This is a genomic window from Haloarchaeobius lipolyticus (assembly GCF_051208015.1).
Classification (GTDB): Archaea; Halobacteriota; Halobacteria; order Halobacteriales; family Natrialbaceae; genus Haloarchaeobius.
On sequence record NZ_JBPKGF010000002.1, the window covers coordinates 331,413 to 386,495 of the forward strand.

Annotated in this window: 52 protein-coding genes and 2 tRNA genes; 26 read left to right on the plus strand and 28 right to left on the minus strand. The window is 65.3% G+C overall.

The features are described from left to right. Positions 1 to 53 precede the first annotated feature (53 nt). The 5 genes from ACSC1Y_RS04755 to ACSC1Y_RS04775 all read left to right on the plus strand — a co-directional run bounded on the left by ACSC1Y_RS04755 (position 54) and on the right by ACSC1Y_RS04775 (position 4,826). Positions 54 to 494 carry a COX15/CtaA family protein gene (locus ACSC1Y_RS04755; protein WP_435333541.1) on the plus strand — a complete coding sequence of 147 codons (441 nt, stop codon included), beginning with the start codon at positions 54 to 56 and terminating at the stop codon, positions 492 to 494. A gap of 120 nt (positions 495 to 614) precedes the next feature. Next, positions 615 to 2,288 (plus strand): Na+/H+ antiporter NhaC family protein, encoded by a 1,674-nt coding sequence (locus tag ACSC1Y_RS04760; RefSeq protein WP_435333542.1) that lies wholly within the window; start codon positions 615 to 617, stop codon positions 2,286 to 2,288. Between the two features lie 88 nt (positions 2,289 to 2,376). Then, on the plus strand, positions 2,377 to 3,195 hold the full coding sequence (locus ACSC1Y_RS04765; RefSeq protein WP_435333543.1) for a basic amino acid ABC transporter substrate-binding protein: 819 nt from the start codon (positions 2,377 to 2,379) through the stop codon (positions 3,193 to 3,195). Between the two features lie 63 nt (positions 3,196 to 3,258). Further along, a complete protein-coding gene (locus ACSC1Y_RS04770) occupies positions 3,259 to 4,086 on the plus strand; it encodes an amino acid ABC transporter permease (RefSeq protein WP_435334642.1) in 828 nt (275 codons plus the stop codon). Then, entirely contained in the window at positions 4,086 to 4,826 is a 741-nt protein-coding gene (locus ACSC1Y_RS04775) for an amino acid ABC transporter ATP-binding protein (protein WP_435333544.1), read from the plus strand. Before ACSC1Y_RS04770 ends, ACSC1Y_RS04775 begins: the two co-directional genes overlap by 1 nt. A 147-nt stretch (positions 4,827 to 4,973) precedes the next feature. Here the strand turns inward: ACSC1Y_RS04775 and ACSC1Y_RS04780 are convergent, their stop codons facing one another. Further along, positions 4,974 to 6,236 (minus strand): S8 family serine peptidase, encoded by a 1,263-nt coding sequence (locus ACSC1Y_RS04780; protein ID WP_435333545.1) that lies wholly within the window; start codon positions 6,234 to 6,236, stop codon positions 4,974 to 4,976. A gap of 558 nt (positions 6,237 to 6,794) precedes the next feature. On the opposite strand from ACSC1Y_RS04780, the gene ACSC1Y_RS04785 reads away from it, so the two are divergent. Continuing rightward, positions 6,795 to 8,000: an aminotransferase class I/II-fold pyridoxal phosphate-dependent enzyme gene (locus ACSC1Y_RS04785; protein ID WP_435333546.1), complete on the plus strand. Its 1,206-nt coding sequence runs from the start codon at positions 6,795 to 6,797 to the stop codon at positions 7,998 to 8,000. A 166-nt stretch (positions 8,001 to 8,166) separates the two neighbouring features. Here the strand turns inward: ACSC1Y_RS04785 and ACSC1Y_RS04790 are convergent, their stop codons facing one another. Both ACSC1Y_RS04790 and ACSC1Y_RS04795 read right to left on the minus strand, forming a co-directional pair. Beyond that, positions 8,167 to 9,636: a hypothetical protein gene (locus tag ACSC1Y_RS04790; protein ID WP_435333547.1), complete on the minus strand. Its 1,470-nt coding sequence runs from the start codon at positions 9,634 to 9,636 to the stop codon at positions 8,167 to 8,169. 94 nt (positions 9,637 to 9,730) lie between these two features. Next, positions 9,731 to 11,224: a replication factor C large subunit gene (locus ACSC1Y_RS04795; protein WP_435333548.1), complete on the minus strand. Its 1,494-nt coding sequence runs from the start codon at positions 11,222 to 11,224 to the stop codon at positions 9,731 to 9,733. A gap of 114 nt (positions 11,225 to 11,338) precedes the next feature. On the opposite strand from ACSC1Y_RS04795, the gene ACSC1Y_RS04800 reads away from it, so the two are divergent. From ACSC1Y_RS04800 to ACSC1Y_RS04825, 6 genes are all read left to right on the plus strand, one after another. Next, positions 11,339 to 12,178, plus strand: a complete 840-nt coding sequence (locus tag ACSC1Y_RS04800; RefSeq protein ID WP_435333549.1) for an SDR family NAD(P)-dependent oxidoreductase — start codon at positions 11,339 to 11,341, stop codon at positions 12,176 to 12,178. Positions 12,179 to 12,336: 158 nt separating this feature from the next. Next, a complete protein-coding gene (locus ACSC1Y_RS04805; protein WP_435333550.1) occupies positions 12,337 to 13,101 on the plus strand; it encodes a hypothetical protein in 765 nt (254 codons plus the stop codon). A gap of 140 nt (positions 13,102 to 13,241) precedes the next feature. Continuing rightward, positions 13,242 to 13,697, plus strand: a complete 456-nt coding sequence (locus ACSC1Y_RS04810; RefSeq protein WP_435333551.1) for a pyridoxamine 5'-phosphate oxidase family protein — start codon at positions 13,242 to 13,244, stop codon at positions 13,695 to 13,697. A 63-nt stretch (positions 13,698 to 13,760) separates the two neighbouring features. After that, entirely contained in the window at positions 13,761 to 15,161 is a 1,401-nt protein-coding gene (locus ACSC1Y_RS04815; RefSeq protein ID WP_435333552.1) for a hypothetical protein, read from the plus strand. A 91-nt stretch (positions 15,162 to 15,252) separates the two neighbouring features. Further along, positions 15,253 to 15,942, plus strand: a complete 690-nt coding sequence (locus tag ACSC1Y_RS04820; protein ID WP_435333553.1) for a GNAT family N-acetyltransferase — start codon at positions 15,253 to 15,255, stop codon at positions 15,940 to 15,942. Continuing rightward, the gene (locus tag ACSC1Y_RS04825; RefSeq protein ID WP_435333554.1) at positions 15,939 to 16,568 is read left to right on the plus strand and encodes a GNAT family N-acetyltransferase; all 630 of its coding nucleotides are present in this window, start codon (positions 15,939 to 15,941) and stop codon (positions 16,566 to 16,568) included. The genes ACSC1Y_RS04820 and ACSC1Y_RS04825 overlap by 4 nt, the downstream gene beginning before the upstream one ends. A 69-nt stretch (positions 16,569 to 16,637) precedes the next feature. Here ACSC1Y_RS04825 and sod read toward each other — a convergent pair whose 3' ends face one another. Beyond that, complete coding sequence (gene sod / locus ACSC1Y_RS04830; protein WP_435333555.1) at positions 16,638 to 17,240, minus strand: superoxide dismutase [Mn]; 603 nt, start codon at positions 17,238 to 17,240, stop codon at positions 16,638 to 16,640. A gap of 134 nt (positions 17,241 to 17,374) precedes the next feature. On the opposite strand from sod, the gene ACSC1Y_RS04835 reads away from it, so the two are divergent. Beyond that, positions 17,375 to 17,989, plus strand: coding sequence for a DUF7978 family protein (locus tag ACSC1Y_RS04835; RefSeq protein WP_435333556.1), 615 nt, complete (start codon positions 17,375 to 17,377; stop codon positions 17,987 to 17,989). A gap of 13 nt (positions 17,990 to 18,002) precedes the next feature. Here the strand turns inward: ACSC1Y_RS04835 and ACSC1Y_RS04840 are convergent, their stop codons facing one another. Together ACSC1Y_RS04840 and ACSC1Y_RS04845 are read right to left on the minus strand one after the other, a co-directional pair. After that, positions 18,003 to 18,500, minus strand: coding sequence for a GNAT family N-acetyltransferase (locus ACSC1Y_RS04840; RefSeq protein ID WP_435333557.1), 498 nt, complete (start codon positions 18,498 to 18,500; stop codon positions 18,003 to 18,005). A 9-nt stretch (positions 18,501 to 18,509) separates the two neighbouring features. Beyond that, positions 18,510 to 19,238 carry a metal-dependent hydrolase gene (locus ACSC1Y_RS04845; protein ID WP_435333558.1) on the minus strand — a complete coding sequence of 243 codons (729 nt, stop codon included), beginning with the start codon at positions 19,236 to 19,238 and terminating at the stop codon, positions 18,510 to 18,512. Between the two features lie 100 nt (positions 19,239 to 19,338). Between ACSC1Y_RS04845 and ACSC1Y_RS04850 the strand changes: the two genes are divergently transcribed. Then, the gene (locus ACSC1Y_RS04850) at positions 19,339 to 20,046 is read left to right on the plus strand and encodes a helix-turn-helix domain-containing protein (RefSeq protein WP_435333559.1); all 708 of its coding nucleotides are present in this window, start codon (positions 19,339 to 19,341) and stop codon (positions 20,044 to 20,046) included. Between the two features lie 77 nt (positions 20,047 to 20,123). On the opposite strand, the gene ACSC1Y_RS04855 is transcribed toward ACSC1Y_RS04850, so the two are convergent. The 6 genes from ACSC1Y_RS04855 to ACSC1Y_RS04880 all read right to left on the minus strand — a co-directional run bounded on the left by ACSC1Y_RS04855 (position 20,124) and on the right by ACSC1Y_RS04880 (position 27,250). Then, complete coding sequence (locus ACSC1Y_RS04855; protein ID WP_435333560.1) at positions 20,124 to 20,645, minus strand: DoxX family protein; 522 nt, start codon at positions 20,643 to 20,645, stop codon at positions 20,124 to 20,126. Between the two features lie 81 nt (positions 20,646 to 20,726). Beyond that, positions 20,727 to 21,560: a hypothetical protein gene (locus ACSC1Y_RS04860; protein WP_435333561.1), complete on the minus strand. Its 834-nt coding sequence runs from the start codon at positions 21,558 to 21,560 to the stop codon at positions 20,727 to 20,729. 111 nt (positions 21,561 to 21,671) lie between these two features. Then, complete coding sequence (gene hmgB, locus ACSC1Y_RS04865; RefSeq protein ID WP_435333562.1) at positions 21,672 to 23,009, minus strand: hydroxymethylglutaryl-CoA synthase; 1,338 nt, start codon at positions 23,007 to 23,009, stop codon at positions 21,672 to 21,674. 67 nt (positions 23,010 to 23,076) lie between these two features. Beyond that, positions 23,077 to 25,695, minus strand: coding sequence for a PKD domain-containing protein (locus tag ACSC1Y_RS04870; RefSeq protein ID WP_435333563.1), 2,619 nt, complete (start codon positions 25,693 to 25,695; stop codon positions 23,077 to 23,079). A 41-nt stretch (positions 25,696 to 25,736) separates the two neighbouring features. Further along, entirely contained in the window at positions 25,737 to 26,318 is a 582-nt protein-coding gene (locus ACSC1Y_RS04875) for a DUF2150 family protein (RefSeq protein ID WP_435333564.1), read from the minus strand. 92 nt (positions 26,319 to 26,410) lie between these two features. Further along, positions 26,411 to 27,250: a TatD family hydrolase gene (locus tag ACSC1Y_RS04880; RefSeq protein WP_435333565.1), complete on the minus strand. Its 840-nt coding sequence runs from the start codon at positions 27,248 to 27,250 to the stop codon at positions 26,411 to 26,413. A gap of 342 nt (positions 27,251 to 27,592) precedes the next feature. Between ACSC1Y_RS04880 and ACSC1Y_RS04885 the strand changes: the two genes are divergently transcribed. Beyond that, positions 27,593 to 29,461 (plus strand): S8 family serine peptidase, encoded by a 1,869-nt coding sequence (locus ACSC1Y_RS04885; protein WP_435333566.1) that lies wholly within the window; start codon positions 27,593 to 27,595, stop codon positions 29,459 to 29,461. A 110-nt stretch (positions 29,462 to 29,571) separates the two neighbouring features. On the opposite strand, the gene ACSC1Y_RS04890 is transcribed toward ACSC1Y_RS04885, so the two are convergent. Then, positions 29,572 to 30,033 carry an NYN domain-containing protein gene (locus tag ACSC1Y_RS04890; RefSeq protein WP_435333567.1) on the minus strand — a complete coding sequence of 154 codons (462 nt, stop codon included), beginning with the start codon at positions 30,031 to 30,033 and terminating at the stop codon, positions 29,572 to 29,574. A gap of 327 nt (positions 30,034 to 30,360) precedes the next feature. Between ACSC1Y_RS04890 and ACSC1Y_RS04895 the strand changes: the two genes are divergently transcribed. After that, the gene (locus ACSC1Y_RS04895) at positions 30,361 to 31,941 is read left to right on the plus strand and encodes a S8 family serine peptidase (RefSeq protein WP_435333568.1); all 1,581 of its coding nucleotides are present in this window, start codon (positions 30,361 to 30,363) and stop codon (positions 31,939 to 31,941) included. Between the two features lie 180 nt (positions 31,942 to 32,121). Next, on the plus strand, positions 32,122 to 32,769 hold the full coding sequence (locus tag ACSC1Y_RS04900; RefSeq protein ID WP_435333569.1) for an adenylate kinase: 648 nt from the start codon (positions 32,122 to 32,124) through the stop codon (positions 32,767 to 32,769). 33 nt (positions 32,770 to 32,802) lie between these two features. Here the strand turns inward: ACSC1Y_RS04900 and ACSC1Y_RS04905 are convergent, their stop codons facing one another. Continuing rightward, on the minus strand, positions 32,803 to 34,548 hold the full coding sequence (locus tag ACSC1Y_RS04905; protein WP_435333570.1) for a polymer-forming cytoskeletal protein: 1,746 nt from the start codon (positions 34,546 to 34,548) through the stop codon (positions 32,803 to 32,805). A gap of 168 nt (positions 34,549 to 34,716) precedes the next feature. Between ACSC1Y_RS04905 and ACSC1Y_RS04910 the strand changes: the two genes are divergently transcribed. The 4 genes from ACSC1Y_RS04910 to ACSC1Y_RS04925 all read left to right on the plus strand — a co-directional run bounded on the left by ACSC1Y_RS04910 (position 34,717) and on the right by ACSC1Y_RS04925 (position 37,319). Next, positions 34,717 to 35,628, plus strand: coding sequence for a DUF106 domain-containing protein (locus tag ACSC1Y_RS04910; protein WP_435333571.1), 912 nt, complete (start codon positions 34,717 to 34,719; stop codon positions 35,626 to 35,628). An 82-nt stretch (positions 35,629 to 35,710) separates the two neighbouring features. Then, positions 35,711 to 36,286 carry a (d)CMP kinase gene (gene cmk / locus ACSC1Y_RS04915; protein ID WP_435333572.1) on the plus strand — a complete coding sequence of 192 codons (576 nt, stop codon included), beginning with the start codon at positions 35,711 to 35,713 and terminating at the stop codon, positions 36,284 to 36,286. A 1-nt stretch (position 36,287) separates the two neighbouring features. Continuing rightward, the gene (locus ACSC1Y_RS04920; protein WP_435333573.1) at positions 36,288 to 37,163 is read left to right on the plus strand and encodes an RNA-guided pseudouridylation complex pseudouridine synthase subunit Cbf5; all 876 of its coding nucleotides are present in this window, start codon (positions 36,288 to 36,290) and stop codon (positions 37,161 to 37,163) included. An 85-nt stretch (positions 37,164 to 37,248) separates the two neighbouring features. Continuing rightward, positions 37,249 to 37,319: transfer RNA gene (locus ACSC1Y_RS04925), tRNA-Pro, on the plus strand. 355 nt (positions 37,320 to 37,674) lie between these two features. On the opposite strand, the gene ACSC1Y_RS04930 is transcribed toward ACSC1Y_RS04925, so the two are convergent. After that, positions 37,675 to 37,944, minus strand: coding sequence for a hypothetical protein (locus tag ACSC1Y_RS04930; protein WP_435333574.1), 270 nt, complete (start codon positions 37,942 to 37,944; stop codon positions 37,675 to 37,677). A gap of 401 nt (positions 37,945 to 38,345) precedes the next feature. On the opposite strand from ACSC1Y_RS04930, the gene ACSC1Y_RS04935 reads away from it, so the two are divergent. Next, positions 38,346 to 38,768, plus strand: coding sequence for a type IV pilin domain-containing protein (locus ACSC1Y_RS04935; protein WP_435333575.1), 423 nt, complete (start codon positions 38,346 to 38,348; stop codon positions 38,766 to 38,768). Between the two features lie 2 nt (positions 38,769 to 38,770). After that, positions 38,771 to 39,238: a type IV pilin domain-containing protein gene (locus tag ACSC1Y_RS04940; RefSeq protein ID WP_435333576.1), complete on the plus strand. Its 468-nt coding sequence runs from the start codon at positions 38,771 to 38,773 to the stop codon at positions 39,236 to 39,238. An 88-nt stretch (positions 39,239 to 39,326) separates the two neighbouring features. Here the strand turns inward: ACSC1Y_RS04940 and ACSC1Y_RS04945 are convergent, their stop codons facing one another. From ACSC1Y_RS04945 to ACSC1Y_RS04960, 4 genes are all read right to left on the minus strand, one after another. Beyond that, positions 39,327 to 39,932 carry a site-specific integrase gene (locus ACSC1Y_RS04945; RefSeq protein WP_435333577.1) on the minus strand — a complete coding sequence of 202 codons (606 nt, stop codon included), beginning with the start codon at positions 39,930 to 39,932 and terminating at the stop codon, positions 39,327 to 39,329. A gap of 1,121 nt (positions 39,933 to 41,053) precedes the next feature. Next, on the minus strand, positions 41,054 to 41,362 hold the full coding sequence (locus ACSC1Y_RS04950; RefSeq protein WP_435333578.1) for a DUF5658 family protein: 309 nt from the start codon (positions 41,360 to 41,362) through the stop codon (positions 41,054 to 41,056). A 139-nt stretch (positions 41,363 to 41,501) separates the two neighbouring features. Continuing rightward, on the minus strand, positions 41,502 to 43,277 hold the full coding sequence (locus tag ACSC1Y_RS04955) for a PAS domain S-box protein (RefSeq protein ID WP_435333579.1): 1,776 nt from the start codon (positions 43,275 to 43,277) through the stop codon (positions 41,502 to 41,504). A 122-nt stretch (positions 43,278 to 43,399) separates the two neighbouring features. Then, the gene (locus ACSC1Y_RS04960) at positions 43,400 to 43,807 is read right to left on the minus strand and encodes a hypothetical protein (protein WP_435333580.1); all 408 of its coding nucleotides are present in this window, start codon (positions 43,805 to 43,807) and stop codon (positions 43,400 to 43,402) included. Between the two features lie 550 nt (positions 43,808 to 44,357). On the opposite strand from ACSC1Y_RS04960, the gene ACSC1Y_RS04965 reads away from it, so the two are divergent. Together ACSC1Y_RS04965 and ACSC1Y_RS04970 are read left to right on the plus strand one after the other, a co-directional pair. After that, on the plus strand, positions 44,358 to 44,705 hold the full coding sequence (locus ACSC1Y_RS04965) for a response regulator (protein WP_435333581.1): 348 nt from the start codon (positions 44,358 to 44,360) through the stop codon (positions 44,703 to 44,705). A 77-nt stretch (positions 44,706 to 44,782) separates the two neighbouring features. Next, on the plus strand, positions 44,783 to 45,610 hold the full coding sequence (locus ACSC1Y_RS04970) for a hypothetical protein (protein ID WP_435333582.1): 828 nt from the start codon (positions 44,783 to 44,785) through the stop codon (positions 45,608 to 45,610). 9 nt (positions 45,611 to 45,619) lie between these two features. Here the strand turns inward: ACSC1Y_RS04970 and ACSC1Y_RS04975 are convergent, their stop codons facing one another. The 4 genes from ACSC1Y_RS04975 to ACSC1Y_RS04990 form a co-directional block, all read right to left on the minus strand. After that, on the minus strand, positions 45,620 to 46,810 hold the full coding sequence (locus ACSC1Y_RS04975) for a PQQ-binding-like beta-propeller repeat protein (RefSeq protein ID WP_435333583.1): 1,191 nt from the start codon (positions 46,808 to 46,810) through the stop codon (positions 45,620 to 45,622). Positions 46,811 to 47,100: 290 nt separating this feature from the next. Next, a tRNA-Gly gene (locus ACSC1Y_RS04980) sits at positions 47,101 to 47,171 on the minus strand. A gap of 72 nt (positions 47,172 to 47,243) precedes the next feature. Beyond that, entirely contained in the window at positions 47,244 to 47,678 is a 435-nt protein-coding gene (locus ACSC1Y_RS04985) for an NUDIX hydrolase (RefSeq protein ID WP_435333584.1), read from the minus strand. Between the two features lie 47 nt (positions 47,679 to 47,725). Then, a complete protein-coding gene (locus ACSC1Y_RS04990) occupies positions 47,726 to 48,025 on the minus strand; it encodes a hypothetical protein (RefSeq protein WP_435333585.1) in 300 nt (99 codons plus the stop codon). A gap of 107 nt (positions 48,026 to 48,132) precedes the next feature. On the opposite strand from ACSC1Y_RS04990, the gene ACSC1Y_RS04995 reads away from it, so the two are divergent. Further along, entirely contained in the window at positions 48,133 to 48,333 is a 201-nt protein-coding gene (locus ACSC1Y_RS04995) for a DUF8144 family membrane protein (RefSeq protein WP_435333586.1), read from the plus strand. Positions 48,334 to 48,378: 45 nt separating this feature from the next. Here ACSC1Y_RS04995 and ACSC1Y_RS05000 read toward each other — a convergent pair whose 3' ends face one another. From ACSC1Y_RS05000 to ACSC1Y_RS05020, 5 genes are all read right to left on the minus strand, one after another. After that, on the minus strand, positions 48,379 to 50,493 hold the full coding sequence (locus ACSC1Y_RS05000; RefSeq protein ID WP_435333587.1) for a type B DNA-directed DNA polymerase: 2,115 nt from the start codon (positions 50,491 to 50,493) through the stop codon (positions 48,379 to 48,381). After that, positions 50,493 to 50,864 (minus strand): DUF8156 family protein, encoded by a 372-nt coding sequence (locus ACSC1Y_RS05005; protein ID WP_435333588.1) that lies wholly within the window; start codon positions 50,862 to 50,864, stop codon positions 50,493 to 50,495. The genes ACSC1Y_RS05000 and ACSC1Y_RS05005 overlap by 1 nt, the downstream gene beginning before the upstream one ends. Before the next feature lies 1 nt (position 50,865). Beyond that, on the minus strand, positions 50,866 to 51,546 hold the full coding sequence (locus ACSC1Y_RS05010) for a P-loop NTPase family protein (protein WP_435333589.1): 681 nt from the start codon (positions 51,544 to 51,546) through the stop codon (positions 50,866 to 50,868). Positions 51,547 to 53,064: 1,518 nt separating this feature from the next. Beyond that, positions 53,065 to 53,925, minus strand: coding sequence for a hypothetical protein (locus ACSC1Y_RS05015; protein WP_435333590.1), 861 nt, complete (start codon positions 53,923 to 53,925; stop codon positions 53,065 to 53,067). A gap of 75 nt (positions 53,926 to 54,000) precedes the next feature. After that, positions 54,001 to 55,017: a Cdc6/Cdc18 family protein gene (locus ACSC1Y_RS05020; RefSeq protein WP_435333591.1), complete on the minus strand. Its 1,017-nt coding sequence runs from the start codon at positions 55,015 to 55,017 to the stop codon at positions 54,001 to 54,003. Positions 55,018 to 55,083 lie beyond the last annotated feature (66 nt).

The following is a 55,083-nucleotide window of genomic DNA, read 5'->3' on the forward strand; positions in this document are numbered from 1 at the left end:
GAACCGCGACCGCTTCCGGACAGTTGATATGGGGCGATTCCCGAGAGACGGGTATGCAAGCGCTCAGCAGGCGCGGGGCCCGTCGCCTCGCCGCCGTCACGACAGGCCTGACGGCCGCACTCATCCTGCTCGGGGTGTACACCGCCGCCACCGGGACCGGACTCACCTGCCAGGGGCAGTGGCCCCTGTGTGGCGGCCCCCTGTTCGGCCTCCTCCCGCCGAACTACGCCTCGATTCCGGAGTGGACCCATCGGTTCGTCGCCTCGATAACCGGCTTCTTCATCCTCGGAACGGCATACGGCGCCTGGACCGCGTTCGACCAGCGTCGAATCCACGCCGCGATCGCAATCGCCATCGCGACGCTCCCGGTCCAGATACTGCTGGGGCGCGAGACGGTCGTCACCTACACCGCGCTCGTCCAGACCATCCACCACGCCGCGGCACTCGTCATCTTCGGCGGCCTGCTCGCCGCGACGGCGTGGATGTACGACTGAGACGAGCCGGCCGTCTCTCCCGACGAGCGGCCGCATCCATCTTCACGAAATCGCAACACTCAGGCGAGCCAACCATGATTTGCCCGGTCTTTCATGTGCGGTGCGCTCGCACACGGCGGCATGGCACTCGAACAGATAGACGCCGGCGTCTGGTCGGTCGTCCCCGCCCTCGTCGCCATCAGTGTCGCCTGGTACACGCGAGAGGCGCTCATCGGCCTGTTCCTCGGCGTCTTCGTCACCGGTTCCATCTACGGCGCGCTGTCGCCCGGCGCCGTCGGCGTCCCGTCGAACCTCACGGGCGGCGCCGCGGGTCACCTCCTCGGCGCCGTATTCGGCCTGAAGACCATCCCGACCCTCATCGCCACCGCACCGCTGTTCGGCGGTGAGTGGTACATCAAGAACGTCCTGCTCGCGCTGTTCGCCATCGGCGGCACCATCGGGCTGATGATACGGGCCGGAGCTATCCAGGGCGTCCTCGAGGCGCTCGCCGCCCGGGCCGAAAACGCCGCTGACGCGGAGAAGGCCGCCTTCCTCGCCGGTATCGCCGTCCACATCGACGACTACTTCAACTGTCTCGTGGTCGGCTCGATGATGCGCCCGCTGACCGACCGGTACGACGTCTCGCGGGCGAAGCTCGCGTACTACGTCGACAGCGCCGGTTCACCCGCGGCAAGACTCGCGTTCTACTCGACGTGGGGCGTCGCACTCATCGGCTTCATCGGTGCGGGACTCACCGCGGCGAGCAAGCAGGGGAGCCTCCCGCAGGGGATGTCGAACATGGTCGCCGGCTCGGGAGACAGCCTGCACGCCGTCACGAGCCAGGTCTGGCCGCTCTTCCTCAACACCATCTTCTTCGGCTTCTACTCGTGGATCGCCCTCGCCATCGCGGCCGGCGTCGCCTGGCAAGTCGTCCCGAACTTCGGGCCGATGAAGCGCGAGGAGAAACGCGCTCGTCAGGAAGGTGAGGTCCTCGGCGAGGACCACGACCCGATGATCTCCGAGGAGATGGACGAGTACCAGATGGCCGAGACCGCCACGCCCCGCTGGCAGAACTTCGCTATCCCCATCGGCGCGATGGTCGCCGTCGCGCTCGGCTCGATGTTCTGGACCTCGTCGCCGTTCGTCACGGCGAGCGAGTACACGAACTACCTGACGGTCGGCGGCTTCAGTCTCCTGGTCCCCAGTGCCGGAACGTGGGGCTTCGCCCCCGGGTCGTTCCAGCTCGGCCTCGCCGCGGTGACCGCCCTCGTCGTCGCCTTCGCCCTCTACCGCTGGCGCGGTGACATCCCCTCGAACAACGATGCGACCGACGCGATGGTCCGCGGATTCAAGGGCATCTTCCTCGCCGCGGCCATCCTTCTGATGGCCTCCAGCATCCAGAACTCGGTGTCGACGCTCGGTATCTCCACGTTCGTCACGCAGTGGTTCCAGGGCGTCCCCGGCTGGGTCATCCCGCTCATGGTCTTCCTCGTCACCGCCTTCGTCAGCTTCTCCGACGGCTCCTCCTGGTCGACCTACGGAATCATGTTCCCCATCGCCATCCCCGTCGCGTTCACGACCGGTGCGAACCTGCCGCTGGTTATCGGCGCCGTCTTCTCCGGCGGCATCTTCGGCGACCACACCTCTCCCATCTCGGACACCACGGTGCTGGCGTCGTCGACCAGTGGCTCGGACCACATGGTCCACGTGAAGACGCAGATACCCTACGCACTGGTGACCGCGAGCATCACGATGGTGCTGTTGCTGGCTGCAGGACTGCTGCTGCCGCAGGGCTTCGAGATCATCCCGTACTAATCAAATCTTACACTTCTCAGCACTGTCGCCCAGGAAATCACCGAAAATCATCGAACCGTTTAATACTGTAGGGAAAAGCCCCCATGGCATGGATAGACGTGGATACCTGAAGGGTACTGGCGCTGCAATCGGAAGCATGGGGCTCGCGGGCTGTATCAGCTCGTTCACCGGCGGCAGTGGTGGCGGCGAAACCGTCCTCATCGGCTCCGACATCCCGTACAAGCCGTTCGAGTACGAGAAGGCCGACGGCACGCTGACCGGCTTCGACGTCGATATCGCAGAGGCCGTCTTCAAGGGCGAGATGGGCATGGAGTACGAGTTCAAGAAGACCGCGTGGGACGGTATCATCCCCTCGCTCAACAACGGCAACTTCCGCGTCATCATGAGCGCGATGACGATCAACGACGAACGCGCCAAGAAGGTCGACTTCTCCGACCCGTACTTCACGGCGTACCAGACCGTGCTCGTCCTCAAGGGTGGAGACATCTCCGCGAAGGAGGACCTGAAGGGCAAGAACGTCGGTGTTCAGCGGAACACGACGGGTGCCGGCGCTGCAGAGGAACTCAAGGAGGAGTTCGGCGGTGACCTCACGATCAAGAGCTTCGACCAGATCACGGGCGCGTTCGACGCACTCGTCAACAACCAGGTCTCGGCCGTCATCAACGACAACACTGTCAACGCCGAGTTCGCCAACAAGAACGACAAGGTCGTCTTCCTCGAGGGTGACGGGGCCGCGAAGGAGGCCGGGCAGGAAGCGCCGCCGTACCTCACCCTCACCGTCGAGAACTACGGCATCGCGTTCCGGCAGGATGACGACGACTTCCGGAAGCAGGTCAACGACGCGATTGCCGCCATCAAGGAGAGCGGCAAGTACGACGACATCTACAGCAACTACTTCCAGGGCTGAGCGCTTCCCATGTCAAACGCTTCTGTCGACACCGAATCGAGTCAGGGGAGCGAGTCGCTACTGATGCGTGACGCACTCGTCCGTCGAGTCGGCGAGATGCTCTCGCTCGCGTTCGTCGTCGTCGTCGCAGCGCTGGTGGGATGGATCGTCTCACAGCAGGTCGATATGTCTCTCCTGCAGACCATCTTCCCACGCTTCGTGACGGCATTCATCACGGTTATACAGATAGTCGTCGTCGCGAGCCTGCTGTCGGTGACTCTCGGCATAATCGTCGGACTTGCGCGCATCTCGAGTTCGCCGATCACCTCGCGCATCGCGAAGGGTTACATCGAGTTCTTCCGCGGGACGCCGCTGCTGTTCCAGCTGTTCGTCATCTATTACGGCATCCCGAAGCTGTGGGGCGTCGGCGAGTTCCCCATCGTGAACTGGAGCATCCCGGCCGCAGTCATCGGTCTCACCCTCAACCACGGTGCGTACGTCGGTGAAGCCATCCGCGGCGGCATCAACGCCGTTCCGGACGGCCAGATGGAGGCCGCCCGCTCGCTCGGTATGTCGCGCGTCATGGCGATGCGAGAGGTCGTCCTCCCGCAGGCGTGGCGCAACGCGCTCGCCGCCATCGGGAACGACCAGATCATCCTCGTGAAGGACACGTCGCTGTTGACGCTCATCGCGGTGCCGGAGATCATGGACGTGTTCCGGAACGTCAACTCGAACAGTCTGGACGCGTGGACCCCGCTCGTCTGGGTCTGCCTGTTCTACCTGGCTATCACCATGTCGATGAGTTACCTCGTCAGTCTGCTCGAGAAGCGTGCCGACTGGGGTGCCGAAGCCGAGGAGTCGAAGGCGACCCAGCTCAAACGGATGTTCATGGGCAACAGAGGTGGGATGTGATGAGCCACCAGCACTCCCTCGTCGAGTTCGACGACGTGAACAAGTACTTCGGCGAAAATCACGTCCTCAAGGACGTCTCGCTGAACGTCGAAGAGCAGGAAGTCGTCGTCGTCATCGGGCCCTCCGGGTCCGGGAAGTCGACGCTGCTGCGCTGTACGAACCGACTGGAGGAGATACAGTCCGGCGAGATACGGCTCGACGGCGAACCCATCTCCGACCCCGAGGCGGACATCAACCGCCTCCGCCAGCGTATCGGGATGGTGTTCCAGAGCTTCAACCTCTTCCCGCACAAGACCGCCATCGAGAACGTCGCCCTCGCCCCCATCGAGGTGAAAGGACAGGACGAGGGGAAGGTGATGGCGAACGCCGAGGAACTCCTCTCGGAGGTCGGCCTCTCCGGCAAGGAGGAGTCGTACCCGAACGAGCTCTCGGGCGGCCAGCAACAGCGCGTCGCCATCGCCCGGGCGCTCGCGATGGACCCCCAGGTGATGCTGTTCGACGAGGTCACGAGCGCACTCGACCCCGAGCTGGTCGGGGAGGTACTCGAGGTCATGCGCAACCTCGCAGAGGAGGGCATGACGATGCTCGTGGTGACCCACGAGATGGACTTCGCGAAAGAGGTCGGCGACCGCATCGTCCTCATGGCCGAGGGCGAGGTCGTCGAGGTGACCGACGCCGAGGAGTTCTTCGAGCGGCCGACGACCCAGCGCGGTCAGAAGTTCCTCAGCCGGCTGCTGTAGGCCGACCGTCGTTCTTCGGTGGTCGGGTTCCGCCCTATCGCGGACGGTCTCCGTTCTTCGATACCCACTCCATCCCTCACCGACGAGCCGCCGGCTCGCCGACATGAGCTGTGAAAGAAGGGCACGTGGTAGGGTGGTAGGTCCGCCTCAGTTCTTGACCGCGGCCTCGGCGTCGAGGAAGCCTGCGCCGTGGTACTCCTTGTTACCGACGTCGCGGGCGGAGTTGCAGAGGGTCTTCTTGACCTTGTTCGCGTTCTTCTTCTCCATCTGGCTCGCCACGAGTGCGGCGGCGCCGGCGACGTTCGGGGCGGCCATTGAGGTTCCAGCCTTCCAGCCGTAGCCGCCGTTCGGGAGCGTACTGAAGACGAGGTCCAGGTACCAGGCGACGCCCGTTCCGATGGCGTCGAGGTCCGCGTCGCCGCCGGGGGCGCTGAGCGAGATGGCGTTGGTACCGTAGTTCGTGTAGAACGCGTGACTCCACGGTTCCTCGCGGAGGCCCTCTTCGCCCCACATGTACCCGATGGGGCCGGTCGCGGCGATGGACATGACGTTGGACGCCTCGTTGGGGAGCGAGATGAGGCTGCCGTCGTGTTGCAGGTCGGCCCCGTCGTTGCCGGCCGATGCGACGACGAGCGAGCCCTGCCGTCGGACGTACGCCATCGTGTAGTTGAGCACCTTCCCGTAGAACTCACCGAGGCCCTGCCGCGGAACGGGGTACGCACCCAGACTCATGTTGATGACGTCACAGCCGATGTTCGCGGCGTAGACGTTCGCCGCGAGGATGTCGGCGAACGACGCGCCGGGTTCGGACGAGAAGACGCGACAGTCGACGATCTCGGCGTCGGGTGCCGTCCCACCGATCCCCACGTCGTTCCGGTCCGATGCGGCCGCGATACCGGCCACGTGCGTCCCGTGGTCCCCACCGTACGGGCCGGGCCCCATCCCGTCGTCGGTGAAGTTCCGCGAGAGTTCGTTGTTCATGTTCGGTGCGAGGTCGGGGTGGTTCGCATCGACGCCGCTGTCGACGATGGCGATGCGGGCACCGTCGCCGCGCGAGTAGTGGTGTGCGCCGGGGGCGTTGATCGCCGGCTTGTCCCACTGGTAGCCGTACATCGGCTCGTCTTCCAGTTCGGTCACGTGCGACTGGATGGGCTCGCTGAGCTGGAGCTCGATGTCCGGTGCGTAGTCCGCGCCGAGGGCGGAGACCGCGGACTCGTCGCCTTCGACCGCGACGAACTTGACGCCGGGCATCTCGTGGACGAGACTCAGGTCGTCGCCGAGGTCTGCCGGCTCTGCCTGCACCACGAACCGCTCCGTCGATGTCGCAGCGGTGACCGTCGAACCGACCGCGATGCCACCGAGTAGTCCCCCACTGAGTTTAAGAACGTCACGTCTGGTGTGTCGTACCATGACGGGAAACCCGTCCGGAACTGTCTTAATCTTTTCCCATTGATGTGCTAAATTACTAAGTAAAGTTGGAAATATGACCGTTTTCACCAACATATAGAAACCGGTCTCGAATCGGTAAGCGCCCGGCTAGCGGGTTACAAGGAGGCCTGATTACCACTCCTCGGAATCGGAAACCCCGACCTCCCGTGAGTCAGTCAACCACCTAACGGAACAACGTTTACGACCGGGGGTACCAGACGGTCGACGACGTCGTCGGGGGCGTGCCAACGGGAGAGACGCTCGTCGAGATTGTCCGCGACGCGAGCGAGGAGAACGCATCCCCCGTCGAGAATACCGAGGGAATCCTGGAACTCCGCGAGCGTGTTCCGCCCTCCGGAGCTGCTGCTCGGGACCTCGACCGCACACCGAGGTCCCAGTCCCTGCCGACCAGCCCCGAACCGACGATGGAGAAGAATCACAGCTGCAAGATACGTTTCACGCGATCAGACAGTCCGCGGGTGGTGAGAGCGTCTACGAAATCCGAACGTTTCAATACGCGATGCGAGACAGGGGTAGTCGATGAACGAGCGAGGGTTCGACCTCTCGGCGCGGCTCACGACACGTCGAGACACAGACCTCTACCGCGACCTCACGCCGGTCGACAGGGTGGCCGAGCGAAGTTACTTCGCCCCCGACCCGGGCGCCGGGCTTCCGGTCCTCGACGGCGAGGAACGACTCGTGTTCGCGTCGAACAACTACCTCGGTCTGTCCCGGGACGAACGGGTGGTTGCGGCCGCCAGACAGGCCGCCGAGGTGGTCGGAACAGGCGCCGGCGCGAGCCGGCTCGCGACTGGCGACACCCTCGTTCACCGAGACCTCGAACTCCTGCTGGCCGAGGTCGAACGAACCGAGCGTGCCCTCGCGTTCTCCTCCGGATATGCCGCCAACGTCGGCACCATCTCTGCACTCTCCCCCGACGTCGTCTTCTCCGACGAGCTGAACCACGCGAGCATCGTCGACGGCTGCCGTCTCTCGGGTGCGGACGTCGAGGTGTACGACCACTGCGACGCGGAGGACCTCCAGGCACGGCTGTCGGCACGCGCCGCCGACGCGAATCCCGACGAATCGTGGCTCGTCGCCACGGATACGATTTTCAGTGTGGACGGCACCGTCGCCCCGCTGTCCGCCATCTGTGACGCTGCAGAGGCGTTCGGTGCGTGGGTATTGGCCGACGAAGCGCACGCGACGGGGCTGTTCGACGGCGGCGGCGGCATCGTCCAACGAGAGGGGCTGACGGACCGGGTCGACATCCGGATTGGCACGCTCTCGAAGGCGCTCGCGAGCCAGGGCGGCTACGTCGCCGGTAGCGAGGAGCTCGTCGAGTACCTCGTCAACGCCGCTCGGTCGTTCGTCTTCTCGACCGGGCTCGCCCCGCCGGCAGCGGCCGCGGCGAGCGAGGCCCTCCACATCGCCGGTCACGGCTCCCGGCGCGACCGCCTCTGGACGAACGTCCGCCACCTCCGTCGCGGACTGGAGGACCTCGGCTACGAGGTCCTCGGCGAGTCGCACATCCTTCCGGTGCTCGTCGGTGACCCGACCGACGCCCTCGCACTCGGTGAAGCGCTTCGCACCCGAGGCATCGTCGCACCCGCGATACGACCACCGGCGGTCCCCGAGGAGGCGAGCCGGATACGCGTCTCCCCCATGGCGACGCACTCACGATGCGACATCGAGGACTGCATCGAAGCCTTCCGGAGTGCGGGCGAGGAGGTCGGGTTGCTGTAAGCCGACGTCGGACTGCAGTGAGTGAACGTCGGACTACGTGAGTGAACGTCAGATTGCAGCGACGGAAAGCGCTCGTCCGTGAGGTTCGCAGTCGTCCGTGCGGGCAGTGCTCGACGGGTGAAACAGGTTGTGACAGAATCGCGAGAAACCTCAGAGGGAACGGTGACTACAGCGCCGCCGCAACCGATTCGGGAACGGTTCGACGAACGGTCTGGGTCCCCTCGTCGACCGCCACGTTCGACACCTGGTCGGAGTCGGTCATCGTTATCGTGACCTCGCTCGTGGTTCCGCTGGCGGTCGCCTGCCGGACGAACGTCTCGTGACCGGCGAGGACGACGACGGTCTCGTCGCTTATCTCGACGAGTCGGTAGGTGTGGTCCTCGTCCATCACGTAGACGCCGTTCTCCTCTTCACCGCGGGACTCGAGCCACTGCTGGTAGATATCCTGGAACTCCGCCTTCTCGCTGGCGTCGTCGAATCGGATGGTCCAGCCGAAGCCCTTCTTGTAGTTTCCGTCGGCGTCGTAGCTGGTGTTCTGGAAGACCATCACGCGGTCTGCACCCCAGCCCTCGGCGCCCTTCGCGGCGAGTTCGCCGGAGACGCCTGCACGGAGCGACGACCGGAGGAACAGCTCGCCCTTCGTCGACTTCGAGTACTGGTTCCAGACGGAGTCGCTGCCCTGCCGGACGGTCAGCTCCTTCGGGAGGTCCTCGTCGGGCATCTTGTTGTGCATGATCTGCTCCATCGAGACGGCCGGATCGTCGTACAGCTTCTCGAACTCGGCCGGTGAGTCGACGCGGAATCGGGTGTACCGCTCGCCCACCACGTACGGGCCGAGCGTGTACATCGAGAACGCCGACGCGTTGGCCCACTGCTCGACCGACCGGGAAGCTGCCTCGCGGTTCATGTACGTGCGCTGGTACTCGCTCTCGAAGTAGACCGCACTGCCCTCGATGAGCGAAGTCTCGACGTCGTTCACGTTGACGCCCTCCGTCCTGAGGTTCCCGCCGAGCCGTTCCTGGCTTCCCTGGTAGAACTGCACCGCGTGGAGGAACTCGTGTGCGGCGGTCACCTCGGCCTCGGTCGCGTTCTGGGTCGGGCCGGGCGCGGGCGCGCCGTCCTGCTTGCCGATGTAGCGCATGACGACGTTGACCTCGACGCCGCCATCGGGGTCGTTCTGTGGCTGGGCGTAGCCTGCGACGTAGACGTCGGGCGTCCCCTCGGGTGCGATTCCCATGACGGCCTGGAACGAGGAGTCGCTGAAGCCGAACTGTTCGAACGTGTAGGGGTTCGTCTGCTCCGGCGTCTTCGACTGGATGGAGGGGCCCTGCGAGATGTCCTCGCCGGTCAGTTCCAGGATGTTCCGGTAGACCTGGTCGGCGTCGAAGCCGAGACAGGCCCCAGACTCCTGGACGATGTCGTCGTCGCCGGGGCCGGAGTACTCGCATTCCGTCGACTGCGGGCCGTCCGTCGTCTTACCGGCACCTCCGTCCGTGGTCGTCTGCGTTTCATCGGTTGCGTGCGATGTCGGTGCTTCCGACTCTATCGGCGTGGAGTCGGTGTCCTGTGCGCCGGTATTGCACCCGGCCACGAGGAGCATAAGGGCCACCGTCAGCGCGAGAAGTGGACGTTTCATCCGAAACTACGTCGAAGAACGGGAGTTGAGACGTTTGAGTCTTACGATATTATTTCATCAGCATAATTGTTCGAACTTTTATCTTGTGGCCGGGTCACATCCAGTCGCTGAGCCCGGACTGGCCGTCGTCGGTCTCGGCTTCGTCGGCGGCGTCGCTCGCATCGGCGGTCGCCGCGTCGTCGGATCGTTCCGCCGAGTCGTCCGACAGCGTCGCCTGGCCGACCTCGGCGTCGGCCGTGGCCGCGCCCCCTTCGGCGGCGTCCTCCTCTCCCGAGGCGAAGCCCTCGAACGCGCCGCCCGAGTGTTCGACCGCCAGCTCCGCTCGCATCGCCTCGGCGTCTTCGACGATGGACTGGACCTTGTTCGTGTCCGCCCCGCTCCCGGTGACGAACGAGACTTCGTTCGCGTCGAGTTCGTAGACGGCCGCCATCTGGACGGTCACGTCGCGAGGCTTGCAGTGGTGGGTCATCGCCGAGAGGAACGGAAGCACGTCTCGTCGAGCCGTCGCCATGCTGAAACCGCCCTTCTCCGCTATCTTCCTGGCGATGGCATCGCGCTTCTTCCGCGTCGCCTTCGACCGACCGAGCTTCGACCAGTAGCTCGGCGGGCCGTACCGCGTCCAGCCGCCGTGGTCGTACCGCCGGGCCGCGGCGACGCCCGCCGCGACGTTGTCGGTCGCGTACTTCCAGAACGAGTAGTCCTGCGTCGCCCGGACCCGCCCGAGCCAGGTGTCGGCCCGCGCGAGGTAGTCGTAGGCGTCGGCCAGTTCGTCGCCGCGGTAGTCCTTCGGGACGTTGTCCTCGACCCAGTTGAGCAGGTCGTCCGGCGTCTCGTCCACGTCGTAGGCCGCGTAGAGCGACTCCTGTGCGCCCTTGTTCTTGATGACGTCGTCGAGGAAGTCGAAGATGCCTTCGGTCCGGTCGCGGTCGCCGGTCATCACGTCGTCCTCGGTCAATCGCTGGGTCTTTTCGGCGACGGCCTGCAGGTCGTTGACGGCCGAGCGGAGGTCACCGCTGGTCGACTCGGCTATCTTCCGGAGCGCGGCGTCCTCGAACTCGATACCCTCCTGCCGGCAGATGTCGCGCAGGACGGGGACGATGGAGCGCGCGGAGACGTCGCGGAACTGGACGTCCTCGCAGGCGTTCCGGAGCCCGTTGCTCATGTCGTAGAACTCGTTCGCGATGAGGACGACCGGCTGGTTCGCCGACTTGACGACCTTGGTCACCTCCCGCGAGCCGCCGTAGTCAGCGTTCCCGTGGAAGTTGTCGGCTTCGTCCAGGATGAGGAGCCGACGCCCGCTCGTCCCGCCGGTCAGCGTCCCCGATTTCGCCGCTTCACCCGCGATGCGTTCGACCACGTCTGCGGTCCGCGAGTCGCTGGCGTTGAGCTCCATCACCGGCCAGCCCATGTCGCTGGCCAGCGCGTGCGCCGCCGACGTCTTCCCCACCCCGGGAGAGCCGTGCAGGATGACCGCCTTCCGGTGGTCGTCCCACGAGTCGGCCCACTTCTTCAGCTTCCCGCGGGCCTTGTCGTTCCCCCGGACCTCCGAAAGCGTCGACGGACGGTACTTCTCGGTCCAGTCGGTCATTGACGGAGGTTGGTGAGATGTGCGTTTAGTGGTTGCGGAGCGGTCGGGACGGCCGCCACCGTCACGCCACGGCCGATGCTATACGGTTTTGATTCCGAGCGACGTAGCGCAGCCATGACCGACCTCACACCCACCGTCGCGCTCGTCACGGGCGCGAGTCGCGGCGTCGGCCGCGGCATCGCCAGTGAATTAGGCGGGGCAGGGGCGACCGTCTACGTCACCGGCAGAAGCGTCGCCGAGGACAGGACGGACGACCTCCCGGGAACCGTCACCGAGACCGCCCAGCTCGTCACCGACCGCGGCGGTGAGGGCATCGCCGTCCGGTGCGACCACACCGACGACGGCGACGTCGAGGAGCTGTTCGAGCGAATCGAGGCCGACCACGGCCGGCTCGATCTGCTCGTGAACAACATCTGGGGCGGCTACGAGGGCCACGACGAGACCTTCGACGACCCGTTCTGGGAGCAGTCGCTCGACCGCTGGGACGCGATGTTCGACGCGGGCGTCAGGGCACACTTCGCGACCAGCCGACTGGCCGCGCCACTGATGCGCGAGCGGGGAGGTGGACTCGTCGTCGGTATCTCTGCCGGAGACGGCGAGAAGTTCCGGGGGAACGTCCCCTACGACGTAGCGAAGACCGCCGTCGAACGGCTCCACAGGGGGATGGCCCACGAGTTACGTGACGACGGCGTCGCCTCGCTCGTCGTGCAGCCCGGGTTCACCCGGACCGAGCGCGTTCTCGAGGCGTTCGAGGATGCTGGCGAGCCGGTACCGGACGAGACGCACTCGCCGGAGTTCGTCGGCCGGGCGGTAGTCGCCCTCGCCGGCGACGAGGAGGTCATGGCCCGTTCTGGCGGTGTCTTCCGGGCAGGAGAACTGGGACACGAGTACGGGTTCACCGACACCGACTGGAGCCAGCCGGCACCGTTCGACCTCGACACGGAACCCATCTGAGAGGTGTAGCGGACGGTCCCCGTTCCCTCGAAGCGGCGTGCATCCGTCGACGTCGGGTCTGCCGTCGCCCGACCGCTCCGACGCTGTTCCACCGAGCGCCGGGACGCCTTCTGGTGAAGGCCCCAGGCCTTCGGGGGAGCCGGTCGTAGGATGACTCGATGTCCCCATCGCTCCTCCTCGCCGTGCTCCTCGCCGGCGGTCTGGCCGGAGTCCACCTCTTCGCGGGCCGAATACTGACCGCGACGAGTATCTCACGTCACCACGTGCACTCGCTCGCGGGCGGTATCTCGGTCGCGTACGTGTTCGTCCACATTCTCCCGGAACTGACGGAGCCAGGGGCGAGCGAACACGGGGGTGGTGAAACCGCCAGCCTTCTGCACGCAGTCGGCGGTGAGCACGCCATCTTCCTCGTGACGCTCGCCGGCTTCGCGAGTTTCTACGGGCTCGAACAGCTGGCGCGCCACTCGCGTCGGACGTCACCACGAGAACCGGCCCGTGGGAAAGAACCGTCGGGAACGTCGACCGGCGTCTTCTGGCTTCACGTCGGCTCGTTCGCGGTGTACAACGCCATCATCGGCTACCTCTTGCTCCACCGGGAGGAAGGAGGGGTGTCGAGCCTCGTCCTCTACGCCACGGCGATGGCGGTCCATCTGGTCGTGACCGATTACGGATTGCGAGAGCACCACCGGTCTGCCTACGTCCACGTCGGCCGTTGGCTGCTCGCCGCGTCGATACTCGTCGGCGTCGCCATCGGCCTTCTCGTCGGAGTCCCGTCGTGGTTGCTCGACGTGACGTTCGCCTTCGTGGCCGGCGGCGTGATACTCAACGTCGTGAAAGAGGAGGTTCCAGAGGGCTCCGAGAGCCGATTCTGGACCTTCGGTATCGGTGTCGCGCTCTACACGACCGTGTTACTCTCCGTGTAGGTCGCTCGTCGGCTTCGGACGAGATGGGGGTGCCTCGAGGCCCATCCCCTGGGGAAGCCAGACTTCGTGGAGGCCGGAACCTGTCTCGGAACCGTACTTTCTCACACGGAGCTTTTCACCTTCGGGAACAAACATATCCTATGGAAGACATTCGAGCCGTACGGATGGATGCAGACGAGCGCGACGAGTTCCTGGGTCCCGGCGGAACGGGCGTCATCTCGTTCTCGGCTGGAGCCGAGTCGGCACCGGAATCACTCCCGGTCTCGTACGGGTACGACGCCGAGGAGGCGATGTTCTACTTCCGGCTCTCGGCGGGTGACGACGACGCGAAGACCCCGCTGGTGAACCGCGACCGACCCGTCTCGTTCGTGACCCACCGGAAGACGGACGACGGGTGGAAGAGCGTCGTCGTCAAGGGCAACCTGTACGAGGTGACCGAGGGTTCGATGGGAACCGAGATACTCGAGCGGATGCGCCACGTCCAGATACCCCTGGTCGACGTGTTCGACCGGGACCCGCGCGAGGTCGCCTTCCGGTTCTTCCGGCTCGAGCCGTTCCAGTTCGGCGCCCGGAAGGAGGCCCGGAGCGAGGACTGATCACGTTCAGCCGACCGACCCCGTGCCGTAGAGATTATACACTGGCCCGCGGAACCAGCGGATATGCCTCACGACACCGGCTGGGACGTCCCGGCCGCCGCGGCAGTGTCCTTCGACCCGCCGGTGAGTGCGGTCGGCGTCCGCGACGGCGACGCCTTCCGCGACGCGTACGCGGCGTTCTTCAGGGGGGAACTGGCGACGAACCTGGAGCGCGAGCTCGACAACGACGCGCTCCACCGTATCGCGAACCGACTCAAGACGCTCTCGTGGTCGCCGACGTTCCGGCGCTACACACATCCCGCCTCGGCGGACGAACTGACCGGGCTGACCCGGCTTCTGCAGGGCTACGCCAGAGCCGGTGCCTCACTCCGGCCGACGGTCCGACCCGATTACTGGACCCACGAGGCAACCCGCGAGTGGGTGTTCGACACCGCCAGCGAGTGCGATGACTGTCAGAGCCAGGAGCCGACCATCGTCTCTGGAACCGCGACGGTCGTCGTCGCCTGCGAGGAACACCATCGCGAGGCCCACAGACGATACGTCGAGGAGATTCGGGCGGAACCGGTGCCGCCGACCCCGGACGAACCGTTCGACCTCGCGGAACGACTCGACGCCGAGGAGCTGCCGACCGATGCTGCCGAGCGTCTCGCCGAGATCGCGGACTACGACCCACACGCGGTCCGACCGGTCGCGGAGAGTCTGCTCGGCGCGTTCGAGTCCCAGCGCGGGGCCATCGTGGTCGCGACCGACTACCTCCAGCCCGTCACGACGGCACTGACGCATCTGGGGACCATCGACGGCAGGGTCCGAGAGCGGTTCGTAGCCTCGCTCACGGACGACGACGTGGCGATACGGCAGGCATCGGCAGCAGCCATCGCCTCGCTCGCGTGGGAACGTCCCGACGCCCTGCTCGACATCGACGACGGCGTCGTCGTGAAACGGCTCGTGGCGATGCTCGGCGAGTCCGACCGTGACTCCGTCGCGATGGCGCTCTCGGCGCTGCTGGAGTTCGCACGGACCCACCCGCACAGGGTCGCACCCTTCGCCGAGCGGATCGCAGGTGCCATCGGAGAAGACGGCGACCCCGGCCGCTGGTTCCTCGCGGGGGTGACGCTCGCGACTCTGACCCGGAACGCACCCGAGCTCGGCGCCCGCCGCGCCAACCGGTTCGTCTGGCTCGCCGACCGCGAGGGGCCCACCCGGTTCGTCGGCGTCCTCGGATTCGCTTACCTCGACGACGCCGGCTACGACGTCTCGCTGGACGTCGACCCGGTTCCGTTCGTCCGAAGCTTCGCGGACCCGACCCGCTATCCCGAGCGAGTCGTCCGCGAAGCGGTCTACGCGCTCGGCTTCCTCGGTGGACCGGGCGAACTCGAGTTCGTCGACTGGGTCGACGACTGCTCTCGGACTGACGCCCTCTCGCACACCTGTGAACTGGCGCGGGACCAGCTGTTCGTGACGTGAGGAAACCGGCGGCGCGGCGATCATCACCACCGAGACAGCCGCTCTCACGGCCCCCGAACCCTTTTAGCCTCACTGACAGAACCGAGACTCCATGAACCTCCTCCCGGCGAGCTTCGAGACGGAACGACTCCGGTACGAGCGACTGGACACCGATGCTGTCGACGTGTTCGACCTCTACGAGGTGATGGGAGACGCCGACTTCGAACTCGTCGCCAGACACATCTCGAAGAAGCGTCACCACACGCCGAAGGACACGTGGGACTACCTCCGTGAGTCCGAAGAGAAGTGGGAGGAGGCAGAACGCGCGAACTGGGCGATGTTCCCGAAAGCTGGTGAACCCGACGGCGAGGGAGATGATGGCCTCGGTGGAGACGACGACGACTTCGCCGCGGGCGAGTTCGCCGGCGTCGCCTCGCTCATCCCGCTGTGGGACCAGCGGACCGCCCGCCTCGGCATCTGGCTCCGCAAGCCGTTCTGGGGGCGCGGCTACTCCGGCGAACGGGCCGACGCGCTGGTCGAACTCGCCTTCGACCGGCTCGACCTCGAACTGGTCGCGGCGGCCCACACCACGGAGAACGAGGGGTCGAAACGCGCCATCGAGAAGTACGTCGAAACCTGGGGCGGGCAGTACGACGGCGTCCTCCGGAACTGGATCACCCTCGACGGCGAGCCGCGCGACCTCCACCGGTACACCATCACGCGCGAGCAGTACGAGGAATCGGACGTCGACACGGGCCTGCAGGTCCACGAGGAGCTCTCGGTCGGGGAGGCAGAGCCGTGACCACGAGCAAGCTGTTCCCTCGGACCATCGAGACCGAACGACTGCGGTTCGAACGCGCCGGTCCCGAGTCGGTCGACGCGCTCGAGGTCTACCCGTACTACTCCAGCGAGGACGGCATCGAGGACGCGACCCGGTTCATGACGTGGGAGCCGCACTCGCACCCGAAAGAGACCTGGGAGTTCATCGACCACGTGGGCGACGCTGCGTCCGCGGGCGAGAGCGTCGCGTACGCCATCTACCCGAAAGACGGCGAGCAAGGTGCGGGTGAGTTCGCCGGGACCGCCGGCCTGCACCCGAACTGGGACCGCCGGAGCACGAGCTTCGGCATCTGGCTCCGCAAGCCGTTCTGGGGGCGTGGCTACTCCGGCGAACGGGCCGACGCCTTCGTCCAGGTGGCGTTCGACCGACTCGGCCTCGAGTTCGTCTCGGTCTCCGTCGTCGACGAGAACACGCGCTCGAAGCGAGCGATCGAGAAGTACGTCGAGCGATGGGGCGGGCAGCACGACGGCTACTTCCGGAACCTCCAGACTCACGGCGACGAGCCGGCGAGCGTCCACCGGTTCACCATCAGCAGGTCGCAGTACGAGTCGAGCGAGGTAGACGCAGCTGTCTCGTTCCACGACTGAGCCGAGAGAAGGCACGGGCAACCGGGTGATGCACACAGATACCGGCCGAAAATCGGATGACGGTCCCTTCTACTCGAACTTGGCGACCAGTTCTTCGTACCGATTGGCCGGCTCACGCCAGTCAACCACCTCGAAGAACGCGTCGACGAAGTCGCCGCGGGCAGGGCCGTAGTCGTGGTAGTACGAGTGCTCCCAGACGTCGAGCGCGAGGATGGGGTGGGCGCCCCAGAGCGCGCCCTGGTCGTGCTTGTCGACGACGATGTTCCGGAGCACGTCATCGTAGGTGTCGTAGACGAGCAGTACCCAGCCACCGGCGGTGCCAGCCGCGGCTCGGAACTCGCCCTCCCAGGCGTCGTAGGACCCGAAGTCGGCCTCGATTCGGTCGCGGAGGTCCCCGGTCGGTTCGTCGCCGCCCTCGGGGCTCATGTTCTGCCAGAACAGGTCGTGCAGGACGTGGCCGGAGCCGTTGTGGGTGACGCTCCGAAGTGCGCCGGGAGAGCTGTCGAAGTCGCCCGATTCGCGGTTCGCGGCGAGCGTCTCGTCGGCGGAGTTCCAGCCGTCGACGTAACCCTGGTGGTGGGTGTCGTGGTGCCAGCGGAGGACCTGCTCGGAGACGTGCGGTTCGAGTGCGTCGTAGTCGTACGGCAGCGGGGGTAGTTCGTGGGTCGTCATGCGACTGGACGGAGGCCCCAGACGACCAAATATGTAATCTGAAACACATTCAAGTAAGGTGGGTGAGAGGTATGGAGCGGGCCGACGGGAGACCCCTCGGGCGGCTTTTCTCCACAGACCGCGAATCTGCTCCTATGAGCATCGACAGCGAGCACGGGTCGCGTCCTGCTGCAGCCGCCGCAATCGACGGGACCACCGTGGCGAGAGGTGCCGGAACTGGAGCGCTGGCGTTCCTGGTTAGCTACGTGCTCACGGCGCTCCTCTGGGCCGTCACCGAGCTACCCAGGCCTGAGTCGCTGGGTGAGGCGTTCGAACAGGCGATCGTCGACGCGGTTCGCGATAGCGTCCCGACCTGGCAGTCGAGCGGGATGGTGTTCTTCAACGGACACTTCGTCGACGTCAGGTACGAGGGGCAGTTCGTGCGCGGGTCGGTCGACCTCGTCTCGCTCGCGGGCGGCGGGCTCGTCCAGCTCGTCTACGTCGTGGTCCCGCTCGCGCTCGTCGCCGCCGGCTTCGTTGCGGCACGACGGAGCGGCCACACAGGCGACCTCTCGGACGCTATCGTCTCCGGCAGTCTCGTCGCACCTGGCTACCTCCCACAGGTCGTCCTCGGTGCGGTGCTGTTCGCCCACGCGACAGATGGGAGCAGTCTCTCTATTCCCCTCGTGGAAGCGGTAGTCGTCGCGGGCGTCGTCTACCCACTCATCTGCGGTGGCGTCGGTGGACTGGTCGCACACCTCGTGGAGTGAACCGGCACCGTCCTCAGAGTTTCCGCGCGACCATCTCGCCCCAGTGTTCGAACTCGTACCGGTCGTAGAACGCCTTCGCCCGGTCGTTCTCCCTGTCGACGTCGAGGACGAGCCGGTCGAGGGGGAGGTCCTGGTCGCGTGCGAGGTCGATGGCCGCCGCCATCAGGTCGTCCGCGACGCCAGTTCCGCGGTACTCCGGCGCGACGTAGAGCTCGTTCAGGACCGCCGCGTCCCAGATGAACGCCAGTCGCTCCGGCAGGACGAAGACGTAGCCGACGAGCGCGTCGTCGCCGTCTCCGTCGTCAGTAGCGACGGTCACACACCGCTCGTCGTCGGCTACACAACGGCCGACCCACGCGAGCCAGTCCTCGCGGTAGTCGTCCGTGAGCTTCCCCTGGTACAGTTCCTCCTTGTCGTCGCCGCCGGTCCCGGACCCGAGACCGAGTTCGAAGCCACGTTTCAGGTCCCACAGCGCGTCAGCGTCGGTGTCGGCGTCGTACGGTCTGACCATGGGCCAGGTTCAGGCCGTGTCTTCCTCACCGTTGCGGTCGTGAGCGAGTTCGGAGCCTGCGGAGTGGTCGGTACCGATGTCGGTGCCGACCTCGCTCCGGTGGACCTCCCAGAGCCGCGAACCCGAGATGAACGCGCCGGTCACGACGAGTAAGAGCTGGACGCCGGAGTCGACCAGGGGGAAGATTCGTTCCTTCGTGACGGGCGCACCCGACCGGTCCGGGTTCGTGTCGACGCCGGTGTAGTACTGGACCTCCTTCGTCGACCCGCGAGCGACCGACTCCGCGGGCTGGCTGCGCTCGAGGTCGACGAACGTCTGGACGACACCGTGCTGGTCGGAGAGGTGAAACTTCCCGGTGAACGCGTAGAACTGGTCGTGCAGCGGCCAGAACACGTTGACGCCGTTGGTCATCAGGTCGGGGCCGATGCCGGCGAAGACGACGGCGACCACCGTCACGAGCGCGGTCCGAATCGCAGTCGGACCGAAGCGGTCGACGAGTCGTGAGCTGGTTCCCCAGTGCAGGTCGAGGTAGACCAGCCCCAGCAGGACCGCCGGGAACAGTACCGTGTGAAAGGCCGCGCGATGTGCACCGATCAGAACGAATCCCACCAGCACGTCCAGGTCGACGAATGCCGTTGCACCCACCACCACCAGCAGCGTTCGCCACGAGTACGCAGACCCCAGCAGCGCCGCCGCCACCACCGCGGCGAGTGCCACGTGAACCACTGTCGAGGGCATAGGGGTAGCACCACGTGGTTCCTCAAAACGATTCGTGTTCGTCAGGTGTCGAACCCCGACTTCGATACGTTTTTGCCCCGTGTCACTCCACTCCACGACCATGACCGACAGCCCACGGCGAAACCTCGCGACGAAGATCGCGGGTGAGGTGACGCTGTCCGACGACCCCGGTGCGACCCTGCGGAAGTGGCGGACCGACTTCGACGTGTCGCAGACCGACCTCGCGGCCGAGCTGGACGTCTCCTCCTCGGTCATCTCCGACTACGAGAGCGGCCGACGAGAGAACCCCGGCATCGGCGTCGTCAGCCGGATGGTCAACTCGTTGCTCGATATCGACGAATCCCGCGGTGGCGGCCACATCCGACAGTACGCCCGCGTCATCTCGGCGGGGTTCGAGAGCGACATCGTCCACGATCTACGCGAGTATCCCACGAGCGTCTCCTTGTCCCGGTTCTACGACGCCATCGACGCCACGGAGGTCGCCGGTGGCGGTGCCGACCGCGTCTCGGGTCACACCGTCATCAACTCCATCGCCGCGATAACCCGACTCTCCTCCGAGGAGTTCTACCGGCTCTACGGCCAGTCGACCTCGCGTGCGCTGTGTTTCACCGACATCACCCGCGGGGAGTCGCCGCTCGTCGCGATGCGGGTCGTCACTCCGACGCCGAACGCCGTCGTCCTGCACGGCATCGACGAGGACGACCTCTGGCGTCACGCCACGAAACTCGCGAGGGCCGACGGCTTCTCGCTCGCGGTGACGCAGATGCCCGCCGAGAAGATGGTCGACGCGCTCAGAGACCTTCCCTGAGTCTATCGATCGACCATCACCGTGGACGGGTCGACGGTTGGTTCTCCAGCTCGACTCAGGCTGTCGGCTGTGCTGTCTCAGGCTGTCGGCTGTGCCGTCCGGCGCTTCTCGCGCTCGGACAACCAGTGCTCGACGGATAGCCTCCCCGGGTCCATGCGCGAGAGCGCGACAGACACCAACAACAACACGAGGGCGAACTCGTAGCCGCCGTTCGAAACCACGAACCCGTTCGGCAGGTGGACGAGGAATATGGCGCCGACCATCACGAGCGCGATGCCGATGGCCGCGATTCGGTGGAACACACCCAGGAGGAGCAACACACCGCCGACGGCTTCGATGAGCCCGACGACCCACGCCATCAGCACTGGTGCGGGGACCCCGAGACTCGCGAGCGCCGCGGAGAAGCCGTCGATTCCCGACCCAGCCGGGCCGATGCCGGTCAGCTTGCCGAAGCCGTGAACGACGAAGACGAGGCCGAGACCGAGTCGGAGCAACGCGGCGCTCAGGTCGGCGTCAGAGACGCGCCCGAGTAGACCGTTCTTCCTCGTTTCTGTGTTTCGCCGGGTCGTCCCTGCCGCCTTCGATTCATCTGATTCCATGTCACCTCAAACGCCAGCATCACTTATCTGCCGAATCCTCGCGGATTGAGTCCTCATTCGGCGCGTAGCACGGCCTCCAGATTACCGTGACACACCATCACACAAATCGAGGTAGTAACCGTGACCCGCCTCCGGGTAGGCGAATCCACGCTCGTTCAGCGCAGTCACGGTGGGTGTAGAGAGGAAGTCACGCGGCCCGTCGCTCTCGGCCGCGAGCCATCCCCGCTCGGTGTGGGCGTCGCCGTCCACCTGTCCGACCACGTTGTGGAGCAGTTCGTGGGTCACCACGCCCATCACCCCCGACCCGCCGTGTGCGTACCACGGTGTGTCCCGGTGGACGACGGAGGCGTATCCGGGTGCGTCACCGTAGCCGACCTTCTCGGTCGTGTCCATCGTCGCGACCGTCACGCCGTAGTAGGTGCAGAAACCGGAGTCCATCTGGTCACGGGTGTACCGTTCCCGGACCTCGCTCGCGTTCACCTGCCCGAGCGCGACCGGTTCGGCGAGCCGTCGACCGGGGACGACGTGAAGCCTGATGCCGGTTTCCCCATCCGGGTTCGCGACCGGCATCTCGGCCCAGATTCGCCGGAGCTCGTCGAGCTCTCGCTCCGAGAAGGTGTCGACGTTCGAGCCGTAGACGAACTGGACGTAGAGGTCCTTGTGGTGCGGGTCCGCGCCCGGGAGCAGTGTTCCCCCCGGCGTCTCCCCGGCACGCTCCCACTCGTCCGGGAGCAGGTCGCCGTCCGCGTCCGGACCCGGCGGTGTCGGCTCGTCGAGCTGGGCAGCGGACGGGAGGAGGTCGGGGGAGGCGACGACGCCACCGGCGAACCCGAGAACGAGCGCGACGGCCACGCCGAGGACCGCCGCGGACAGGTACGTGCCCGTGGCTCGCGTCACCGACAGCTCGTCCATCATCGTCAGCGGGTTCCCGCGGCGAGGTGGAAAACGTTACTCAAGACACCTGAGGAGTCGACAGAGAAAGAAAACCGCAGCGTCCTCGCGCTTCACCAGCGCGGTTCGGAGACCCTATTCGACGTATCGGTACTTTCGCTCGCCCATGCGGCCCCAGCCGTCGAAGACGAACTCGCTCTCGGGGGCGGTGAACTCCTCGAGTTCCTTCTCTTTCTCGTGGTTATGGCGGTCGTGAACCTCCTCGTACTCGTCCCACGAGAGGTCGTACCGCGCGTCGATCTGTCGGTCGACGTCGATGGCTTCGATCTCCTCACGCCAGTTCTCGCGGACTGTCTCGGCGTGGATCTCCGCCTGTGCGCCGGAGCCGTAGGACCCGACCAGCAGTCGCTCGCCCTCGAGGTCCTCGTCGCGCTCGGCGGCGTACTTCAGCGCCGAGACGCGAGCGATGTGAACCGAGCCCGTGTACCAGTTACCGACCTCGCGGGAGATGCCCAGCGTCGGCTCGATGGTCCGGCCGTACCAGTCCTGGTACGCCTCGGTGCCCTTCAGCGAGTCCATGTACTCGCGGAGCGACTCGGTGAACGCCTCGTCGTCGTCGAACTCCTCGCGGCGGGGCTGGCGGCCGATCTCCTCGGACAGCTCGTCCTCGACCTCGGTGTCGCGGATGATGTGCCGGTACGCCAGCAGGGCGGCCTTCCTGACCATACCCGGGAACGGCGTGTGGAACGGCCCGTAGGCGAAGTCGTCCGGACCAATCTTCCCCGCGACCGACTCGTAGTCCTCCAGGGCCTCGCGCATCCGCGCGAGGTAGACCTTCACGGAGCGCTTGCCGTCGACGGCCGGGAACTGCTGGTTCGGCTTGAGGAAGTCCGTCTCGTCCGCCGAGCCGTAGCCCTGCTCGGTCGAGAGCGCGACGATGTCCGGGTCCTCGTCGATGAGCATCGCGACCGCGCCCGCGCCCTGCGTCGCCTCGCCGGCGTCGCCACGGGCGTACAGCGCCGTGTCCGTCGCGATGACGAGCGCCGCGCGGCCGCGGTTGCGCCCTGCGCGGATCCAGTTGTACGCGTCGTCGATGCTCTGGGTACCGGCGATACAGGCGAACTTCCGCTCGCCCTTGTTCGCGTGGTGGAAGTCACCCTCGTACACCTGTTCCAGACAGCCCGCGATGTACGTCGAGATGGGCTTCGAGTTGTCGAACGACGACTCCGTGGCGACGTCGATTCGACCGATGTCGTCCGGGGTGAGCCCCTTCCTGTCCATCAGCTTCTTCGCGGCGTTCGCTCCCATCGTCACGATGTCCTCGTAGGAGTCCGGGAACGACGAGGCGTTCAGTCCGAGCCCCTTCGTGTACTTCTCCGGGTCCTCGCCCTTCTCCGGCGCGAACGTGCCGGGGAGGTCCAGTTTGAGCTTGCCTGTCCAGATCTCGATGGCGTCGATGCCGACCTCGGTCATAGTAGGAATGACTGCGTGTCGGCTCTATATGATATTGTCGACTGCGAGTTCGACGGTTGTCGAATTATTACGGGACGTTCACTGTGACCGTGACCACGTCGGTATCCCCGTCCTGGTACCGCACGTGTAGGTCGACAGTGATGGTCCCGCCGTCCATCGCGACTACCTTCCCCTTGTCATCTAGGAACTCATAGAACTGGAGCTCCGCCTCTGGACCGCCGGCAACCACGAAGCCGGTATCGTCCATCGCCGTCTGCGAACCTATCGGCATTGGTGTCCGCTCTGCGTAGCCATCCTCGGGGCCAGTCCCGATATTCTCGTCACCGTTTCCGTCGAACATGACCTCGTCGAACCCGCTCTGGGACTCGCTGACTTCGATTGGTTGTTTACCCGTCCCACTCACGGAGACAATCTCAACCCCAGTCACCTCAACGTCGTTCGTTCCGGGGTTGGTCAGGTTGAAGAACACGACAGAGTTCTTTCCGTTACTGGTCCCCGTGGTCTTCCCTTCGCTCCCGGCGACCATCCGGATACCCTGAACGACAACCGTCTCCGTGTAGGTGTCGGATGCACCACTGCTGTCGGTCACCCTCAGCGTGACGGTGTGTGCTCCCGGCGTGGTGAACGTGTGGGTCGGGCGTTCGCCGGTACTCTCGTAGGTACCGTCGTCGTCCCAGTCCCACTCGTAGGTCTGGATGTTGTTGTCCGGGTCGGTGGCGACCGCGTCGAACTGGACCTGCTCGTTCATCCGCGGCGGGTCCGGCGTGTAGGTCATGTCGGAGGCCTGCGGCGGGTCGTTCGCCTGGACCGTCACCACGATGGAATCCGTGTCCGTCGCGCCGCCGTTATCGGTTACGGTCAGCTCGACGGTCACGTCGGTGTCGCTCGACACGTCGGGCGCGTTGAACGTGGCCGTCTCCTGGTCGGCGTTGGAGAGCGACGCCTGTCCACTCGGGTCGGAGACGATCTGCCACTGGTAGTCGGTTATCGTCCCGTCGGAGTCGCTGCTCCCACTTCCGTCGAGCGCGGTCGACTGCTGCTCGAAGACGGTCGTATCGCTACCAGCGTCAGCGGTCGGTGGGGTGTTCGAACCGCCGCCACCACCGCCCCCTGCGTTCGTCACAAGTACGTCGAGTCGGGCGCTGTCTCCTCCACTCACGGCGTAAACGGCGACGGAGCCATTGTCCACAGCCGTAAGAGTGGTCCGCGCGGTCCCGCTTCCGTCGGTCGCGTCCGACGACGGCGAGACGGTGCCGACAGACGTGTCGTTGACGCCGAACTCGACGGTCAGGCCGCCGATGCTGTCGTTCAGAACGGCACTCAGGTTAAGTTCGTCATCGGAGTCGGCAGAGACGTTCCACTCGCAGGAACTGCTGTCGCAGTTGGTGAGCGGCGGGTCGGGATTAGTGTCTACCGGGTTCTTCCAGTCGATGGTGTACGCGCCGCCACCACCGCCTCCACCGCCTCCACCGCCCGACGCCTGCACGTTCATCGTGAACTCGACGACCTCCCACGACTGCGGCGAGGTGGAGATGTTCAGCCGGACGGTATCTGTCGTCGGACTGGACGGCGCGTCGTAGGTGAACGTTGCCCGTCCGTCGCCGTCAGTATCGGTGTTCGACGGTGAGACGCTTCCGCTACCGACCACGGAGGCGTTGACGGTCTCTGCGCTCACCGGTGCGTTGTACTCGTCGCGAACCTCCACGGTCACCGCCTCCGACCCACCCGTGTTCACGGTCCGGTCGGTCGGGCCGACAGACGTGATGTAGGCCTTGGTTGCAGCACTCGTCGCACCCGACCCGACACCAGCCTTCGCTAGCCGGAGCTTGTAGGTCTCACCCTGTTCCATGATGAAGTCGACGAAGTAGAGCGAACTGGGGTAGCCGGGGACCGTCGCGGTCGAGTTGAGCGTGACGTCGGCAACGTACGCGTCCCCGTCGCTCCCGGTCGGGTCGTACTGCCCGGTCTCGTTCAGCCGTTCGCGCCACTCGGCAGGCGGGAGGGTCGATGGAATCGTGATGGTCACGTTTCCACCAGTCGTGTTCGTCACGGCAACGCCGTCAGTGTCGGCGCTTATCGAGCGAACCGTCACTGAGGCCGTCCCGGACGATTTCCGGAGCGAGCCGTTCAGAGCGACGAGGGTGATACGCTTCCCGTCGAATATCTGCTGGTCTGCGAGCGTGACGTTCGCCGTGTCGAACTGGTTGTAGAGGAGCGAATTCTCGTAGACGGTGAGGGGCGCATTCTCGTAGCTGTAGTAGGTCGGGGCGTAGACGAGGGCCCCGGTCGAATAGTCCCTGGAGGTCCCGTTCCAGAAGTCGCGCGTCTCCGCATCCGTCCCGTTGGCGTTCTGGATGGCGAAGGCGACAGAACTGTTGTCGGTGCCGACGGTCGCCAGTGTTCCCTGCGGTCGTGGTGGATTGACGAAGATCGTTCGCGCGGGATAACTGGTGCCGAGTGGAACCGACACCGACCCTCCCACATTCCGGACCGGAACCGTCTGGAACGTGTCCCGCAGGTCCTGCATCCGCTGGTGGACCTCCTGGTTGTGGTTGTACTCCACCTCCTTGTTCTGGTCGGGAACGACCTGCGCCTGGTAGGTGGTGATAGCGATGACGACGAAAGCGAGCAGGATGACGGCCCCAATCTGCACCGTTACCGCGCGCTCGTCCCCACGTCCCTCCATTTCGAGTTGCTACCGCGGGGGGGACCAAAACCCTTGTTGCCCTACTCGTCGTCTTCTTCGACGACTTCGGGGTCCTCCATCGCGGACTGGAGGCTCGCGAGACCGTTGAGCCACTCGGCGACGGGCCCGTACTCGATACCTTCGCCGACGTCGGGCGACAGCTGGCCGCCGTCGATGACGAGGGTTCCCGCCTTGACGAGGTAGCCGCGCGCGCTCTCGATGTCCTCTTCGCTCTCGGCGTCCGCTGCGGCCGCGACGTAGTCCTCGATGGAGGCCTCGTCAGCCGCACCGGCGTGGATGTACTCCATGCACGCGTGGAGGACGATGCTCAGGCTCTCCTGGACGCTCCCGACGAGGAACACCTTGTCCTCCTCGTCGAAGCCGGGCTCGGTGAAGACGATCTCGCCGATCTCGTTTATCTTCGCCGTCGCCGCTTCCTCGTCCAGTTCGCCGTCGTCGTGTGCGGAGACGATCTTGGCGGCGGCGATGGCGGCGTCGTCCTGCATCAGGTCGAAGACGCGCATGGAGTCTTCGTCCTCTGCGTCTATCTCTTCGTCCCTGATGCGGTCGATCCAGTTCTGCCAGCGTTCCTCCGAGTAGAACTCGGTCGGCGGCGTGCTCATAGTTCATCGTACCCCGGCTACGTCAAAGGCCTTTCTCTACTGAGACTCCGTGTGGGTCGAAAGCACGTCGGAAGACTCGGGAAGTCGACCGCTCAGAGCGTCGCTTCCGTGTCGATATCGTAGACGAGCGCGGGCGTCTCCACGTGTGCCCGGTGCACGGCCTCCTCGTAGCCTTCGTCGAGGAGCCAGCGAGTCCGGCGCGGGACCGTCTTCGGGCCGAGCACGGCTCCGGGCCGGTCCGGGTCGTCGACGAAGTCGGTCTCCATCATGAACGGGTCGTCCCGTTCCGCGGCGGTCAGCAGGCGGTCCTTCTCGCTCATGACGGACGGTATCGGCCCGGCGAGCGTGCCACCGGCGTAGTGCTTGACGACGTTCGTTCGGTCGAGCCCGGCCTCCTCTGCCCACTCGGCGACCTCCGTGAGGTCGTCCGTTCCCTCGGTGTGGAGCTGGACCGCGCACTTGTTCTCCGCGCCGAGGTGGAACGCGTGGCGCATGACGTCGTTGGAGGCCTCCCACACGGCGTCCGAGACGTCGTAGTGCGGTCGGCCGGACTTCAGCGCGAGCGCATGACCGTCGTCGACGTACTCCGCGGCGAGGTCGAGACCTGCCTTCATGATGGTTGCCGCCTCGGCGGGCGTCCGGCCCGCGTCGACCAGCCGGGAGACGAGCGCTGGATGGACGCCGAGGACGGCCCACGCTCGCCCGGGGAGCACCGTCGTCGCCTCGCGGACGACGTCGACCGTCGTCTCGAACACGTGCCGGAAGTCGGAGCGCTCCGCCGGCAGGTCCCCGAGGTGCCACGAAGGCTTGTTGACGACGAGCATGTGCGTGCCGCCGACGTTGGCGAAGTCCTCGACGGCCTCGATGCCACGGCCGTGTTCGGGGTCGAGGTGGAGATGGTCGTCGAGCACGGGGGTTCCGAGTTTCGTCATACTCGTTCGTGCGCGAGCGCCGGGCAAAAAAGTGACCCCGGGAGGAGTCGACCGGGGACTGGAAGCGCCATCCCGGCCGTCGTCGGCCGACGTTCGTCGAAGTCACTCTTCCATCCTGTCTGGGAAGGGAACAGTGCGACGTGGATTCCATGACGGCGCACATACTCACGAGAGGTGTTTCTCTGGGCCTCTGCACGGAACTCGTGATTCGTTCAGAATGGTTCCTATAGAATTCCGGTTACAATTACACCAAGGTCGTTCAGATATTGTTTCAGTATACAATAATTTTATCCTTATGATGTAAAAATATAAGTGGTGGTGGGGTGATTGTCGGCTCGTGTCATGACTGACGATACCACCCACTCCCTGGCACGACGAACCTTCCTGAAAGCTACCGGTGCAGCGGGCGCCGCCGCGGCACTTACGGGCATCACCACCGCGACACCCGGACGGAAACCCGGCCCCAAAGAGGACGAACTCCTCGTCGGCGTCTCCGCCTCGACGAGCATGGATACCGCCGAGGCACACGTCCAGGACGCCGTTCCCCAGAACGCCTCGGTCGTCCACCGGAACCGGGCTCTCGGCTACATGGCCGTCAAGCTGCCCGACGCCGCCTCCGCGAAAGCGGACTCCGCCGTCGCGCGAGCGATGGCGAACAAGCCTGGCATCAAGTACGTCGAGGAGAACGCGACCCACCACGCGTTCGCGACGCCGAACGACCCGAAGTTCGGCGACCAGTACGCACCGCAGCAGGTCCGTGCTCCCACCGCGTGGGACACCACGCAGGGTAGCTCGGACGTGACCATCGCGGTCATCGACCAGGGCGTCATGTACGACCACCCCGACCTGGCAGACCGGTTCGGGACGAACGAGGGGAAGGACTTCGTCGACGACGACTCGGACCCGTACCCCGACGTCCTCTCGGACGAGTACCACGGGACCCACGTCGCCGGCATCGCGGCTGCCACGACGGACAACGGGACCGGTATCTCCGGGATGTCCGACTCGACGCTCATCTCCGGCCGCGCCCTCAGTGAGCAGGGCTCCGGTTCGACGAGCGACATCGCGGACGCCGTCGAGTGGGCGGCGAACCAGGGCGCCGACCTCATCAACATGAGCCTCGGCGGCGGCGGCTTCACGAACACGATGAAGAACGCCGTCTCCTACGCCGCGAACGAAGGCGTCACCATCCTCTGTGCATCGGGCAACGACGGGCAGAGCTCGGTTTCGTACCCGGCCGCCTACGACGAGTGTATCGCCGTCGGCGCGGTCGACGAGAACGAGAACCTCGCCAGCTTCTCGAACTACGGCAGCAAGCAGGAGGTCGTCGCACCCGGTGTCGACATCCTCTCGACGTGGACGGAGAACGTCGGGCAGTACGGCGGCAAGTACAACAAGATATCCGGCACCTCGATGGCGTGTCCCGCCGCGGCAGGCGTCGCCGCCCTCGGGCTCGCCGCGAACCCGAGCTGGTCGAACACGAAGCTGCGCTCGAAGCTCAAGGAGACCGCCGTCGACATCGGTCTCTCGGCCGACCAGCAGGGCGCCGGCCGGGTCGACGCCGCGAACCTCGTCGCTGCCGGCGGTGGTGGCGGCGGTGGCGGCAACACCGCACCGACCGTCTCCATCTCCGCCTCTGCCGCGACCGTGCAGGTCGGACAGGACGTCACCTTCGACGGCTCCGGTTCCTCGGACTCAGACGGCTCCATCACGGCGTACGACTGGGACTTCGGCGACGGCTCGACCGGCTCCGGTGCGACCACCACGCACGCGTACCAGAGCGCGGGCGACTACACCGCGACGCTGACGGTCACCGACGACGACGGCGCGACCTCGTCCGATTCCGTCGCCATCACCGTCGAGTCCGCCAGCGGTGGCTCCTGTGGCGACGCGGAGAGCGGCGGTAGCGCCGACGGTTACCTGTACGGCTACTACGACGGGGATTCGTACACCTACAACCTCGACCTCGCCGACCCGTGTCAGGTCACCGTTTCGCTCACGGGGCCGACCTACAGCGACTTCGACCTCTACGTGACGGTCGACGGCCGCTCGCCGAGCACCTACGATTACGACAAGCGCTCTATCACGCAGGACAGCAACGAACAGATCGTCCTCGACGACGTGAGCCCCGGCCAGCAGATCGGCATCCTCGTCGACTCCTACTCCGGGTCCGGCAGCTACACCGTCTCCGTGGAGGAGCTCGGGAAGTAAGCCGGGTCACCCGTTTCGCACCCCTTCCCCGTATTCTCGACGTGACTCGACGCTTCGAGAGGCATCGATGACACTGCGAAAACGACCGTAGACGGCGCGAACCGTGTCGGTCACTCCTCGAGAACCATCGAGAAGTTGGCCGCGTTCTGGAGCGCGTCCGATCGGCCATGCTCTCCTGGGGCGATGGCGATGGTCCGCAGGCCGTGACGGCCCGCCGTCTCCAGGACCGGCTTGAAGTCCGTGTCGCGCGACGCGATGGCGAGCGCGTCGATGGATTCGAGCACCGCCGCTTCCGTCGCATCGATGGCGAGTTTCACGTCGACGTCACCGCTCGTCACGACCACTTCGTAGCCGCGGGCCTCTGCAGCCTGGATGAGGCCGGGCGTCGCGTGTTCGTCGAGATAGAGCCGCGTCACCGCGAGGTCACCCTCCTCCTGTGCGGCCCGCCGGACGTCGTCGAGGTCGACGTCGAACTCGTCGCGGAGTACGTTCGGGCCGTCTACGAACAGACCGACCCGTGCGCGCGGGTACGGTTCGGTGCCCGGCAGGAGCCGTCGAAACCGGTCGTTCATCGTCTCTGGGTTGCGGTCTGATGGGGAAAGCGGTGGCGGTTTCGGTCGTGCGGTGATTCTGCTCGGTGGCGACGACGGGCCCGGCCGCGGCGGCGCGAATCCGAGAACGGAACAGTCGTGGTATCACACCGCGCGCCAGAACGGCGACGGTCCGAGGACACCGACCAAAGCATTATTTTCAAATTATATAGTGTAAAAAGAATATTTTGTTCCCTGAGGATAGGGGACAAATATATACGACAGAGCGTGATTTCCATCGGCTATTATAAACACGAATCACCATTGCGAAAGTTTTATGTGATACAGGCAACTCTGCGGAATCGTCTCATGCCAGATGATGACAACCACCAGTTCGGTCGTCGTACCTTCGTAAAAGCAGCCGGTGCAGCCGCAGGTGCCGCGGCATTCGCCGGTGTCACGAGCGGAACGCCAGGCCGGAAACCTGGCCCGAAAGAGGACGAGATCCTCGTCGGCGTCTCGAAAGGCGTCGACCGTCGCGCGACGGTCGAATCGGCCGTCCCCGGCAACGCCGAGATCGTCCACGAGAACGACACACTCAGCTACGTCGCAGTGAAGTTCCCGAGCACGGCCTCGGACACCGCCAAGGAGAACTTCATCTCGGCCGTCACGAAGAAGGACGGCGTCAAGTACGCGGAGAAGAACGCGACGCACCACGCGCTCGCGACGCCGAACGACCCGCAGTTCAGCAGTCAGTACGCCCCGCAGCAGGTCAAGTCCGACCAGGCGTGGGACACCACGTTCGGTGACTCCTCCGTCACCATCGCGGTCGTCGACACGGGTGCGCAGTACGACCACCCCGACCTGGCGGGCAACTACAAGTCCAACCCCGGCTACGACTTCGTCGACAACGACTCCGACCCGTACCCGGACGTGCCCCAGGACGAGTACCACGGGACGCACGTCTCCGGCTGTGCGGCTGCGGTCATCGACAACGGCACCGGCGTCGCCGGCCAGGGCAACTCCTCGCTCATCAACGGCCGCGCCCTCGACGAGGGTGGCAGCGGTTCGACGAGCGACATCGCGGACGCCGTCGAGTGGGCGGCGGACCAGGGCGCGGACATCATCAACATGTCCCTCGGTGGCGGTGGCTACACGTCCACGATGAAGAACGCCGTCTCCTACGCACAGAACCAGGGCGCACTGCTCATCTGTGCGGCGGGTAACGACGGCACCAGCTCCGTCAGCTACCCGGCAGCCTACAGCGAGTGTATGGCCATCTCCGCGGTCGACTCCAACGAGAACCTCGCCAGCTTCAGCCAGTACGGCTCCAGCGTCGAACTCTGCGCCCCCGGCGTGGACATCCTCTCGACGACGACCGAGACCCGCGGCAGCTACGAGAAGCTCTCGGGCACCTCGATGGCGACGCCCGTCACCTCCGGTGTGGCCGGTCTCACCCTCGCCAAGTGGTCGAGCCTCGCGAACAACGAGCTCCGCAGCCACCTGAAGAACACGGCCGAGGACATCGGCCTCTCCTCGGACAAGCAGGGTAGCGGCCAGGTCGACGCCTACGCAGCAGTCACGACCGACCCGTCCAACAGCGGCGGCGGCGGTGGCGGCGGTGGCAGCGGCTCCACCTCCGAGACCGTCAGCGGTTCCCTCTCCGGCTACTGGGACTACGACGACTGGACGTGGTCGTGGACCTACAGCAACCCGAGCCAGATCAAGGTCGAGCTCGACGGTCCGTCCAGCGCCGACTTCGACCTCTACATCAACGAGGGCACGACGACCAACGCGAGTCCGTCGAACTACGACTACGCCTCGACCAGCACGAACAGTCAGGAGACGATTACCATCGACAACCCGGACACCTCCACGGACCTGCAGATCGACGTGGACTCCTACTCCGGCTCCGGTAGCTACGACCTGACCATCACCGAGTACGAATAACGGCGCGTCCCTCCGCCGTCCCCCGGCGTCGGGCCGTACCACCCGTCGCCACCACGCACTCATCACGTTCCTACCACTTTTCCTGTCATCACCTCTACGACGTCTCACCGCGGGCGCTCGCGGCTGTCACACCCAGCCGCTTTCTTTAACTCTTTATGTCGGAAGGGCGATGCCCCGAACATGAGCAAACCGCACATCCTCATCCTCGGCGCACCGGGCGCTGGCAAGGGTACACAGTCCAAGCACATCGTCGAAACGTTCGGCGTCGAGCACGTCACGACGGGTGACGCACTCCGCGCCAACAAGGACATGGACATCAGCGACATGGACACGGAGTACGACACCCCGCGCGAGTACATGGACCGCGGCGAACTCGTCCCCGACGCCGTCGTCAACGCCATCGTCGAGGAGGCACTCTCCTCGGCCGACGGCTACGTCCTCGACGGCTACCCCCGCAACCTCGAACAGGCCGAAGAGCTCTCCGAGATGACCGACCTCGACGTCATCCTCTCGCTCGACGTCGACACCGAAGAGCTCGTCGACCGCCTCACCGGCCGCCGCGTCTGCACCGAGTGCGGGACGAACTTCCACGTCAAGTACAGCCAGCCCGAGGAGGAGGGCGTCTGTGACGAGTGCGGCGGTGAGCTGCACCAGCGCGACGACGACACCGAGGAGACGGTTCGCGAGCGACTCCGCGTCTTCGAAGAGAACACCCAGCCCGTCATCGACTTCTACGAGGGCCGCGACGAGTTCGCCAGCATCGACGGGGAGCAGGCTCCCGACGACGTCTGGGCCGACGTGAAGGCAGCGATCGAATCGCGGACGTAGAACAGTAGTCGCAGTCGCGGAGCGGTCCGTTTCTCAGTCGTCGTCTCCGTCAGTGACGACGACCTCGTGCACGGAGACGTGCAGGTAGGTGATGGAGGGAATCTGCGTGACGCTTTCCGGCACCGCTCGCGTCCCGACGAGCGCTTCGTCGTAGTGGAGCTCGTAGTTGTTCTCCACCTCGCCGATGGTACCCACGATGGCCCCGTACACCTCCGCGTTCTGGCTGAGGGTGAACGCCGTCCCCTCCGTCGTGCCGTTCGCCGGGCCGTACAGGACGCCGGTGAATCTGACGCCGTTCTCGATGGCGGTCTCGGTCCCCGGATTGACGTACATCCAGTACTGCGGCGCCCGGTCCTGCGGAACGGTGACCTCGGAGTTCTGCGACAGCACGACTTCACCCTCGATGTACATATTCACTCGGTGAGTGCCTTTCACTCGGATCTCGGCTTTGTTCCCGAGCACGACGTCCCCGTCGACGACGATCTCGATTGGCCCGTCACTCGCATTCAGCTCGATGACCGCGTCGTTTCCGGTGTCTATCTCCTCGAGGTAGTACTGTCCCTCCTCGACCGAACACGTCGACGAGCAGCCGGTCAGCGTGTTCGTCGACGTGTCGATGTCGACTCCGGGTCTGCTGTTGTTGTTGTTGCTCTCTATCAGCATCCGTTTCTGGTCGATGAGGGTGACGGACGGCGACGGACTCGGGACGCTCGCGTTGTAGTACTTGTTCCCGGTGAGCGTCCCGTCTTGTGAATCGACGGAGATAGTCCCACCAGGCTCGACGGAGACGTTGCCGTCGACCGTCCCCTTCTCGATGGTCACGTCACCGCCGGCGATGACGTCTCCGTCGACGTCGGCGTTGTTCGAGACGACGACGTCACCGGCTGCGACGATCTCACTGGTCGTGCCCGAGGAGATGGCGTACGGGCCTGCAGAAGAGTTGTAGCTGTCGATCTCGGCGTTGTTCTCGATGTCGAGCGTCGTCGCCGCACCCGTCGCGACCATCCCACTTTCGACGGACTTCGGGGGGACGGGGTTCAACAGTTCCACAGTCGTGGTGTTCGCCGACTCGTTCTTCGTGACGCCGGTCCCGTCGGTCATCGCGTTGAAGTGCTCGTACCAGCCACCGTAGTACTCGCTCTCTATCGTTACCGTGACCATCGCCCCCCGGATGATGGATGCGTTGTTGAGCGGTGCGATGGTCCGGTTCTTGCGCATCGTGATCGTACCGGAGTTCAGTTGCTTGTCGCCGGAGGTCTGCAAGATCGGAAGCGAGAGCGTGGGTTCGCCGTCGTCGTTGATGTTGTACTCGGTGTTCGGCGGCGAGAGGACGACGGTGTTCTCCCCGGTTCCCCGGAAGACGCCGCCGGCCTGGTAGGCGTAAATTTCGCCGTCACGCTCGTACTCGATGACGCCGATGCTCTTGTTGACGATGGTCGTCGTGTTCCCACCCTTCGTCATCGTGATGATGACGCGGCCGGCGTCCTCGTGACGAATAGCCGCTTCCTTCGCGACGAGGTCGAACGGGACAGACCGGGCGCCGCCGTCCGAATAGGCGACGCTCTGGAGGTTACGGTCGAACTCGACGAACGACTGTTCGACGCGCTTGTCGGTCGCCTGGTCCTGAGCCTGCTCGAGGGCGACACCCGAGAAGACGAGGAGGGATATCGTACCGATCGCGACGATGCCGACGAGCAGGACGACACCGACGACCGGTGTCACGCCCCGGCCCCGCTTCCAGGGCCTCCGGACATTCGTCATTCCGGCAGAGTCAGTCATTGGACCATTCCACACTAGCCGGCTACAAGTATCTTGCCAGCCGTTCATATCGTTCACAGAACCGAGAAGAACAGCCCAGCGGGCCGAGTTCGCTACCCTGAACGTTCATCGAGGCTCACAGGCCCGAGTAACAAGATTTGTATTCGGTCGTTCCCAACTCGACCCTATATGGCCTGGACAGCGGACGAGATAGCCACCTTCCTCTCGGACAACCCGGGGTTGGCCGATGCGCTCGAAGTCGTCATGGACGAGAGCGATCACGGCGACCGGGAGATAGAGTGGAAGGACGTGAAAGACCACGACAGGATGGACAGCGGCAAATGGGGCCGCCTCATCCAGTCCGACATCCTCGTCGAGCGCGAGGACGGCTTCATCGTCGCCGACCCCGACGCCGTCGAGGAAGCGCTCGAAGACGACCTCACGGTCAGCACGAGCAGCATCGATACGAGCGACGCCGATACCGAGGGCTCGAGCTGGCGAACTTCCGACAAGCTCGCCGGCGTCGTCGCCCTCTCGCTGATGGCGGGATACTACTTCGACCCCATCCGGAACGTGGTCGGTGGCGTGATGAACGTCGTGTTCCAGCCGCTCAACGACGTTCTCCCGTTCTACGCCGTCATCCTCTCTATCGCACTCATCACCGGTCTCTACTCGACGCTCCTGCGGGCGGCCATGGTCGACAACAGCAAGATCAAGGTCATCCAGCAGAAGATGCAGGACATCACCGAGCGAGAGAAGGCCGCGAAGAAAGCCGGCGACGACGACGCGCTCGAGAAGATCCAGGAGGAGAAGATGGCCGCGATGGGCGACCAGGGCGAGATGATGAAAGAGAACTTCCGCCCGATGGCGTGGATCATGCTCCTCACCATCCCAGCCTTCCTCTGGATGTACTGGGTCATCCTCGAGGGACACCTCACCGTCGCCGCCGAGCAGGGCATGGTGATGCCCATCTTCGGTGAGCACGACTGGATGGAAGGCGTCGGCCCGATGCCGGCGTGGATCATCTGGTACTTCCTCTGCTCGATGGGCTTCAACCAGCTCATCATGAAGACGCTCGACCTCGACGCGACGCCGTCGTAAGCTGCCCCCCGGCGCAGTCGTTTCACACCGCGGACCCGGGCGAAGTCACAAATCATTTTAGCGCGACCGACCGAGGAGGCGTATGTTACTGACCGTCTCCGGCCCGCCCGGCTGTGGTACGAGCACCACGGCCAAGGGACTGGCCGACGCGCTCGACCTCGAACACGTCTCCGGTGGCGACATCTTTCGCGAACTCGCCGCCGAGCGCGACCTCTCGCTCGCGGAGTTCAACGAACTCGCCGAGGAGGACGACCAGATAGACCGTGACCTCGACCGTCGCCTGCGCGAGATCGCCGTCGAACGCGACGGCATCGTCCTCGAGTCCCGACTCGCCGGCTGGCTCGCTGGAGACGAGGCCGACTTCCGCTTCTGGCTCGACGCCCCGGTGTCGGTTCGCGGCGAGCGTATCGCCGACCGCGAGGAGAAGACGCCGGAACAGGCCGCCGAGGAGACCGAAGTCCGCGAGGCCAGCGAGGCCACGCGGTACCACGAGTACTACGGAATCGACATCGGCGACCTCTCCATCTACGACGTCTGTCTGAACACCGCCCGGTGGGACGCCGAGACCGTCGTCGGACTGCTCGTCGACCTGGTCGAATCGCACGACCCCGCGACCGACGAGGGGGCCTATCCCGTCGACGTGGACTACGAGTTCTGAGATGACGCTTCGCGCACCGCCCGACGAGCGAACGCCCGAGGAACTGCTCGAGTTCGGCGTCGTCAACCTCGACAAACCACCCGGGCCATCGGCCCACCAGGTCGCGGCGTGGATCCGCGACGAGGTCGGCGTCGACCAGGCGGCCCACTCGGGCACGCTCGACCCGAAAGTCACCGGCTGTCTCCCGGTCCTGCTCGGCGACGCGACCCGCATGGCGCAGGTGTTCCTCGAGGGCTCGAAGGAGTACGTCGCGGTCCTCGAACTGCACGGTACCCCGCCGTCGGACCTCGAGGCAACCGTCGCCGAGTTCGAGGCACCGCTGTACCAGAAACCGCCGCGCAAGAGCGCGGTCTCGCGTCGCCTGCGCGTGCGCGAGGTGTACGACCTCGACGTGCTGGAGGTCTCGGACCGGAAGGTCCTGCTCCGAATCGACTGCGAGTCCGGCACCTACATCCGCAAGCTCTGCCACGACATCGGCCTCGCGCTCGGTACCGGCGGCCACATGGGACACCTCCGGCGGACCGCGACCGGCCCGTTCGACGACTCGACGCTCCACACGCTCGAGGACCTCTGGGACGCGCTCGCGTTCTACCGCGAGGACGGCGACGAATCCTGGCTCCGCGAGACCGTCCTGCCCGCCGAGCGAGCGCTCGAACACCTCCCGAGCGTCACCATCGCCCCGAACGCCGCCGAGCAGGTGGCGAACGGCGCACCCGTCTACGCCCCCGGCGTCATCGAAATCGACGACGACGCCAGCTCCGGCGACCTCGTGGCGTGTTTCGCGCCGCAGGGGACGGCGGTCTGTCTCGGCCGCTTCGTCGGCGACCGGGACGCAGACTCGGGTGTACAGGTCGAACTCGAGCGCGTGCTGGTCTGACCCGGCGCGGTACGGCCAGCCCTCGCACACGGCGAACGAAACGACACCCTTAAACAGCAGACGGCTGTTGGTTCAGATACACCCTGGGACCGTGGGGTAGTGGTATCCTCTGCGGATGGGGTCCGTAGGACCCGAGTTCGACTCTCGGCGGTCCCACTTTTGCGGAACGAGTACCGAGACAGGAGCCGCAGGCTCCTGTCGAGGAACGTAGTGGAGCAAAATGGGACCTCGAAGACGAGCGGAGCGAGTCTTCGGTGGTCCCACTTTTGCGGCGGGGGAACGACGACGAGCGAAGCCGCAGAAACCGGTCCGGCCGACGTGTTCGTCGCGAGCAGAGCTGTCCACCTTCTCCAGAGTACGTCGCCCGTCGACGACCGCGACGACGCTGAATACCCGGATAGTGACGAAGCTGCTCAGGAACAGCAGCAGGACTGGAACGGCGGGGAGTTCGACGCCCTCGCCAGTGTCGCAGTTCTCGGAGTGCTGGTTCCTCTCCCGTGCTCCGCGGTCGTCACCGACGGCGACGACCCAGCCATCGAATCTGGCCTCGGAGAGCACGCCCCTCCAGCCCCCTCCTGCGGCGACCATCGTCGTCGCCCAGCCGACCCGACAGCCACCGCATCCAGACAGCTTCGTCGGTGAGCCCGTCGCCGTCGATGACGCCGGCTTCCATGCCTCCGGCGGAACCGAGTGCGATGGCCAGACCGCCGGCGGCGACTCCCGGAGCGACCCACTGCACGCGGTGACTGTCCCCCATCTCCCACACGATATTTTCGAGCACTGCACCACTGGTCAAATCACAGACAGAAACCATCGGCAATCCGCGCGCGAGCAATCGACGACAGTCGCGGAACCGGCAACAAATAAGCCTATTGGCCGCCGGTACGAAAGTCTAGTTAACTGACCTTATGGGAACGTCGAAGGTATCACTTCTGAGAATAACCCGGTATCGGGAGTTTTGAACAATCTGGCGCGGGTTCAATGGGGGCTTGACGCGATGCAGGCCTCGGCAGAAATCGATTCATAATGCGCCATTACTACCAGAAACTTATCACAATCAGTTAGCTTTATCCGGAGGAGACGAGGTGGACACTCCATACACCTGACGACGCCGTGGGCACGGGACCCGCCAGTTCGACTGGTGGGCGTCCGCGGGGACGTAGGTGTGGGATACACACAACCATGGAACTGAAATCAATCTTCAACGACGACAATGCGGTGTCGCCGGTCATCGGTGTGATTCTGATGGTCGCGATCACCGTCATTCTCGCAGCGGTTATCGGTGCGTTCGTACTGAACATCGGTGGGTCGCAAGAAAAAGCTCCCCAGGCTAACTTCGGCTGGGAGAACACCTCCAGCGGAGACGTGTTCCTTGAGCACAATGGCGGTGACGACATTGATAATGCGACCATTTCGATCACGATTTCCGGCAGTGGCAGTGCTGCTGACCCTGCCTACGGTAACCCCTTCTCGTCATCTGGTAGCTTCACTGCGGGTGACCGACATCAAGTCGCACGGAATGCCGACGGTGGTAACACTCTGAAGCTGGTCTGGGAGGCATCGAGTGGCGATTCCAGCCAAGTTCTGGGGGAGAAAGAGGTCTAAAAATGAACATTAAAGCAATATTCAACGAAGAAAACGCTGTATCGCCAGTCATCGGGGTTATCCTCATGGTTGCAATCACGGTCATCCTTGCAGCAGTCATCGGAGCCTTCGTGCTCAACATCGGTGGCTCGCAAGAAGCTTCTCCGCAGGCAAACCTCGCATTTAGCTACGATGATGGGGCCACGAGTGGCTGGGACAACGATGCAAAGGAGAACTTCACCATCAGTCACAACGGTGGAGATGACCTCGACGGTAGTTCCATCTCGATCACCGCAACTGGGAACACCTATACCGGTGGTAGCACTCCGAGCTCCTGGACTGCTGGCGGCACCGGTACCTACGAGGTCGGCACCACTGACACCGACTTCGGAGGAAGCTACAATGCGTCATCCGGCGATGCTCTGAAGGTTATCTGGCAGTCCACCTCGGGCGACTCCAGCCAGGTCATCGCGAACGGCGAGCTGCCCTGAATTTCAGGTAGGTCTTTTATTTGTATTTTCAGGCAGTCAACCACTCAGCAGCTGTAATTCTTATTTCACTCCTACCGACACACAAATGTCAGATATTGGCAAATAACAACATCCGAGCCACTTTTTCTTCGCTCGGCGCCGTCAGATACGGCTCTATCGCGTCATAGCTTCTCCAGCCGCCGAGAGCCATCACGATTCGTGGACTCACGTTCTCCTCGACGAGCAGGTGGTTCGCCCAGCAGCGTCGAAGATCGTGCGACGACACACGCTCGTAGTCTGCGTCGCCGGTCACGGCCGCGGCCACGTCGGCGGCATCCTCGACCCAGTACTGCACGGTTCGCTTCGACCGGTCGATGAGCGGCTTGTCGTCGTCGACGTCCTCGTTCTGGACGTAGCGGTTGATGAGCGCCTCGACCTCTATCGGTAGCCACGCCTCACGGTGCTTGCCGCCGTTGTACTCGCCACTGGTGTCCTTCCCGGCGACGACCTCGAGCTGGTAGTGACGGCCGTCGCTCATTCGCGAGATGTGCTCGGGACAGACGTCGAGGACTTCGGCGACGCGAAGGCCGCAGTCGCCCATCAGTCGGATGGCAATCTCCCGCTCGAAGGTCGTCGCCTGCCGAGGGAGCTCGCGGTACTCCTCGCGAGACATCCAGACGTTCCAGGTGCCGTCTCGGTTTCGTTCGGTGCGCATGGGTTGCGTGTTCGCCTGGACGAAGGTGCAACAAGTAACCTCAGACCGAGCTGGTGGGTTGCGGTGAGACGGCAGAATCTCAGTGGTTCGCGTCGCTTCAGGTGATGCGATTGCACGTTAGAAGGGAAGCGTGAAATTTTGGACTGGCTTTACTTGCTCCCTATCTATTCTATACCGAGAGCGCTGAATACGATTGCCAGGAGGAATAGGACGGCGATTAGAGCAGCCATTCCGTCCGAAAACCCTGGAACTGATGCGAATCCACTCTTCAGGTCTACAGTCATACTGATTAGGGCAGGTGATATGAGCATTAGAACCAAGCCCGCTAGAATTATCTGCGGCGTTGATTGCCCGCGATTTCGATACTTCTCCTCTTGAACCCATTCTATTCGGTCCATCTGCGTCAGAATGTACGGATTTCAGTTATAAAATACAAACACACGGTTCAAGCCCCACAACCCGGGTTTATAGCCTTTCAGGGATGGCAAAATAGCGAATCACCCCCTCAACCTTTTTTAATACAGTCGGATTATCGGAGTCTATGAGAAAACCCCCTTCTGAATTGCAAGACGAGTTTTCATCCAAAGGAGATTCGTTCACCAGTGTGGTTGAAATTCTCTATTCGAACTATGACCGAGAATTCACACAGACTGATTTAGCAAAAGAGGTGGGTGTAAGCCAGTCGCGAATTAGTGAGTTTACTACAAATCTTGTAGAGAGTGGCTGGGTTAGTAAGAATAAGGGCCGGACTACTTTTCGATGGAATACTGAGTCACACAATCCTGCCAGCACTGATGGAGCCAAAGCTCTATCTGGATTTTATAGTGACCTCTGGTGGATTCTATCCAAGCATTCTAAAACTATTCCTGGCTCACTTGCCATCTATGGGTTCATGTTGTTTGCGGCCGCAATCGTACTTCTCGCATTCTACATGGGTTATCTTGTGAACGGAGGCGCTGACTCGAGTATCTCTGGAATCACTTATCTGGTAATCTCTCTGGCATCTTTGATTGTCGGAGTTGTTATCTCACTCTTATCTCCGCTACAGGCTTGGCTTCACCGAATTTATCGGTGGGCTTCATCGTTGTGAGTAAAGCAACTTCTTCCATCAAAGCAGAGCTTCATCCGACAACGCCGACGACCTCCATGTTCATCAGCGTTAGATGTACACCAGCAACGAACAGCCCGAGAGGGATCGCGTGCTCGACGCCATCGAGCCAGTAGCCGTATCGCTCCCGAACCACTCGAGGCGCTCGCTGGTGGATGACCCACAGACTACAGAGTACGACGAGTTTGATGGCGACGACACCAGCGATTCCCGCAACATCGTGCGCCCACGCATTGATCGGCACGGCCTCGTAGGCGAGTGGATGCCCGATTCCCCAGTACGTCGTCACCGTATCGCCGACGCCCCAGGTGAGCACGCCCATTGACCACAGGTAGATCGTCAGCCAGCACTACCGAAACTCGTCGTCGCTACAGAACGAACCCACACACATCGACGCCACCCTACAACCAGACGACTACACCACTCCGACTTCGCCCTCTCCAGAAACACCCCGACACTCCTCACACCCGCTCCACACCACGGAACTCGAACCGCGCACCGCCCTCCGTTCCTTCGGTCACGGCCACCTCCCAGCCGTGGGCGGTCGCGACGTCGTGGACGATGGCGAGGCCCAGCCCGGTTCCCGCCTCGTTCGTCGAGTAGCCGCTCTCGAACACCCGGTCGCGGTCGGCGGCGGGGATGCCGAACCCGCTGTCTTCGAGGGAGAAGCCGCCGTCGAGACAGCCGACCCTGATGGTGAGTGGCGCGCCGCCGTCGGCCGCGGGGGATTCGGTCTGGTAGTCGGAGGATGAGTGTTCGACCGCGTTCCGGATGAGGTTCTCGAACAGCTGCTTCAGCCGACCGGCGTCGGCCAGCAGCTCCCGGTCGCAGTCGAGGATGAGCCGTGCCTCGCCCGTTTCGACGTTCCGCCAGCACCCTGCGACGATGTTGCGCAGCGACACCGGTTCGAGGGAGACCGTGTGGTCCCGCTGCCGGGCCAGCGCCAGCATGTCGTCTATCAGGACGCGCATCCGGTCGAGGGCCCACTCCACGTCGTCGAGGTCGTCGCTCTGGCGGTCGGTCTGTGCCATCTTCAGCCGGCTCTGGGCGACGTTGAGTGGGTTGCGGAGGTCGTGGCTCACCGCGACCGCGAACTCCTCGAGGCGCTCGTTCTGGGCCTCGAGCTCTCGCTGGTGGCGACGCCGCTCGGTCAGGTCCTGGGTGACCTTCGAGAACCCGCGGACATCGCCGTCGTCGTCGTACAGTGGGGTCACGGAGACCCGCGCCCAGAACCTGGTTCCGTCCTTCCGGACGCGCCAGCCTTCGTCCTGGACGTTCCCCACTTCGGCGGCCCGGGCGAGTATCTCGTCGGGCCGCTCCGCCGCCACGTCGTCGGGGTAGAAGACGGAGAGGTGCTGGCCGAGTATCTCCGACTCGGTGTAGCCCTTCAGCCGCTCCGCACCGTCGTTCCAGCTGGCGACGGTGCCGTCTGGGTCGAGCACGAAGAGGGCGTACTCGTCGACCCGGCGCACGAGCTGGTCGAACCGCTCGCGCTGGACGCGGAGCTCTGCTTCGCGGGCCTTCCGCTCCGTGATGTTCCTGACGACCGCCAGGACACGCCCCTGGCCGCCGATGCTCGTCGCCTTGAGGTGGACCTCGACGGGGACCTCGGTTCCGTCCTTCGACAGGGTTCGCCACTCGAACACCTGTGGGCCCTCCGCCGCGGCGGTCTTGATGAGCTCCGCCGCCCGTTCGTCGGTGTACGGTGGTTCTCCCGTCGAGATGGCCCCGATCGTCTTCCCGATCAACTCGGTGCTCGTGTAGCCGAGCATCTTACAGAACTGGGTGTTGGCGTCGACGACGAGGCTGGTCTCGATGTCGTGGACGACGATACCGTCGGTCGCCTTCTCGAAGATCTCCCGGTAGTTCGTCTGCGCGCGCTGATTCGCGACCGCGTTTCCGATACGGTTCGCAAGTAGCGTGAACTGGTCCTTCCCACCGTGTTTCTGCAGGTAGTCGGTGACCCCTGCGGAGATGGCCTCGCTGGCTATCTCCTCCGACCCTTTCCCGGTGAAGAGGACGAACGGCAGGCCGGGATAGCGTTCGCGGACCGACTGGAGGAACTCGATGCCATTCTGCTCGGGCATATCGTAGTCGGAGACCACGCAGTCGATCGACTCGTGCTTGAGGACCGCCAGCCCCTCCCGTGCGCTTTCGGCCGTCGTCACCGTGATAGACTCGTCTTCACGTGGCAGGAACTCGGGCGTCAGCCTCGCGAACGACGAATCGTCGTCCACGTGAAGGACGTGTATCGGAGTCTGGGGCCCATCCATGACGTCGTTCAGCGGAGGTAGCCCCCCCGGGTGTATAAACCATGTGTCCGAGAACCACAGACGTCGTCGACGCCTCCGACGAGTCGTCAGCCGCCGAACGGCGTCGAGTCGCCGGGGTCGGGCTCCCAGTTCGCCTCGTCGAGGACGACCGTGGAGATCCGCGCCGCGAACTCACGCGCCGTCCGTTCGTCGCTGAAGTAGTACACGCTTCCCATGCTGGCGCCCAGCGTGTGGCGGATCTCGGTCGTCTCGTTCGCGTCGTCGTCGACTATCGCCTCCACTGCCTCGGTCGCGAGTTCGCCGAGTTCGTCGGCGACCGCCTCCGTCAGCCGATGCCCGGTGGGATGCAGGTCGTACGCCAGTGAGTAGCCCGCCTCTTCCTCGTCGACGACGAAGTGAGGAGCGTCCTCTCGCATCGCCTGTTCGTACGCTTCCTCGTGTTCTGCGCCCGTCCGACAGATGGGGACGGTCTCGGGCGTGTACGGTCCGGTCATCGTCGCGGCGTAGTCACCTGCGACTGATGAGTGTTGTGTCGGCGGAGAGCGCGCCAGCCGCACAGCTGGGCGATTGGGTCCGTAGGAAGGGGGGTTGGGGGGAGTATGGGGGTGGCAACAGCGGTACGATACGTGATTGCCGATTACTCCTATGGGGGGAATTGCATTAACGATTGGTTCTAATCTGTAAGTGCGTTCGGGCCCCCGACTCTAATATATTAGAGCAAGCGTCAGACGATTAGCGACGGCTCCGAACCGCGATGGTCACGGAACCCGTCTATTCCGGCGCGTCCCGGACTGACGGACGGAATCAGGCCCCGTCATTCGATTCTGTCATGTCGGTCCGGCACCGGCGTCCAGACACACCTCTTCTGTTAGGCGACAGCAAGATTCTACGGTACCCCATCTGTTCTGCCGAGTGACCCACAGGTTCGAGGCATACCGGGACACTCGTCGTTGTCGGCGAGCGTCCGAACAGTCCTCATTCGCACCACTCGCCATACATGATTCACCATCCGATTCACCGATGTCCTCACGACGGAGGCTCCCGATGAGTCCGACCGTCGTTATCGCCGACGACGACGAAGATCTCCGCGTCACGCTCGAGATCTGGTTACGCGAGACCGGCTCGACGATCATCCCGACCGCTGACGGGAGAGAAGCACTCGAAGCGCTCGACGAGAACGTCGACGTGCTACTGGTGGACCGGCGCATGCCCGTCCTCTCCGGCGACGAGGTCGTCAAGCAACTCGAGGAGACGCCGTTCGAGGGCCGGGTCATCGCCATCAGCGCCCACCCGCCGAACGACCACCTGAACGAGACCGACGTCGACGACTACCTCGTCAAACCACTCTACCAGGACGACCTGGTTGACACCATCCAGCGACACGCGACCTGAGCCGCGACGCGAGTGGTGGTTGCAGTCGATCCTGTCCGTACTCTTTTGCGCATCACGCTCCAACCGTCGAGTCAGCCGTGCCGACAGTACCCCGCGGTCCACGAACTCGAGGCACCCTGTCGGACCTCGTCGCCCTCCTCGCGCTCCCCGCCTTCCTCTTCGTGCTTCACGTCTCGGCTCCGGCCGCCCGGGACGGCTTCGCGCTCAGGTACGGCGACCCCTCGGTCGTCTCGCTCTGGGCCTCCGCGTTCGTCCACGCGAGCGACGCACACCTCTACTCGAACCTCGTCGGCTACACCCTCGCCGTCGTCCCCACCTACCTGCTCTACTTCCACTGGGGACGAACGCGGGCGTTCTGGGCGTCGGTGGCCGTCGCCGTCGTCTTCGTCCCACCGGTCGTGAACCTCGGCAGCTACGCCTACTTCGACTCGCTCGGCATCGTCGAGACGACCGTCTCGCGGGGATTCTCCGGCGTCGTGGCCGCGTTCGCCGGGGGCGGGCTGGCCGCCGTCGTCACCTTCGTCGCCGACGAGTACGGCCTCCGGCGCGCGTACTGGTTCGGCCAGACGCTGGTCCTCACGGTCGGTGGGGTGTTGCTCGTCGCCCTGACCGACGTGGTCGAGCCGTGGCAGCTCGGCATCGTGGGGGTCGGCGTCGTCCTCTCGCTCGGGGGGCTGCTCGCCGAGGAATCCGCGCCCCTCGCTGGACTCCGGGCGGATTCCACCACGGTCGTCGTCCTCGCGTACGTGACGATGGCGCTCCTGTTCGTCGTCTACCAGCTGTTCCCGGCCGACCCCGTGCGTACCGGGTCCGTCACGAACCTCGTCGCCCACGCCGTCGGCCTCGTGGCCGGCGTCCTGCTCCCCGGGTCGGGCCTCGTACTGACCGGCTCTGGGGCCGACTGAGCACGTAGCTCAGGCCTCTTCGAACGCGTACGCCACCGACTCGCCGTCACCCTGGTTGTCCGTCACGACGAACAGGGCGCCGTCGGCGGCCGCGAGCCCGACCGCGGTTCCCTCGACCGGCTGCACCCACCGCTTCGGGTCCTGACCGACGACCGGCAGCGAGTCGTCACTCACGCTCCCGTCGTAAGCCACGATACCGTCCTCGGTCGCCGCGTAGACCGTGTCTCCCGCAGCGATGGGGGCACAATCGGCCGTTTCCGGGCCGGACCACCGTTCTTCGCCGTCGGAGTGACCGACCGCCGTCAGCGTACCACCCGCGGTGAAGATCCGGTTGCCGGCGTTGACGAGTCCCCCGGTGGACCAGACGTCGCTCGACCAGTCGGTCGCACCGGCGCGGTTCGATTGCAGTCTGGCGGTCGGCCCGCCGAACACGCTGGCGTAGACGCCGCTCGGGTCGGCCGAGAGTGCCCTCACCCAGCCGGGGAGCTTCCGACGCCAGCGTCCGGCTCCGTCCGCCGGGCCCAGCGCGTACACCTCGCCGCCCTCGGTGCCGACGTACAGGGTCCCGAACGAGGTGACCACCTGCGTCACGACGCCGAACAGCTCCTGTCGCCACCGCACCTCTCCCGTGGTTCCATCGAGGGCGTACACGGTTCCGCGGTCGTCTCCCGTGAACACGACCGGCTCGTCGTCGTCGGGCTCGACGACCAGGTCGTAGCAGCTGTTCTCGTCGGCGGAGAACGACCAGACCCCGTCGCCCGTGTCCGTTTCGAGTGCCACGACGCCGTCGCCGGACCCTCTGGCGACGTACAGGAGTCCGTCGTGCCAGGCGAGCGACGCTGGATGCACCGACTCGGACCCCCCGTCCCACGTCCACTGGTCCTCGCCCGACCTCACATCGATGGCGCGAATACCGTCACCTGTCGGCACGAAGACGAGGTGTTCGGCGACGACCGGTGGCCGGCCGAACGGGCCGATCTCGACCGCCCACCGTTCCTGTACGCCGGCACGAGGCCCCGCCACCATCGGGTTGAAGTTCGTCCCGAGCTGGTCGAACCCCACCTGCGGCCACCACCGCGTCTGCGGCTGTTCCGAACCGGGGTACCGTAGCTGGGCCGTCGACGACCCGTCGAGACAGCCCGAGACCGCAGTCAGGCCGGAGAGACCGGCCGACGCGAGAAAGTGTCGTCTGGAAGGCATACTGCAGATTTTGGTCGGTCGTACGATGTGTCTTCTGGTGAGGATGGTTGCAGCGTGCTGGCTGCGGGAATCGTCGATGGGGGAAGAAACGACGGCTGGCTGCGGGAATCGTCGATGGGGGAAGAAACGACGGCTGGCTGCGGGAATCGTCGATGGGGGAAGAAACGACGGCTGGCTGGGATTTGAACTTCTCTCGCTCACTCCGTTCGCTCGAGCGTTCAAATCCCTGCGTTTCAATTTTTCGAGGACCGGACTCGTCGCTCCGCTCCTCGTCGTTGGTCCTCGAAAAATGCGCTGGCTGGGATTTGAACCCAGGTTGTGACCATGGCAAGGTCACGTGATACCACTACACTACCAGCGCGTTTCGACTACACCTGAACCGATGGCCCGCTCCGATTAATACCCTACGATATGCATCGGCCGTGACTGGGGCTCACTCGCGCAGCAGTTCGGGGAGGCCGCCGGGATAGAGGACGGCATCACCGTCGGTAAATCGCGAAACCGGCTCCCACTGGGCCGTGAACGCGCCGGTCCCGTCGTCCTCGACGCCGGCCAGTTCCTCACGCTCGTAGACGTCGCTGTTCGCGAAGTGCGCCTCGAAGACGAAGACGACCTCGTGGCCCGCTTCCCCCTCGAACTCGAAGACGTTCTCCAGCACGGCGAGGCGTTCACCGGGGAGGACGTCCTCGTCCAGCTCCTCGCGGAACTCCCGCATCAGCGCCTCGTCGGCGCGTTCACCGAACTCCAGCCCACCGCCCAGCGGCCGGAAGAACGTCTCGTCGTCGCCGTCGTACCGCTGTACCAGTATCTCGTCACCCTCCCGCCGTACGATGCCCACCGCGATCGGCCGTATCTCCCGCCAGCTCATTGATGGTGGTTTCGGACAGGTAGGGAATAGTCTACCGGGCAGCGTGGCTACCGGGTCGGGGACCGCGGCCGACTGAGCAGGCGGTCGAGCGTCCGTCGAACCCACTGGACCACGAGTGCGATGACCAGCGCCTGCAGGAACAGGACGCCGCCAGCGAGCAGGTAGAACGTCGTCCCCGAACCCACCTCGGGCCACATCGTGTTCCGGATGAGCGTCGCCCCGCCGACGGCGATGTAGCTGAACAGGTTCATGCCCGCGAACGCGACCGAGAGGAACAGGACGACGACGAAGATTATCAGCAGGTCCCGGGCGAACGTCCGCATGCCCGTCTTGATTCGTACGTTCATCGCCGTATCTAGGGGGTAATCGCACATACCGGATACGCAGGGGTTCTGAGAGGTCCGGGTCGGCTCCAGCGAAGGTTTTTCTGCGCTTCCCACCGACTATTTGATACATGTCTCAGAAGACCGTCGTCGACTTCCTCGAACGGTGGCAGACCGGCTTCCTGCTCGTCGTCAGTGCGGCCTTCGTCGGCACGGTGGTCGCGATGCTCACGCGGTCGTTCGAACCCCCCTACGGCGGGACGCTCGGGTTCGTCGCCGGCGCGGTCGTCACGTTCCTCCTGCTATCGTACCTGCTGTACGGTCGTCGATAACATCCTCACGGCCGGGAAACGGCGCGTCGACGCGGGTCCTCCCCATCACAGGAACGCCGACAGCGCCGCATCCCGTCGCTGTTGCAGGTACCGCCGGATGTCGTCGCGGTCCCAGCCCAGCGGGGAGACGAGGCTCTCGGTCGCCCGGAGCGCGAGTTCGGCGTAGTAGTCCGCGTCGTAGTCGTCGAGCTCCTCGAAGTCGAGCCTGACCCGTTCTGCGTTCCGAGCTTCGTCCGCGATTACGACGTAGTGGACGGCCTGTCCCGGGTTCCGGTCGACGCCGTGCCGGTCGTAGCGCTGGAGGGCCGCGACGGTGTGGGTCTCCTGCCCGTAGTCGGCGAGCCGCTTGCCCGCCCGTTTCGTGATGACCAGTTCGGCGGGGTCGACCCGACCGGCGTGGAGGTCGCCGAGATGGCGGCGGAGTCGGTCGACCACGGGGGCGGGTTCGCGATGCTCGTCGAGCACGCCGAGCAGGTCCCGCTGGAGGTCGCAGATCCACTCCGGCGTCGAGCGCTGCCGGGCCTCGATACCGCGGAGCTTGAACCCGCTGTCGGCCTTCTTCCCGAAGTACTTCATCAGCGCCCCGGCCCGCGTCCCACGTCGAGGAACGAAACAGACCCACTCGTAGGCGGCTTCGTGTTCCAGTCGGATGTCCGCCTGCTCGGATATCTCGGCGGCGAGTTCGTCGAGCGGTTCCTGCTCGCAGTCGTCGCGGGCGGTGACCCAGAGCGAGTCGACGATACCGTGGGCGAGGTGCCAGCCGCCGTCTTCGAGGACGGCCTTCGCGTCGAGCAGCACCTCGCGGGCGATGGCGTTAATCGTCTCGTGGCACTCGATGCGGCCGAACTTGGCGTTCCGGTAGCCCTGATAGCCGAAGCACGAGACGAGCACCCACTTGATGGCCGCGGAGACCGATTCGAGGGTGGCAGTTCCGTCGTCCTCGTCTGCTTCGCGGAGCTGTCGTTTTATCTCGGCCCGGTCGTCGAGCAGCGGCTGGAGCACGTCCGGGAGGAAGCCGGGGTCGTCGCAGATGCTGTAGCCGAGCACCGGCACGTCCTCGCGGTCGGCGTGGCAGTCGCAGCCGACCGTCTCGGGGCTGACGTTGTGCTGGCAGATGACGTTCGGGTAGAGCGAGGCGAAGTCGAGTTCGTGGACGTCCTCGTGCAGGCCGACCTCCGGCGAGAGGGTGACGCCGCCGCGGTCGGCCGCCTGCAGCGTCCGGGCGTCCTTGAACGTCTCCGGCTCCCACTTGTTCCAGGGGACGAGGACGCCGCGGCTGTAGGCCTCCCGCGTCTGCATCGCCGTCAGGACCGTCCCGATGCTGGCCCAGGCCGCCTCCTGGAGCGGCCGCCACGATTTCTCGACCATGTACTCGATGCCGGCGAAGCCCGCGGCGTTCCAGAGGAAGCTGTCGCCCGTGACGACCAGCGCCCGCCCGGGAACGTCGTACCGGGCCGGGGAGTGGCCGGCCCGGCCGTAGCTCGCGTAGGTGTTCTCGCCCGCGAGCCGCGTCCAGCCCGGCCGCCGGCCGAGTTCGAGGTCGACCCCGCAATCGGTCGCGGCCTCGTACAAGAGTGGAACGAGGTCGCCGTGGCTCGCCAGCAACACGTCGGGGTCGACCCGGTCGAGCCGCCGCGCGAGGGTCCGAAGCGCGGCGGTGTCGGTCTCCCCCGCGGGCTCGCCCTCGACCTGAAGCGCCGAGACGTCGCCGTGGGCCAGCGAGTGCTCGTCGATTCCGAGCGCGAGCGTCCGCAGGTCGTGGTCGGGAACCGGTGCGGTCTGGGTCTCGATGCAGTAGCGGAAGCCGGGCGCGAGGTCGACGTTGAACAGGCGGAACGTCCCCGGCGGGTACGAGCCGCGCTCGTGGTGATGCCGTATCTCCCGCGCGAGCGTTCGAACTTCGCTCACCCGGGCGCAGTCGACCCGGAGGACCGGCGTCGGCTCGTCGGCGTGCAGGTCGAGCTTCCAGCGGTCGGCGACCGTCAGCACCTCGACGACCTTCGGGTCCGCGGCGAGCGCCTGTCTGAGTTCGGCGCGGGCCTCGCTCGGGCCGGCCACGTAGATGGTCGGGTGGTAGTCCGTCACCTCGACCGCCTCGACGCCCGAGCCGGTCCGGTGCCACTCGACGACCTGCCCGTCGAGGAAGTCGACGGCGAACATCAGTCGGCTCCTCCGTCGCGGGCGGCCTCTCCCGCGTCGGCGGTGGGGTCTCCCGCGTCGGAGGGGTGGTCTCCTGCGTCGGAGGGGTGGTCACCCGCGTCGGCGGCGGAATCTCCAGACGAATCGAGGGCAGCGAGCCGTTCCCGCAACTCCCGCAGCTCGACCTCGTGCGCGAGCAGCATCGAGACCAGTGCCGCCGTCTCGGGGTCGGTCGCGTTCTGGTAGCCCGCGGCGTGGGCGTGCGCGTCGGCTCGCTCGAACAGCCGGTCGAAGTCCGCCTGGTACTCCCGGCGGAGCGCCCGGCGGAACGAGCCGTACCGTTCACGGAACCGGCGCAGGTGGTCGCGGTAGGTCGGATTCGTCCGGCCCATCTCAGGCTACCCCCAGCAGTTCGGCAGCAGCGGTCGGGTCCAGCGCCACCGACCGCTCCTCGACGGAACCGAACAGTTCGACCCAGTACGGGATGGTCGTCTGCCAGCCGCCGTCGACCGGGTAGACGTCGGTCCGGAAGTCCTCGCCCTCGAATCGGAACCCGGCCCGCGTCCGGGTGCACTCGAGCTCCCGGTCGGCGACGGCGGCGACCCGGTCGGCGGCGTCTCCCTGCGCCGTCACGAGCACCGGGACCTCACGGGCGCGAGCGAGGTCGGAGAGCAGGGCGACCGCGGCGTCGAGCATCGTCTCCGCCTCGCCGGCGGGTACGTCGTCGTCCCGGTAGAGCGCGCCGAGGTTGGGACAGACCACGACGCTGGTACGGCCGTCGACCAGGCGGACCAGTTCGCGGACGAGTTCGTGGTGCTGGTAGGCGGTGAACGCCCGGGCGATCTGCACGCGGTCGAGGACGCGGCTCCCGCGGTCGGGCCGGCCGTGATCGGTCCCGCCCGCCGCCAGGTCCGCGAGGACGCGCGTGACGGCCGTGTTCCGGGCGTCGACCCAGTAGGTCGGCCCGGGCTCGCGGGTCATCGTCTGGAGGACGAGTCGGTGCAGCGCGGTCGAGCGCGGTGCTGGCGGGTCGAGCAGGGTCACCCCCGCGTCGAGCGTCGGCTGTATGTCCATATGGAGAAGAACGAACACATATCATAAAAGTTACAGAGTGGGCGTTCCGGAAGTTCCGGAAGTAACTCAGTCCCCCGATAACGGATCCGTGAGCGCTCGACGACCCGGAATCGGCCCGTTCCGGAATGCGTTCCGGAAGTGCCCGGGCGGATCGTCCGTGCCGCCACCAGCGCCCGAATCGGCGCGATAAGGCGGACGTTCGCCCGTCCCCGGCGGTCGTACCGACAGCCTCGCGGACCGAAACCGCTGTTCACCCGTCGGAAACGGACTACATCCAAGACCGTGGTCGGTATCGGTTGTCGAGTCCGTCGACGAGGGTCTCTCCGTCGCGCCCGTGTTCACACGGCCTTCGGCGTCGAGAAGGGTACCCCCTCCTCTCTGAGCAGGAGGGAACCGACCGAGAAGACGTCGCCGCGAAGTCGCGGTAACCCGGCTACCGAGAGGTTCCCCCGCCCGGCGGGGGTTAGTCCGGTGACTCGCTCCAGTCGCGGAACTCTCGAGAGAGGGCGCTCACACCCCGTCTCACCGAGAAAAGCATTCCCTGTCGCGGGCGAACTCACCAGTCACCAAACGGACGAGATTCGGAACCGGAGCCGAAGCTCGGAACCGAACGGGTCCGGAACGCGGTCCGGACGACGTCGATGGGGGCTCACCGTGCCCCCGCTGGTCACGCCAGGCAGTCCCGGCGGGACGAATCAGTCGTTCTGTCGGTCCCGGAACGGGAACTGGGGCCTACGTGGGCCGATGATTCTGCGCCGGCAGACGTACAGCCCCATGCGGCGGTTGTACCGGCACCGGTAGCCCTGTGCGACGAGGCCACGCGGCCGGCGGCGGCACAGATACGCGTTCATACGCGGGCTCCACCGGCAGTTCCGTCTCCCGGGACCATCGTCGGGACGCCGACGCATACAGACGAACGCCTGGTAGCGACGGCTGTACCGGCACCGGTAACCCTGTGCGATGAGGCCACGCGGCCGGCGGCGACAGATGAACGCCCCCCGGATGCGCGGGTGCCGGCGGCAGCCACGCGGGCCGGGTCCACCGTCGTCATCGGGCCCCCGTCGACGGCAGACGTACAGTCCCATGCGGCGGTTGTATCGGCACCGGTAGCCCTGTGCGATGAGGCCACGCGGTGGTCGGCGACACAGGAACGCGTTTCGCCGTCGGTCGAACCGGCAGCCGAATCGACCCATTCGGGGACCGTCCCCACGGCGGCGGCCGTCGTCGAACTGGCTCGAAACGTACCCCCCAGCGGGCGCTGCCCCGGCGACGCCGCTGCCGAGTCCAAGGCAGATCGCCCCAGCACCGATCGCTCGGACGAGGTCTCTCCTCGTCACATCTTGTGCTCCCTTCATATCTCTCGAGCGGGGTTACTCCCCCCTCACTGACCCAGAGGTAACGTGAACGAAAGTGCTCGCGGCGAATTCGAGGTAACCCGGCAACCACCGGGTTTCCTGTCGAAAGGTGATTTCTCCCTGGTGAGTCACGTACGCCGTCGTCTCCCTACCGGCTGGCGCCTCACACCGGGGGCGTCGTCGGTGCGACACCGGCCACCATGAGGGTCACGTTCCCGCCGACCCAGAGCAGCAGGATGAGCGCGACGAGCTTCCCCCGCGAGAGCTCGACGCCGAGCCGACGGAACAGCGGCCGACGGGTCGCCGGAAGCGAGACGAGCCCGGCCGACGTGGCGAGGACACCGGCGACGAACGTTCCGACGATGGCCACGACCGTGCCCCCGCTGAGCCCCTCGAACAGCGCGATGAGGAGCACGCCGAGCCCCGAGAACAGCGCGACGATGCCGAACAGGTACGCGACGACCGTCGAGAACCGGTCGAACAGGCTCTTCGACGGGCTCGAAACGCCAGCGTCGGGGTCCGTCCAGCCGTCCTCGGGCGGTTCCTCGGACAGCTCGCGGATGGCCGCGAGGTCTGACGACCCGCAGTTCCGGCAGTCGCGCTGTTCCGTCGGATAGCGCTCCCCGCAGGATTTACAGAGGTACTGGACCGACGGGTCGCGGTCCCAGCCGGTCGGTTCCGCATCGGTCCGGTCCGCTCCGATGGAGACCGAGTCCGGGTCGCCCCAGTCGGTCTCCGAGTCGGTGGACCCGACCCGTGGCGATTCCTCCGCCCGACCGCCGCCGGACTCGGCCCACTCCCAGTCGTCCCGCCCGCCGCCCGCGGCGGTCACGTTCCCGTCTGTTCCCCGGGATGCACCGTCGGAACCGGTGGTCTCCCCGGTCCCGGCAACCCCCTCGTCGGCGTCGCTCCCGACCCGGACGAGCCGCTCGCCGGCACAGCGCAAGCAGGGTGGATTGTACGACTCGTGGACGTGGCCACAGCTGGCGCAGCGCCACCGGTCGTCGTCGCCTGCAGATTCCATACGGCTAGCGTGTCACCGCTGAACGACAAAGGTTGCGCCTGTGGCAGGTGAGCGTTCGGGCGACCGTCGGCTGGTTCACGGCTCCGCTTCGGGCTCGACCAGCCGGTACGTCCGCGCCCGTCCCTCGCCTGTCTTCTCCAGAAGCCCGTACTCGCAGAGCTTGTTGAGGTGCTTCCGCCGGGTCCGGCGGACGTGCGGGTCGTCGACCCGCTCCTCGTAGGTCTCGTGGAGGTCCGTGCCGGAGACCTCGCCGGCGTCCCGGACGATCTCGTACAGTACGCGCTGGTGCGCCGAGAGCTTCGAGAGGGTCCGCCGACGGACGTCCTGCTCGGCCTCGGGGATGGCGGCGGTGACGTCTCCCGGCCGTACCGCCGTCGCGCCCGCCTCGTGGGCGCTCTGGGCGGCGGCGCGGAGGATGCCGATGGCGAGACGCGCGTCGCCGGCGGCCGCGTCCGCGATGCGTTCGAGGTGCTCGCGAGCGACGGTGTCCGGTTCGAAACCGAGACGGACCCGGTCGGCAAGAATGGCGACCAGCTGGTCGGTCGCGTAGGGCGTCATCCGGATGGAGGTGCAGGTTCGAAAGCGGCTCTGGAGCCGCGGGTCGAGACTGGCGAGGAACTGCTCCTCCTGGTTGGCGATGAGGACGAGCGAGACCCCAGGAACCTGGTACAGGTCGTAGAGGACCGCGGTATCCCGGAGGACGTCGACCTCGTCGAGGACGACCACGTAGGGCTCACCGTGGTCGCGCAGGCGGCGGACGAGTTCGTCGACGGGCGTCGACTGCCGGTGGAGGTCGGTCGTGTCGGCGACGTTCTCGATGACCCGTTCGAGGACAGCGAAGCGGGTCGAGTCGGTCCAGCAGTTGACGTACTGGTGGGCAACGTCGCGAACCTCGCGGCAGAACTGCCCGACGATGTACTGGGCACAGCAGGTCTTGCCCGTCCCGGGTGGCCCGTGGAGGAAGGCACTGCCCGGCCGGTCGTCGTCGCCGACCGGCCGCAGCGCCGTCGATAGCTGGTTGAGCTCGGCGTTCCGGTGGCGGACCTCGCCGGGAACCCACTCGTCGCGCAGCACCCGCGGGTCCGTTATCATCGTCCCCTCCGTTCTGTGCGGAAGCATGTAAGTCGAACGGCGAGGACAGCATTGCAGTGACGGCCT

Bases quoted from the DNA above. Each gene is read 5' to 3' on its own strand.
- ACSC1Y_RS04755 (WP_435333541.1), top strand. From the start codon at position 54: ATGCAAGCGCTCAGCAGGCGCGGGGCCCGTCGCCTCGCCGCCGTCACG.
- ACSC1Y_RS04760 (WP_435333542.1), top strand. From the start codon at position 615: ATGGCACTCGAACAGATAGACGCCGGCGTCTGGTCGGTCGTCCCCGCC.
- ACSC1Y_RS04765 (WP_435333543.1), top strand. From the start codon at position 2,377: ATGGATAGACGTGGATACCTGAAGGGTACTGGCGCTGCAATCGGAAGC.
- ACSC1Y_RS04770 (WP_435334642.1), top strand. From the start codon at position 3,259: ATGCGTGACGCACTCGTCCGTCGAGTCGGCGAGATGCTCTCGCTCGCG.
- ACSC1Y_RS04775 (WP_435333544.1), top strand. From the start codon at position 4,086: ATGAGCCACCAGCACTCCCTCGTCGAGTTCGACGACGTGAACAAGTAC.
- ACSC1Y_RS04780 (WP_435333545.1), bottom strand. From the start codon at position 6,236: ATGGTACGACACACCAGACGTGACGTTCTTAAACTCAGTGGGGGACTA.
- ACSC1Y_RS04785 (WP_435333546.1), top strand. From the start codon at position 6,795: ATGAACGAGCGAGGGTTCGACCTCTCGGCGCGGCTCACGACACGTCGA.
- ACSC1Y_RS04790 (WP_435333547.1), bottom strand. From the start codon at position 9,636: ATGAAACGTCCACTTCTCGCGCTGACGGTGGCCCTTATGCTCCTCGTG.
- ACSC1Y_RS04795 (WP_435333548.1), bottom strand. From the start codon at position 11,224: ATGACCGACTGGACCGAGAAGTACCGTCCGTCGACGCTTTCGGAGGTC.
- ACSC1Y_RS04800 (WP_435333549.1), top strand. From the start codon at position 11,339: ATGACCGACCTCACACCCACCGTCGCGCTCGTCACGGGCGCGAGTCGC.
- ACSC1Y_RS04805 (WP_435333550.1), top strand. From the start codon at position 12,337: ATGTCCCCATCGCTCCTCCTCGCCGTGCTCCTCGCCGGCGGTCTGGCC.
- ACSC1Y_RS04810 (WP_435333551.1), top strand. From the start codon at position 13,242: ATGGAAGACATTCGAGCCGTACGGATGGATGCAGACGAGCGCGACGAG.
- ACSC1Y_RS04815 (WP_435333552.1), top strand. From the start codon at position 13,761: ATGCCTCACGACACCGGCTGGGACGTCCCGGCCGCCGCGGCAGTGTCC.
- ACSC1Y_RS04820 (WP_435333553.1), top strand. From the start codon at position 15,253: ATGAACCTCCTCCCGGCGAGCTTCGAGACGGAACGACTCCGGTACGAG.
- sod (WP_435333555.1), bottom strand. From the start codon at position 17,240: ATGACGACCCACGAACTACCCCCGCTGCCGTACGACTACGACGCACTC.
- ACSC1Y_RS04835 (WP_435333556.1), top strand. From the start codon at position 17,375: ATGAGCATCGACAGCGAGCACGGGTCGCGTCCTGCTGCAGCCGCCGCA.
- ACSC1Y_RS04840 (WP_435333557.1), bottom strand. From the start codon at position 18,500: ATGGTCAGACCGTACGACGCCGACACCGACGCTGACGCGCTGTGGGAC.
- ACSC1Y_RS04845 (WP_435333558.1), bottom strand. From the start codon at position 19,238: ATGCCCTCGACAGTGGTTCACGTGGCACTCGCCGCGGTGGTGGCGGCG.
- ACSC1Y_RS04850 (WP_435333559.1), top strand. From the start codon at position 19,339: ATGACCGACAGCCCACGGCGAAACCTCGCGACGAAGATCGCGGGTGAG.
- ACSC1Y_RS04855 (WP_435333560.1), bottom strand. From the start codon at position 20,645: ATGGAATCAGATGAATCGAAGGCGGCAGGGACGACCCGGCGAAACACA.
- ACSC1Y_RS04860 (WP_435333561.1), bottom strand. From the start codon at position 21,560: ATGATGGACGAGCTGTCGGTGACGCGAGCCACGGGCACGTACCTGTCC.
- hmgB (WP_435333562.1), bottom strand. From the start codon at position 23,009: ATGACCGAGGTCGGCATCGACGCCATCGAGATCTGGACAGGCAAGCTC.
- ACSC1Y_RS04870 (WP_435333563.1), bottom strand. From the start codon at position 25,695: ATGGAGGGACGTGGGGACGAGCGCGCGGTAACGGTGCAGATTGGGGCC.
- ACSC1Y_RS04875 (WP_435333564.1), bottom strand. From the start codon at position 26,318: ATGAGCACGCCGCCGACCGAGTTCTACTCGGAGGAACGCTGGCAGAAC.
- ACSC1Y_RS04880 (WP_435333565.1), bottom strand. From the start codon at position 27,250: ATGACGAAACTCGGAACCCCCGTGCTCGACGACCATCTCCACCTCGAC.
- ACSC1Y_RS04885 (WP_435333566.1), top strand. From the start codon at position 27,593: ATGACTGACGATACCACCCACTCCCTGGCACGACGAACCTTCCTGAAA.
- ACSC1Y_RS04890 (WP_435333567.1), bottom strand. From the start codon at position 30,033: ATGAACGACCGGTTTCGACGGCTCCTGCCGGGCACCGAACCGTACCCG.
- ACSC1Y_RS04895 (WP_435333568.1), top strand. From the start codon at position 30,361: ATGCCAGATGATGACAACCACCAGTTCGGTCGTCGTACCTTCGTAAAA.
- ACSC1Y_RS04900 (WP_435333569.1), top strand. From the start codon at position 32,122: ATGAGCAAACCGCACATCCTCATCCTCGGCGCACCGGGCGCTGGCAAG.
- ACSC1Y_RS04905 (WP_435333570.1), bottom strand. From the start codon at position 34,548: ATGACTGACTCTGCCGGAATGACGAATGTCCGGAGGCCCTGGAAGCGG.
- ACSC1Y_RS04910 (WP_435333571.1), top strand. From the start codon at position 34,717: ATGGCCTGGACAGCGGACGAGATAGCCACCTTCCTCTCGGACAACCCG.
- cmk (WP_435333572.1), top strand. From the start codon at position 35,711: ATGTTACTGACCGTCTCCGGCCCGCCCGGCTGTGGTACGAGCACCACG.
- ACSC1Y_RS04920 (WP_435333573.1), top strand. From the start codon at position 36,288: ATGACGCTTCGCGCACCGCCCGACGAGCGAACGCCCGAGGAACTGCTC.
- ACSC1Y_RS04935 (WP_435333575.1), top strand. From the start codon at position 38,346: ATGGAACTGAAATCAATCTTCAACGACGACAATGCGGTGTCGCCGGTC.
- ACSC1Y_RS04940 (WP_435333576.1), top strand. From the start codon at position 38,771: ATGAACATTAAAGCAATATTCAACGAAGAAAACGCTGTATCGCCAGTC.
- ACSC1Y_RS04945 (WP_435333577.1), bottom strand. From the start codon at position 39,932: ATGCGCACCGAACGAAACCGAGACGGCACCTGGAACGTCTGGATGTCT.
- ACSC1Y_RS04950 (WP_435333578.1), bottom strand. From the start codon at position 41,362: ATGGGCGTGCTCACCTGGGGCGTCGGCGATACGGTGACGACGTACTGG.
- ACSC1Y_RS04960 (WP_435333580.1), bottom strand. From the start codon at position 43,807: ATGACCGGACCGTACACGCCCGAGACCGTCCCCATCTGTCGGACGGGC.
- ACSC1Y_RS04965 (WP_435333581.1), top strand. From the start codon at position 44,358: ATGAGTCCGACCGTCGTTATCGCCGACGACGACGAAGATCTCCGCGTC.
- ACSC1Y_RS04975 (WP_435333583.1), bottom strand. From the start codon at position 46,810: ATGCCTTCCAGACGACACTTTCTCGCGTCGGCCGGTCTCTCCGGCCTG.
- ACSC1Y_RS04985 (WP_435333584.1), bottom strand. From the start codon at position 47,678: ATGAGCTGGCGGGAGATACGGCCGATCGCGGTGGGCATCGTACGGCGG.
- ACSC1Y_RS04990 (WP_435333585.1), bottom strand. From the start codon at position 48,025: ATGAACGTACGAATCAAGACGGGCATGCGGACGTTCGCCCGGGACCTG.
- ACSC1Y_RS04995 (WP_435333586.1), top strand. From the start codon at position 48,133: ATGTCTCAGAAGACCGTCGTCGACTTCCTCGAACGGTGGCAGACCGGC.
- ACSC1Y_RS05000 (WP_435333587.1), bottom strand. From the start codon at position 50,493: ATGTTCGCCGTCGACTTCCTCGACGGGCAGGTCGTCGAGTGGCACCGG.
- ACSC1Y_RS05005 (WP_435333588.1), bottom strand. From the start codon at position 50,864: ATGGGCCGGACGAATCCGACCTACCGCGACCACCTGCGCCGGTTCCGT.
- ACSC1Y_RS05010 (WP_435333589.1), bottom strand. From the start codon at position 51,546: ATGGACATACAGCCGACGCTCGACGCGGGGGTGACCCTGCTCGACCCG.
- ACSC1Y_RS05015 (WP_435333590.1), bottom strand. From the start codon at position 53,925: ATGGAATCTGCAGGCGACGACGACCGGTGGCGCTGCGCCAGCTGTGGC.
- ACSC1Y_RS05020 (WP_435333591.1), bottom strand. From the start codon at position 55,017: ATGATAACGGACCCGCGGGTGCTGCGCGACGAGTGGGTTCCCGGCGAG.